We start from the raw sequence: 57,671 nt of genomic DNA, 5'->3' as shown, positions 1-57,671 counted from the left end.
TCCGCTACATCGGAGTATCCAACTTCAGCGCGTGGGACACGGCCAAAGCGCACTTTCTTGCCAAGGAGTTTGGCACAAAACTAGCTACCGTCAGCGCAGAATACTCCCTGCTGCAACGCGGAGTAGAACGAGAACTCCTGCCCGGCCTGCGCAGGGAAAACATCGGGTTCGTTGCTTGGTCAGCGCTGGCGCGCGGCGTCCTCACCGGAAAATACCGCCACACTACTCCACCAGATTCCCGTGCGGCCTCGCCAACTCTCTCCGGATTCGTGCAGCCCTACCTCAGCAATGAATACAGCGCGATAACCGAAGCTGTCCTGGCCGCAGCCTCCGGACTCGACGTATCTGCAACCACCGTGGCGCTCGCATGGCTCACCAGCCAACCCGGTGTCACCACAGCTCTAGTAGGCCCGCGTAGCGAACTTCAAGCTAAACAAATAGCTGAGGGAATGCAGTTCGCACTCCCCCAGCCAATAATTGATGCACTTAACGAAGTATCCACGCTCAGGCGCGGCTACCCCGAAACGGAAGGGATCTAATCGTCCTCGTCATCTAGATCAACAAAATCTAGATCATCCTCATCAGACGCATCATCTTCGTCATCGTAATAGTCGTCGAAATCGTCATCGTCGTCATCAAAATCTGAATCGACAATGTCAAACGGCAAATCGACCCCGTAGTTGTTGAACAACACGTCGTCATACGTGAAGAAAGCATCGCGCAGGCGCGCCTCAGCGGCCTCAACAATGCTCGAGTCGGCCATGTCGGCCGCACGCGCAGCCTGAGCGTGCGCTTCGAACGCTGCGATAAGACGATTCAGTGCGTCTGTCGGATTCATACCCATGCTTATACTCTACAGGCCTCGACGAGAAAGAATAGCCTTAGCCGAAGCTTCGTGACCGATCAATTCCCAAAATGATTCGCGCGGATCACGCGAGGAGCCACGCGACAAGATCGCGTCCGTAATCTGGCGACCTGCTTGACGGTTCAAACCTCCGTCGCCGTCAATAGCTACCACGGTGCGGAACCAGTTCTCACACTCAGCAACTAAGGCCTCCGCCCACATGTACGAGTAGTAGCCAGCGTCGTATCCCACCGTGAAAGCGTGCGGGAAATAGGTAGAACGATAGCGTGGTGGAATCAAATCAGAAGCAACACCGGCTTTTTCAAGTGCTTCGGCCTCAAACTGAGCAACGCCCTCATCTTCGCTAATTTCACAGGAGTACCAGGCCTGATCCAGTAACGCTGAGGCGCAGAACTCTACAGTTGCGTGAGCCTGCCCGAAAGTCTTTGAATCACGAAGCTGGGCGCGCATCTGCTCTGGCATGACCTTGCCGGTCTCGAAGTGACGCGCGAAGTTCTCGATCACCGTCGGGTTGTAAGCCCACATCTCATTCAACTGGCTAGGGAGCTCCACAAAGTCACGTGGCACAGCCGTGCCCGCAGTCGAAGCGTATCGAGTCTTCGACAAGAAACCATGCAGGGCATGGCCGAACTCGTGGAACAGGGTCTCAACCTCATCCCACACCAGGAACTTCGGACCATCCTCAACCGGTTCAAAATTCGCGCAGTTGATAATAATCGACTCGTAATCGGTTGCTAAGTAGCCCTGCACCAGCGAATCCATCCAGGCTCCGCCGCTCTTACCTGCACGCGTAAACGGATCGATCAGGAAGATACCAAGCGACTTGCCAGCTTCATCCTCAATCTCATAGACACGCATCGACGGATCCCAACCGGATAAGTCAGTGCGGCGCTTTGCACTCACACCGTAAATCTTATTGGCCGCGAAGAACACGCCATTTTCTAGCACGTTCCACATCTCCAGATAAGGCTTCAACGCCTGCGCCGACAGGCCGAGAACGTCGGCCTTCTGCTTCTCCTGGTAGTAGAGCCAATCCGAAGCCGTAAAGCGCTCCAAGCCGTCAGCCTGCGCGCGACGGGTAAGCTCCGCTTCATCGCCCTTCGAGGCCTCCACAGCCGCCTTTGATACGTCGGAGAGCAGCTGGTAAACCGCGTTGGTGGAGGGTGCCATTTCCGTCTCCAGCACAACCTCGGCATGATTGTTAAAACCTAGAAGCTTCGCGCGCGCATTACGCTGCCTCGCTATCTCGGTCACAATACCCCGAGTGTCAAACTCACCACCAAAGCCGCGCTCCATCGACTTTGCCAACAGCTGGGCGCGGGCAGTCGGATCATCCAACTGGGCAAGCGCAAGCTGGTTCGTGAAGTTGTTCAGCGTGTATTCTCTGCCGTCAACACTCACGGGTGTTGCCAGCATCTTCGAGACAATCTGGCCGTACCTTGTTGCAAGCTGTGAGATCTTCAGATCAGCTTCTTCAAGCGCCTTGCGCCCATTCGCGTCAAGGTCAATACCGCCAAGCCTGAACTCCTTAATCTGCTCACTGACCATGTAAGCCGACTCTGCGTCCAGGTCCTGCTTCGAAAGCTCTACGAACTTCGCGTACAGCGCCTCATTCGTCATCATCCACGTCTGGAGCTTGGTCAGCGGCTCATCAAGCTTTTCTTCCAAAGCGTCAAAGTCGGGACCTCCAACCGCGCTGATAAGCGTGTACACGGGGCCAATCGCGCAGTCGAACTCAAATTCCGCCTCGTCAAACGGGATTAGAAAGTCTTCGATCGAAGCGGGCGCTTCCTCCAACGCGGTTATCGCACCGCGATACGTGTTGATAGCTTCAAACGCTACACGCTCACACTCAGCAGCGTTGTACTTACTGAAATCAGGAAGCACCTTTTCGATTTTGCTCATTTACCATCTTCGCTTTCTAGCCCGAGAACGCGGGCAATATTCGGATTGAAGAAGCCGGGGCCCTTCAAGACCTTTCCATCTTCACGGTAAATCGGTTTACCATCAGCGCCTAATTTGGACATATTCGAGGCCTGAACTTCACGCAACACCTCATCAAGGTCAATGCCGCACTCCAACGCCATACCGTAGGCAACATACACGAGGTCAGCCAAGGCATCCGCAACCTCGATCGTGTCGCGAGTGCCGTCATCCGCCTCACGCGCGGCGGTTACGGCTCGTCCAATGATCTGGCCTGCCTCGCCTCCGTAGAGGGCGGTCGTTAGCTCCGTGAACTCTTCGGACACGAGGCTCATGCGCATATGTACGCGCTCCGTGTCAGCAGTCGGCTTCTCGCCAAGCTTGACGGGTAAGCCGTAGACCTCATGGAACTGACGCACCAGAGCCTGCGGCCGGCGCGGGTCATACGGGCGCTTGGCGACAGGCAGATCGCAATGATCAGAAAGATCAAAGTAGTGCGGCAGGTTGGGATCACAAGCCGGCTCCATGGATTCGCCGCGCAGAAGGCTCGCCGCCCACATATCGACCACACGACCATTTCGTTCCCTTACGCGTCGCTCAACACCCTCAAAGATGAAACCGAGCTTCCACGCTAGTCTCCATGAAGCGTCATTACCCACGTGTGCATGCCACACGATCTTATCGACGCGGGATCCTTCAAATACGTGTTGGATTGCTAACCGCGCTGCCTCGGAAATATAACTCTTCCCACGAGCGGCCTCACTAGCCCAATACCCAAGCTTCAGTGAGCGTTGCGCCTCATTGTAATCTTCGAGTCCAACACAACCCACCAGGTCAGAATCGGCCCACACCAGCCACGTCGCATTAGGTTCCTCAAGTTGCCTGGAAGTATTAATCCACCACTTTGCATCCTCTAGCGAATATGGTTGCGGAACCGTGGTGTACTTTGCGATAAGAGGGTCATTTAAAACCTCTGCCAGCTGCTGCGCGTCAGTAACTTGGGGCCTGCGCAGCACAACCTTTTTACCTTCTAAAACGTTCATCTCTACTCTCCCACCGGACTATTTGGGTTCGCGTGATTCCATGCGGTGTTCAAAGCGTTTTCAAACGCGATACGCGGCTGGGCTCCCTCCATCATCAACGCCTTATCGAAAATGAATACCGGCACCGCGCCGATGCCCATCTGCACACCAATCTGGAAATCAGAAAATATCTCTCCCGCGCTATCTTGCGATTCGAGCGTGGCGAGCACGCGGTCTCCAGGAATATCGAAATCACGAGCGATTGCGATCAAAGACTCCGGATTAGACACGTCCATGCCGAGCTGGAAGCGGGCCCGCTGCAGCGCCTCATGCACCTTCAGCTCCAATGTGTCACCACCCATCGTCGTGTCGCGCTCCATGTCAATCTCACGGGCCAGACCAACCAAACGATGCGCTGACGTTGTGGGAGCGACCTTCACGCCCTCCCAATCAATATCAATGCCATCCTTGCGGGCAAGTTCCGTAAGTGAAGACAGCACCTGATCCACTTCCGCCCGGGACATTCCTTTTGTGCGCGCTAAATAATCGGGTTCTGACTCATTCAGCGTCTGATCCAGCTCCGGCTGCAATAGGTAGGCATGCAGGCGTACAGAGACTTCCTCCTTGCGCTCGAAAGTAGAAAGAGCCTGCCGCAAATGCCGCACCCCTAGGTAACACCAGGGGCATGCAATATCAGTCCAAACGTCGATGTGCATACACAAAACCCTTTCTATAGATTCAGGGCTACCCTCCTGCCTTATTGCACCGGTTACTGCCGCAAAAGCACCGCGTGAGACAGCAGAAAGAAAACGCCTGTCAAGCACCACCAATAATACCCGGGCAGACCATGCCCGCGAGATACAAGTGGGCTCCCCGAAAGCCGGGCGCTGCACGAACCTAACTTTCGGGGAGCGTTAGCATTTGAGGCTAGTCTTCTACCAGCACAATCCGAAGATTGCGAGGGCCGTGCACGCCATCTACACGCACGAGCTCAATATCTGAAGTCGCCGAGGGGCCAGCAATCCACGTGGTTGGGCGCGTTGGATTCTTGGCCAGCACAGCCACAGCCTCGGGTAGCGTGGCCTTAATCGCATCACTGCGAAGCACGATCACGTGCGTATCCGGCACGAGGGTGATAGCGCGGCGCCCCTGATCTGCGGTGCCATCCAAAATAATGGTTCCCGAGTTAGCCACCGCCACTCGGGAGGCAGTTACAACCGCATCGGTCTTATCCAGTTCCTCATTTGTGAGGGCCGGATCATCCACCTTCACTTCACGACCATCTCGGCCAGCTGCTTCCACCCATTCCTCAGGCAGACCGACAGGAACCACAACGCTGTGCGTATCAGCCAAGAACTGCTCAATCGCGTCCTCAATGCCATCTTCGTTTACACGCTTAACCTGCGCCGTGTAATCGACGAGGGCATCAACCATCTCATCAACCACCTCAGAACGCGGGGCGTCACTACCGAAACGGTAATCGCGCGGGATTTGCGGAGCATCAATGCTACCTGCGGCGCGGATACGCCTAAAGATTTCACTTTTTGCGCTCACTTGCCTTCTCCTTCATTCTTGCCTTCGGCTTCCCACCAGTCTCTAAATGACTGTGCTGGTGGTGCGGGCACGTCACGGGTACGAGTCCAATCCTTCACCACCGGGAACGGCAGGAAGCCAATCTTGCGATCAGGTCCGGCTACAACGCGACCAGCGTTAGCGGCCTTTCCGCCCATCTCCATGCCCTTACCAGAAGACATGACCTTCGAGCTCACCTTCATAGCCACATCCCACTTGTCAGGTATGCCGCCCCGATTAGCTTCGGTGTACTTGTGGCGCAAATGCACCAAAATGTCTGGAATGTTGATCTTCACGGGGCACACATCGAAGCATGCGCCGCACAATGATGATGCAAATGGCAAAGATGCAGCCGGATCCCTGCGGTCCTTCGCATTGAGCAGCTGCGGCGTCAAGATCGCACCAATCGGACCTGGATATACCGAGTTGTAAGCATGTCCACCAGCGACGCGGTACACGGGGCAAATATTCATGCACGCCGCGCAACGAATGCATTTGAGGGCTTCACGACCAACCTCGTCTTGAAGCACATTAGTGCGGCCGTTATCCATCAAGATAATGTGGAATTCCTGCGGGCCATCGCCTTCGGTTACACCGGTCCAGAATGAGGTGTACGGATTCATTCGCTCACCGGTAGCCGAACGCGGAAGCAACTGGGAGATCACCTCAATGTCTTGGTAGGTGGGAACCAGCTTCTCAATACCCATAACTGTCACCAGTGTCTCCGGCAGGGTGAGGCACATGCGGCCGTTGCCTTCGGATTCGTAGATTGCAACCGTGCCGGTCTCCGCAACACCAAGATTCGCACCGGAGATAGCGACCTTAGCCGAAAGGAACTTCTTACGCAGATGCGCACGAGCAGCCATTGCGAGCACACGCGGCTCATGTGTCAGACTGTCTGGCACGTCCTCCATCCGCTTTTCGAAGATAGCCTTCACTTCAGCACGGTTGCGGTGAATAGCAGGCACGACAACGTGAGACGGCATGTCTTCAGACAGCTGCACGATCATTTCTGCCAGGTCCGTCTCCCACGCCTGAATACCTCTTTCGCCCAGGTACTCATTCAGGTTGATCTCCTGAGTTGCCATGGACTTCACCTTGACAACCTCATCAACCTGCTTCGACTTAACGATCTCGTACACAATCCGATTCGCTTCAGCAGCGTCACGGGCCCAGTGCACGATACCTCCGCGGGCCGTTACGTTCTTTTCAAACTCTTCGAGCAGATCCGTCCAGTTTGCCGCCACGTTGCGTTTGATATTCGAGGCCGACTCACGCAAGTCCTCCCAATCAGGCATCTCCGAAACGCGCACATTTCGCTTGGCGCGGATCTTTCCAGTTGCGTAACCAAGATTGCGACGCATTTGCGTATTGCGTAGCGTCTCTTTTGAGCCGTCAGTAAAGCTCTTCCCCCAACGCAACGGATCCTGCGGTAGCGGGTGTCCCGGTACCCAACCCAGCTCCTGCTCTTCAACATCATTCTTAGACCATTCAGCCGGGTTCAGACCCAACTTCGACCCAAGCTGTTCAATCTTGTCAAACATTTAGGCACCTACCTTCGTGTTCGTCGCGGGAGCAATCCACGGATCCTCCTGGCTCCCGGCCAGGACCTCCGCAAGATGCATAGCGCGAATACCTGAACGGGTTCGAGAAAGCCCGCCGGCGATATTCATCAAGCAGGAGTAGTCTCCGGCAACAAGAATCTCTGCGCCGGTGGATTTTATGTTGCTCATCTTGTCAGCGAGCATCGCGGACGAAACCTCCGGGCTCTTGACCGAGAAAGTTCCACCGAAGCCACAGCAGACATCGGCTTCCGGTAGCGGAATGTACTCAATACCTTCAACCGCTTTGAGCAGCTGGAGCGGGCGATCCCCCACCCTTGTAATCCGCAGCGAGTGGCACGTTGAATGATAGGTGACGCGGTGCGGGAAATACGCGCCGACATCAGTGGTGCCAAGCACGTCTACGAGGAACTCAGTCAAGTCATACGTGCGCTCAGCAATCTGTTCAGCCTTGCGCGCCAAACCTTCATGGCCCAGCTCGCGCGCCACCATTGCCTGCTGGTGACGAATGGAACCAGTGCAAGACGAAGATGGAACAACTATCGCATCCCACGTCCCGTCAAGAACGGGCGTAAACGTGCGAACGTGGTTTTCAATAAGAGGCAACGCCTCCGGGTAGTAGCCCGTATTGATATGCATTTGTCCACAGCACGCCTGGTTCTTTGGGAAGACCACCTGATGCCCAAGACGCCTGAGCAAATGAACTGTTGCCTGCGCGGCCTGCGGGAACATCGCGTCATTGATGCAGGTTGCGAAGATCGCGACTTTCATTAAGGATTCCTTTCTTTAACTTGCGATAAGGAATCCGAGGATTCCATTGGAAGCGAGAACGTTAGTGAGTCGTAGGTAGCGAAAAGCTCCTAGCGCAACAAAGAAAAAGATAAGTGGGAGGAGGCTGACCAGGGCAGTCATCGTTAGTGACCCACCGATCGCAGTTATAGATGGGATGAAAGCTTGCGTCAGCGGCATGAGCATGTAGCAAAACCTCGTTGTTGATCAAAGTTGCATCTCAACTTATCTGACTTCGGCGTTTTCTCAGAAACCGCCTCGTAGAACCGGCCACAATGCGCTATATGTCAATGAAAGCAGCATTAGTTACCAGCGCAGCCGTGGGGCGATTTTCAAACCGGTGGCGTTCCCAAATGCCGGTTTGCACTAACGCCGCCCTATCTGACCTGCTCATACGCTTACTTTTACCGGTGTTGCCGAGGAGCGCGAACACGCTACTTGAGTCGGATAGCACGACTCTAGCTCTTGCTAGTTAATACCCCTCGGGGTATGTTCTTCTTGAACATAACTCTTGACCATTTCTACAAAACCAGAGGAGATAACATGTGCCGTCCAGTTGAATGCAAGGTCTGCCACAAGACCACGTGGGCTGGTTGTGGCCAGCACGTTGCGCAGGTCAAAGCTTCGGTGCCCGCTGGCCAGTGGTGCAATGGCAAGCACAGCGCTGAAGAAATTGCCGCGGCAAAATCCAACCGCCGCGGCTTCTTCTCCCGCCTTTTCAGGTAAAGACTTCACGCAAGGCTCCCTGAGCAACGCTTCAATTTTGAAGCGTGCCCGCACACTGTGCCACAAACACCATTGGTTTGAACTGACATAGGGAGCAGAAAAGGTCGGGCAATCATTCGCAGTGAATGATTACCCGACCTTAATCTAGGTTGAAGAGGATCAGCCCTTCGTGCGGCGTACTCTCACCATCGCGGTGCCCGCTGCTGCAAGAGCTAGGACGGTTAACGCGAGTGAAATGGTAGCCGTTCCAGTGCTAGCTAGCGACTTGCCACCATTTGCCTTGTTAGCCGAATCCTTCTCATTCTTCGGCTTTAGCACCGAACCGGATTCACCCGGCTCGCTTGGAGCAGTTGCAGCGTCCAATGCGGCCTGAGCTTTGCGGATAGCTTCCTTCGCTTCCTTCACCTTGGCTAGAGCGTCCTCGTAGGCCTGCGCTGGAGCAACCAGCTCGTCACGAGCCGCCTCTGCCGCTTCCAAAGCCTCGGTTGCGGCCTGCAGAGCTTCTTCAGCGTCTTTAACCGCCTGAGCTGCAGCCTCTGCGGCTCCTTCAGCTTCCGCCAACGCCGTCTTCGCGTCAGCTGCAGCCTCTGCAGCCTCATCCGCCTTCTTCTGCGCAGCCTCAGCCTTCTCCCTCAAATCATTGAGTTCGGTGGTTGCGGCAGCCAGTGCGGCTTGAGCGTCTTCAAGAGCGGACTGAGCAGCCTCGATAACGTTATTGGCCTTCTCAGCTTCTTCCTCCGCAGCAGTCACGGCGGCGTCCTTTTCGGCCTTATCAGCCTGGGCAGCCTCCAGGGCCTTCTGCGCGTCATCGCTCTTTTGCGAAGCCACTTCAGCGGCCTGCTTTGCCGCTTCTGCCTGCGCCGCCAGCTCGTTGAGCGTCTTGTTTGCAGCGTCCAGGTTCTCCTGGGCTTGGTCACGCTGCGCTTTAGCGGTCGCACAAGCTTCATTAGCCGCAGCCTTGGCCTCCTCAAGAGCCTTCTGCGCCTTCTCGACATTTGCAGTAGCCGCATTCAGCGCGTTCTGCGCATCCTGAAGTTCCTTCTTGCCGTTCTCGAGATACTTCTCATACTCACTGATCAGCGCACTGTACTCCGCAGTGGTGTAAGAAGGGGCGTTTGGGTCGACGGGCCCAAACCCGTTAGTTTTGGCGTCAAATACCTGACCAAAAGTGGGACCGTACCTGTTTCCACTCTTATTCACGACTGCGAAACCGGTGAGGTCATTAGACCCCTTTAGCAGGTTTTCGTAATGTCCGGTACCTGCCTTAGTACCCTTAGGTTCACGATCAAAAAGTTCTTTTTCATTGTTATACCAGAGCTTGTAGGGATCAACGTACCCCCATGCCAGATTTTCGGTCCAAACAACATGTGTCCTGTGCTCGTTAATCACGCTCGACGCATTTGTCTGAAGCTGTGATCCCGCCATTAATACCGAATTGATCTTCAAGGCTGCAAGGTCCGGAAAATTGTTATCGCTTTGACGCAATTTGTTACCCCGGTCGATATATCCAAGCGCATGCTTCAGATTCTTCAGAGTTGTTGCATCACCATCCTTGTTCAGCTCAGTTGGAGCAAAGAAGGGACCGTACTTATCAACTTTCGCGCTGAGGTCGTTCGAACGCCCCCTTGCGTCCGTGTACTTGCCGGTGGTTAGGAGTTCAAAGGCGCGCGTCGCATCCGGGTCATTCTTTTCGACTCCAAGCCAGCGGAAGAATCCCGCAGTTCCCTGCTGCTCATCCTTGAGTACCTGCTCAGCATTCTTCTTTGCAGTGTCAACGGCTTTCTGCTTCTCATCTTGCTGGCTACGCGCCTCGTCGAGTTTTTGCTGCGCTGCCTTAACTGCAGGATCGTTTTCAACAGGAGAGCACACCTCATCCAGCTTGCGCTTAGCTGTCTCGAGGGCGTCCTTGGCTTGATCTGCAGCCTGCTGCGCATCATCGCGCTGCTTCTCTGCCTCCTGTTGCTTAGCGGCAGCTTCATCAGCAACCGTCTTAGCGCCATCGGCCTTGGTCTGAGCATCATCAACAGTCACCTGAGCCGCTGCGGCGTCCTTCTTAGCATTATCAGCCTTAGCCTTAGCATCCTCCGCGTTCTTCTTTGCGGAATCCAAAGCCTCCTGCTTGGCATCAACATCTGACTTCAACGCCGCAATTTCTTCATCGTTCGCCCGCTCGGCGAGGGCATCGTCGTACGCCTTTTTCGCGGCGTCACTCTCAGAAGCAGCTTTTTCTGCCGCGGCAGTTTTGCTATCGAGATCTTTTTGAGCCGCTTCTTGCTTCTCAGTAGCCTCGTCAAGCTTGCTCTTGGCATCTTCCAAAGCTTCCTCAGCGGCCTGAACGGCAGCCTGCGCGGCGTCAACATCCTGCTGCGCCGCCGCGAGTTTAGCCGGAGCCTCCGCATCTTGCGCCGCAAGCTCTTCTTCTGCTTGCTTAAGCGCCTCCTGCGCCTGGGCTAACTCATTTTCCAGCTGAACCACTTCAGTGGTCTTCGCATCCGTATTAGGCGCAGACTCTGCTGGAGCAGCCACAGCAATACCGCCAAATGTCAAACCGCCGATCAACATGCCGGAAGTAACGGCAACTGCAAGGCGCTTGGTCATCTTCACTGTTCTTCCCCTTCGGAAATATCTGCAACAACACCGTGCTGCAGGGCAACTTAATGCACACAACCTTGTGTTATGGGACATCGTCCTTGCAGGAACCCTGCACGCAAGGCATCTCAAGAACTTTCCATCATGCTAGCAGAGGTAGATACAGCAATATGTGTCCCGGCACAAATTGAGACACGCCGCATTAGAACCGTCTCAAACGCTCCCGAAATTCCAGGTTGCACGCGATAACGACCGCGCCGGCGTATACAAAAGTGAGGCAACCTTTCGGCTACCTCACTATCTGTGCGCGAAGCGGGACTTGAACCCGCACTCCCGAATAAGTGGGAACTAGCACCTCAAGCTAGCGCGTCTACCAATTCCGCCACCCGCGCATCGGGGCTCTTTAGAGCAACGAGGAAAACTCTAGCATGACATCCACATGCGGTGTCAAATCACCTCCTTGCACGTCAAATAAGCCCTTTCACACCCCGCGCTAGCCTACTAAACAAACCCCTGCGCTTAGATAGGGTTAAGGCATGAACACCAACATCGTACTTTTTGACTTTGACGGAACGATCGTGGACTCCGCCCCGATCATCATGCAAGCAGTAGTAGACACACTGGACGAGCTCGGCCTGCCGCCACAGTCAAATGAGCAGCTACGAGCCTGGGTTGGACCTCCCCTATTTCACTCCTTCCGCGACTTCGCCAAAGTAGACCCCGCCCATATTGACGACGCCATCGCCACCTACCGCCGTTACTATCGCCAAACCATGTACGATGCCCCATTCTTTCCCGGCGTTCTAGAAGCCATTCAAGAGCTTCACAAACTTGGCTTCCCCCTGGCCATTGCAACTTCAAAAACCGAAACCATGGCAAAACCCATAGCTACCCATGCCGGACTCGACCCCTACTTCAAATACGTTGTCGGTTCCACCAACGACTCCGCCCACCAATCCAAAGCGGCAGTCATCGCAGATGCGCTAAGCCTCCTAGAAGCCGACGGCTACAGCCGCGAAGGCGCCATCATGATTGGCGATCGAATCCACGATGTTGAAGGCGCACACGCCAACAACCTCGACGTAATCGGCGTCCTATGGGGAGGCACCGACCAGCGCGAATTCGAAACAGCGACCGCAGCGGTTGTCACACCGGCAGAGCTAGTTGAAACAATCATCGAGCGAGCAAAGAAATAATCACCAAAACGAACTAGGCTGAAACCGTGAGTAAAGACGAAGACAGCGGCAAAATCAGGCGACTAGCATCCAGAGCAGGGGCAACCGCTCGCTCAATCATGTCACGTAGCACTGCCGCAAATCACACTGGAATACCGTCAGAAACACCGCGGCCCCTCTCCCAAGAGGTCCTGCCGCGACAGCACCGCAGAAACCAAATGCGCGGATCGTCGAGGGGCGTTCCCCCACGATTCTCCAAAGCCCACGCTCGTGGAAACTCAGACGACATTCCCACCTGGCTACGCAAGGCCGGCACCTCCGCGTGGATGATCCTCGGAATCCTCGTCATCGTAGCGCTCATCGTGTGGAGCCTAGCCGAAGTGGCCGCCGTCGTAGTTGCAATCTTCGTTGCACTCGTAGTCACCTCGATCCTGAACCCCATCGTCACTTGGCTCGAGCGCTTCATGCCAAGATGGCTAGGCGAAATACTGGCCCTACTGGGTAGCACAGCAGTTTTTGGTGGCCTCATCTTCTACGTCATCACATCCGTCGCCGGACAGTGGAACTCACTGAGCAAACAGTTTGGCAACGGTATCGACCAGATCATCGAGTTTGTAAGAACCGGGCCGTGGGCCGTAGACCTCACCTCCGACGAGATCTACAACTGGATCAATCAGACCATCGAACAAGCACGCAACTACATCGAAACCAACGCGGGCCAAATACTCCAAGGAGCACTTTCAAACCTTGGGTCCATAGCAATCGGATTCACGATCATGGCGCTCGCGCTGTTCGCCACAATCTTCTTCCTCTACTCCGGCAAAAGCATGTGGATCTGGTTCCTTAACCGGCTGCCCGCAAGGCACCGCGAATCCACACACAAAGCCGTAGCCGCCGGGTGGTACACGTTCTCTGGATACGCTCGCGGCATCATGATGGTTGCACTAACCAACGGCATATTCGCGTTCGTATACCTAACGATTCTAGGAATTCCACTTTCCGCACCGCTCGGAGTACTGGTATTCATCGGGTCATTCATTCCCCTCATCGGCGCACCCACCGCCATGGGCATAGCCATGATCGTGGCTCTTGCGTCTAAGGGTGTTTGGATGATGATCGCCGTAGGTATTGGCATCGCCCTCATCGGACAGTTTGAAGGCCACGTCCTCCAACCACTCATCATGGGCGCACAAGTTTCGCTCCATCCAGTGGTTGTGGGCATCGGTGTCACCGCAGGAACCCTACTCGCCGGCATCTTCGGCGCTGTACTCTCCATTCCACTAATCGCTTCGGCCTGGGCTATCTACCAACAGCTCCATGAAGAAGACCCACCCCTTGAAGGGGATCTTCCAAGCCCAAAAGAAATCGTTGAAGGACCCTCTGCAAGCTAACCGGATTTAACACCCGAGGCGCTACCTGAAATCGCGGGACCTGCCCGCCACCGGAACAGGTAGCGCCTCAAGCTTGTCCGCCACCAAAGCGGACGCGCCACCCGGCGCGCGCTCAACAACCCCACGCACCACCAGCGCGGCCGCAGTCAAACCAACTTTGCGGAACCTCTTCCAAAGCCCCGGCGCGCAAACCACATTCACATAACCTGTTTCGTCCTCCAACGACAAGAAAATCGTCCCCCTAGCCGTGTGGGGACGCTGCCGATGCGTCACCAATCCCCCAATGCGAATGCGCCGTCCTGCCTCCACGCCCGCGATTTCTCCGCACGACAACACGCCAGCTGAGTCCAGATTCTGGCGGACTAACTCCATCGGATGACAATCCACACTCACGCCACTAGCCTGATAGTCCGCAACCACTGCCTCCGCCGATGTCAGTGGTTTCAAATCTGGCATGCTTCCCCACTCCAGCGGCAACGTAGGCTGGTGAGCTTGCTGCCCCACAAACGGCGCCACCCACATGGCCTGCCTGCGCGAATCCGCAATTCTCCCAAGCGCGCCAGCCTTTGCCAGCCTCTCCACTTCCTTCGAACTGAGCGTAGCCCGCCTTGCCAATTCCTCCACCGACGCGAAGTCTCCCTGCTCGCGGGCGCTAACAATCCGATCAATGCTTGCATCAGACATGCCACTAATAGTTGCAAGACCCAGACGAATCCGTTTGCCCTCCTGGGGAGTAACCGGAAGGATCCTCCGGGCCGAATTTGCGCCCTCGAATCTCTCCACAGCGGTATCCCGCAGCGAATAGTTGACATCTGCGCGCTCCACCAACACGCCGTGCCTGCGCGCGTCTTCCACCAGCGAAGAAGTCGAATAAAAGCCCATTGGTTGCGACGAGATTATCGCAGCGTAAAACTCCTCTGGGAAATGCACCTTCATCCACGCCGACGCGTACACGATATAAGCAAACGAGAACGAGTGAGATTCGGGAAAACCAAACTCTGCGAAACCTTGGAACGAGTCAAAAATCTGATCTGCAACTTCCCCCTTAATCCCATTCTTCGCAAACCCCTCGTACAGGGCAGGGCGCAGGCGCGCCATCTTCTCAGCGCTACGCTTAGAGCCCATCGCTTTGCGCAATTGATCGGCCTCGTAAGGTTTGAACCCAGCCGCGTCTATCGCTATTTGCATGAGTTGCTCTTGAAAAATTGGAACCCCCAGCGTCTTCTCCAGCACCGGCCTAAGAAGTGGGTGCCAATAAGTAACCGGTTCGAGGCCCCGCCTGCGCCGTAGATACGGATTCACTGCCTGACCCTGGATTGGCCCCGGGCGAACCAGGGACACCTCAATCACAATGTCGTAAAAACAGCGCGGTTGCATTCGCGGGAGCGTACCCATTTGGGCGCGAGACTCAACCTGGAACACTCCAACCGTATCCGCGTTGCACAGCAGGTCATACACCAACGGGTCCTCGCTCGGCAGGTTGTACAGGTTGAAAGGTTTCCCATCAGTTCCCACGCGTCCTGCATCGCGAAGTGAATCAAACATTTTCCTCAGCGCCGTGAGCATCCCCAGACCGAGTAGATCAAACTTCACGAGCCCAGCTTCCCCGCAGTCATCCTTATCCCACTGGAGCACGGTTCGCCCCTCTTTATTGGCCCAGGCCACGGGACAGATTCTTGAAACCGGCTCACGAGTAAGCACCATCCCTCCGGGATGAATACCCATATGACGGGGTAGCTTTGACATCTGCGTCGCAATACCTACCACCTTTGGGTTCGGCTTAACCCCCTCTAAGTTCTTCGCCCAAACAGTTGCCACCTCACCCGGATACCCAAACGCTTTTGCCGCATCTCGAAGCGCTGAACGAGGCTTATAAGAGATCACATTCGCCACTTGAGCTGCATACCGACGCCCGTAGCGCTCATAAATATGTTGGATCACCACCTCGCGCCTACCCGCCTCAATATCGATATCAATATCGGGAGGCCCACTACGTCCCTCTGATAAGAATCGCTCGAACAACATCTTGTGCTTAACCGCATCCACCGCCGTAATGCCGAGTGCAAAACAGACAGCCGAATTAGCTGCCGAACCGCGACCTTGGCACAAAATATTTTCAGCTTCACAAAAATCTACGATCTCTTTAACTATCAAGAAATAGCCTGAAAACCCCAGTTTTGTGATCAACAACAGTTCGGAATCAATCTTCTGCCACGCCTGCGGGTTGCGTGCCCTACTGCCGTATCTTTGTTTCGCGCCTTCATACGTTAGGTGACGCAACCAGCTGTCATCATCAAACCCGTCGCGAACGTTTGCGCGGGGCAGGTGCGGAGCAACTAGCCGCAGATCAAACGCAAGCTCTTGCGCTAGCTCGGCCGCATTCTCTACCGCCTGCGGATAGTACCTGTGAATTCGTAGCATGTCGCTAGCTGAACGAAGAACCGGGGGGAAAGCCTCCAGGTAAGGTTGCGCCTGCTCTAACGTGGCTCCAAGGCGTATCGAGCGCAACACGTGAGCGAGTTTCAAAGAACTAACGTCCGCGACTCGCGCTCCTGTTGTTGCCACCAACCGCAGTCCCATGCGCTCAGCAATACGCGCCAGATAATGAGCTTCGCGTTCTTCTTCATCCGGAGTTGAAAGAGCTGACTCTATGACCACGTTCCCAAATAAATCACGAAGTTTACCTGCCAGCTTGACCGCTTCATCTATGCCGCGACTGTTCAAAGCTTGGCGGATTGGGCCTCGCGCAGTTCCTGTAAGGATTGTCCAGTTTCCCGAAGAAAACTTTGCGAGCTCATCAAGAGTTAAAACCGTGTCCGTTCGTCCTGTTTTGGACAGTTGGAACGCCGATAGAGCGTCACAAAGCTCGTGATAGCCCTGCACATTTTTAACGAGGATTGGCAGATGATAGCCGCCCGCAATCCTTATTTCTGTGCCCTGTACGCTCGCGATCCTGTTTTCTCTGGCGGCAACACTAGTTTGCACTGCTGAGAACATGCCGTCATAGTCAAGGATTCCAATGGCATCCAAACCCAGTTGCGCTGCACGCTCAACCATCACTTCAGGCAGATTTGCCCCGTGAAGGAAAGAAAATGCGCTATGCGCGTGAAGTTCTGCGTAGGATGCCACCCACCAATTATATCGAACAAACGTTCGGTACTTGCACCTTGCCCTCGCCTAATGATCAGAAGAGAGGCGACCCCTAGACTCTTCCAAATAGCAGTTTCCACACAACGACTCATAGGTGACCGCCACCCCATCAATCGCTACCTGGTCTCCGTCAAAAACGAATCGATCATCCACTTTACGGCCGTTAAATACCGCTTTTTTACCACAGCGACAAATAGTTTTAAGCTCTTCAACCGAGTGCGCGATCTCCAACAAACGCCGAGCCCCTGGGAATGCAATGGTTTGAAAATCAGTTCGAATGCCGTACGCAAGCACCGGGACGTTATCTAACACCGCGATACGGAACATATCGTCAACCTGTTTTGGCGTGAAAAACTGAGCTTCATCAACAAGTAGCGCCGACACGGGCTTGGCTGCCAGATTCTGCACCAAAGCGTTAGGGTCAACCCCTGAAGCTACATTCAAGAAAACGTCGCGCAGATTCTCATCTTTCCCAACCAGCATGTCCACTTCGCGGGTAACCCCTAGCCGAGAAACGATCTGCGCATCCCCCTTGGTGTCTACTGACGGCTTAGCAAGCACTACTCTTTGCCCACGCTCTTCATAGTTATAGGCGGCCTGTAGCAACGCGGTTGACTTACCGGAGTTCATCGCCCCGTACCTGAAATAAAGCTTAGCCACAGCACGCACCTTCCTCTTTCCTCTACTGAACTAATACCACAATGCAGCGAGCATCCACTCACCCGAGACCCATTTAATAAGCACCCGCGGCGCCCCCAGGGGCACCGCCACGAGCCACGCCCTAGGCGCAAACGCCTCGTCCTGCCCGTCCCACCACCTGCCAAGGATGGGCCACGGGCCGCGCACGCTAGAGAGAACAACCTCCTTAGCCGCGCACAACCCAACATCTAATTCCGCCACTTCCTCAGCATTAACAACCATGCTTCGAGGCGTAGCGTTCAGCGTTCCATCCGACCGCAGCTTGACCTCTCTTCCACCTTCATCAAACAGGCGCGCAGGCAGAGGTTTTTCAAGCACTGTCGCGGGAGATTCTTCTTTTAAGCCTCCAACCCACGCATCTTGGAACGAAGCGTGATTTTGCCATTTTTGAGGCACACTCCACTGCTCCCACGCAGCTGTTTCCGGGGCGGCACCCCACTCGGTTTGCACCACCCTGCTCAGAGGGTCAAATCCTGGTCGCACTCGCGGTTGTAGCACCCCGTCCAAGCCAACTAACGCTTGAAGCCTGAACGCAACCGTACCGGCGCAAACATCTCCCTCACTACGGTCTGACCATAACTGCTTCGCAAGGCTATCTATTGAAACCAAATCACGGGCGGTCAAAACAATTTTTTCAACCCCAAATCGTTCTTGCGAATACTCGCCCTCCATTGACGCCCCCGATCTAGCCAGCTCATCAATCCAAGATTGAATTTGCCAACGAGTTCGATCAACCAAATCACGGGGCGCCGGAAAATCTATTATCGCCCAACGCCTAGACCTCTCGACTCTTCCCATAGCCCCAAGAATGGTTGCAGTTATATCCACCTCGTTTGTAGCCATCTGCTTCGCTACCAGCTTTTCAACAAGACTTCCGGATTGTTCCAACAAATACCCCAAAGCCACCCCTAAATCTGCCACCGGGGTCGGAAACACAACGGTTTGTTCGACAAAATCTTCGGGTGCACGCTCAGCTTTATGAAGCGCGTCAACCTGCCACAGCAACCTGTACAGACTCTGTCCGACCTCGCCAAAACGAGCCAGAACATGCCCAGCGCCAAGGGCTTGTAAATCGCCAACCGTCCTAGCCCCCAGAGCAGCAAGAGAATCCAACACTTGATCCAGATCGCTTTCCTTTTGGGACATAAGTGGCTTTAAGTGCCTTAGCGACAAATCGCTCACGCGAGATTCATCAGGATCTACAACGCCATGCAGAGCCCCCACCCAGGCCTGCAACAGCCCTTCACCAATCCCCACATAGCATTCACTTCCTGTCTGCTCCGCGATCACGTCAACCACTCGTTCACACAGCGCCTCCTCACCACCAAAAGTGCGCGACGCAGAAGCGGGAATCCAAGCTATTCCGGGCTTCACCATGCAAACGGTTGCCGACACCTCTCCCAAAGCATCAAGCACGACGTTGAATGCCCGTAGCGAACGTCCCGGATCACTTGGCATAACTAAAAGCCCGTCACACAGGTGCTCTGCAAGGGCTCTTCGCATCCCCGCCGCTACGCCCATCGCACGAGCTTCGCGAGTCACGTGAGTTATCCTCCCCGCGGCAGACACCAAAGCAGCCGGCGCCCCCGGAGGGCAATCAATTGCCAGCGCACCCGTTTCCCAATCTGGGAAAAACACCACAGCTAAACGAGTCATACTGCCCTCCTGATCAAACCGAGAGAACCATCGACCTCACTATTTCGCGGCTGCACGTACCAGGGTTTAGAAACCGAAAGCCAGGGCACGGTAGTCAAAACAGACGACCTTCTTGACCTAGCGCGCCCAGCAAGTGCTCTTTGATTTTGGGCTGACAACGGAAGCGGCCCTGCAACCACCAGGTCAACCCCGTCGATCAGAGCCGCCAAAACTTTAAGAGGCTTCTCTTTTGCCCGAGGAACAAAAATAACCTTTTCGAGCGGAACCCCCTTCTCTAAGGCCGCGCACCAACCAACGTTTTTTACACCAACAATGCCTATCCACTGATCGCCCTTACGAAGGCTTAGCACCGCTTCAAACAACGCCTCATTTCCACCACGCACATGCCACACGTTGCCCGCGCGCAAAGACGCAGGCGAAACACCGACCGCCGTTTCCGCCTTAACAAGACTCAATCGCGCTTTTTCTAAACGCTGCTTCCGCTCAAGTGTTTGAGCCACCACCGTCTGCTCGCTTCCTCCCCCAAGAGTTTTCGAACATCTGTTCGATAGTGTGTTGCAGGGGTGGGACAAGAAAAGTGGAGATATTCCATTTCAATTTCAACAAACTTCAAAATCGCCGTTAAGCGCCCACATTTATCGCACAAAAGCGGCCGTGAAGATAAATTAAAAGTGACCTTGGCAACAACAATAGGAGTTCCAAATGGACCTTGATTCACGCCCATTAGCACCCCACCCCGACGAGGCTCTGCCAAAACTTCCGACTTTCATGCTCAAGTCCAACGCCGCGAGCGACATGCAGGCTATGCCCGCGGCTCAAACCGCCCCGGGAGGGTCCGTATCACCCCATCTTTCCTGGAGCGGATTTCCTTCCCAAACCCAATCTTTCTTCGTCTATTGTTTTGATCCTGACGCGCCCACTCCCGCGGGATATTGGCATTGGGGAATTGTTGATATTCCCGCTGAAATTACCGAGCTGGATGAGGGTGCGGGCGAATCCGATCTACATCTGGAGGGGCCGGCTTTCCATCTGCTAAACGACGCGGGGCAAGCTAGCTATTACGGAGCCAACCCTCCCAAAGATGACCGCGAACACCGATACGTATTCACCGTATATGCGCTCGATACTCCCTCTCTAGGACTGGACGACGACGCCACTATTACCACGGCGTCGTTTAACGCCCTATTCCACGCGCTTGCAAAAGCATCATTGACTTTGACTTTCAAGCAGTAAGTTTCCCCGGCTTTCCTATCGTGGAGCACGCACCTAAAATGATGGGCGTGCTCCACGTAATATTTTTTGAACCCAGAATCCCGGGAAACTCTGGCGCCGCAATCCGTCTGTCTGCGTGTACCGGATCCATGCTTCACCTAGTTGATCCGCTGTTCGACATGGACGACACGAAGCTTAAGCGCGCTGGACTTGACTATCACGATCTGGCTCACGTTCGCGTGTACGAAACTATTGATGAAGCCTTGGAGCAAGTGCCCGGCTCGATCTACGCTTTCACGGGGCATGCCACCATCCACTACAACGATGTTCAATACCGAGATGGAGACGGACTACTGTTTGGCCCCGAACCAACGGGCCTGCCAGAAGAGATCATGGATCACCCACGCGTGACCCAACGCGTGCGTATTCAAATGACGCCGGGAACCAGATCGTTAAACCTTGCAAACTCGGCTGCTATCGGACTCTATGAAGCTTGGCGCCAGCTCGACTTCCCAGGGGGAATATAACCTCCACACCTCTGCACGTGGATAAATTTTCAGTCCCTATCGGACAAAAGGCCCTCTACTTGCGGTCAAAACTCTCCGCGATCTCCACGATTCTGCGCGGATTCGTGAACCAGATCCACACAAGTCCAATCACGGGCAGAATCAACGGCGCGTAATAATAGCCGGCACCAAAGTTCGCCCACATGTTTCGAATGGCGCCAATGTCAGCAACACCCAGGCCAATGATGCCGATGGATAAAACTCCGGCAAGCTCAACTAGCAAAGCAGACCAACCTATGATGCGCATTCGCCTGCCGTTGTGGGTTATCGCAATAGCTACCAGCACATAGCCGAGCGCAGCAATAAGAGACAGCACGCGCGGGCCGATTGGCTGATTTGAAAAGGTAACGAAATCAACGAAAGACGTGTAGGTAAAGTAGGCCGCGAACACCCAAAATACGGCCATGACAACTCGCCCGCCCCCGTAGGAAGCGCCGCGGTTATCCGTTGCAGGCCGCGGCCCAGTTTCTGCCGCCCGCGCACTATTACGCATCCAAAACACCTCGTCTTTCGGTGCTATTTTAGCGAAAATCAAGTTCTTGCGTCGATTTACCTTGTAGATACGATAGAGGCATGACAAATATCGAATTCATTTTTGACAACGCAGCAGACGTTGAAACTGACCTCCTGGTTGCCTACTACCTTGAAGATGGAGCCAACATTAAGGTTCCCGGCCTTAACGAGGCGGCCAAAGCCGTAGATGCAAAGTCTTCTACCGGAGCAAAGACCGTACTTCCAGGAATTGAAACCAAGGCACGCAAGATCGCCCTTGTAGGCGCTAAAGCCGACGAGCTTCACTCGCGACGCCGCTCCGACTTTTCCAATGGCATAGAGCTTGAAGGTACTGGCATTCACCGCCACCTCGCCGCTATTGGCACCCGTGGCGAAAACGTAAAAAACGTGGTTCTAGCCGGAAAATATGAAAATGAGGATGACGTCATCCAGGCGGGCATCGGCGCGTTGCTAGGCAGCTACACCATTCAAAAGTATGGAGCTGAAAAGGTAAGCGAGCTCGAGCAACTCACAATCCTCGCGCCCAAAGGTCTTGACACCCACGCCGTGGCAAAGCGCATCAAAGTTCTTGCCTCCTCCATGATGATGATCATGAACCTAGTCAACCGCGCCCCTAATGACCTCTACCCCGCAAAGTTCGCTACTTACGCACAAGACGCCGTTGCAGACCTGCCCATCGCGGTTGAGATTTGGGACGAAAATAAGCTTGCCGAAGAAGGCTGCGGCGGCATCCTCGCGGTTGGCCTGGGCTCTGATCGCGGTTCCCGACTGGTCAAACTCAGCTACGCGCCCAAGAACGCAAGCAAGAAGATCTCCTTGATCGGCAAAGGCATCACGTTCGATTCCGGCGGTATTTCCATCAAACCTGCCAAGGGCATGGAAGCCATGAAATCCGACATGACTGGCGCGGCTACAGTACTCGCAACCACCGTTGCTGCCGCGGTTTTGGGTCTGAACATTAAGATCGACACCTACCTCGCCCTCGCAGAAAATATGCCCGGTGGTCGCGCCCAGCGTCCTTCCGATGTCATCACTATGCGCGGCGGAAAGACCGTTGAAGTGATCAACACTGACGCCGAAGGCCGTCTGGTGATGGGCGATGCCCTCGCGCTTGCGGCAGAGACGGACACCGACGCAATCGTTGACGTCGCTACCCTAACCGGAGCGCAGATCGTAGGCCTAGGCGAACGCACCGCCGGCGTCATGGGTAGCGCCCACGTGCGCGAGGCGATCGTATCCAGCGCCGCCAAGGTGGGTGAAGCCATGTGGAGCGCCCCACTTCCGTCTTATCTGCTCGACTCATTGAAGTCGGACGTAGCTGACATTGCGAACTCGGGGACAAGAGCAGGCGGAATGATGGTTGCGGGCATATTCCTGCAGGAGTTCGTAGCCGACAAGCCATGGGCTCACATCGACATTGCTGGCCCGTCCTACAACGACGGCAGCCCGTGGGGCGCCAACAACAAGGGCGCAACTGGAATGAGCATGCTCACTCTCGTCAACTGGGCTGAGTCACTCGCCTAAGGTAACGACCCTAAAATTCCACCTCGCCCAATCTAGATTAACTTCTTTTTAATCGCGATTGGGCGAGGTTTTTACGTGTCTATACCCCGCTCCGTTCTTGTTGCATAAGGCACAAAACAAGGGCCGAAAATTTGATCACAAAAGAGGTAATCGTAGACGATCAGTGCGAGAATGAGCGGTAAGTAATGACTCTAGGTCAAAACTCGCATAAGGGGAGAATCACGTGAGTGAAGAAATGTACGATTTGGTCATCCTCGGCGCCGGCTCCGGCGGCTACGCAGCCGCCTTGCGCGCTAGCCAGCTTGGGCTAAAAGTAGCTCTAATCGAAGGCGACAAGCTTGGCGGCACCTGCCTGCACCGCGGTTGCATTCCGACAAAGGCATACCTGCACGCAGCAGAAGTTGCCGACACAGTTAAGGAATCCGCCTACTTTGGCGTGAATTCTAACTTCGACGGAATCGACATGAACCGCGTCGCAGAATACCGTGACCAGACCATTAACCAGCTCCACAAGGGTCTGCAGGGCCTCATTAAGATGCGCAAGGTCGACTACGTGCAGGGCTGGGGCAGGCTCACGGGAAAGAACACCGTTACCGTAGATGGCAAGGAATACCGCGGCAAGAACATTGTCCTGGCCTCCGGCTCCTACTCCAAGACCATTCCCGGCCTCGAAATCGAAGGTAACGTGATTACTTCCGAGCAGGCCCTGCAGATGACCTGGGTTCCGTCTAAGGCAATCGTGCTTGGCGGCGGCGTCATTGGCGTTGAGTTCGCGTCCGTATGGGCATCCTTCGGCGCTGAAGTAACCATCATTGAGGGCTTGGACCGACTCGTTCCTGCTGAAGATGAGGCCATCTCGAAGAACCTTGAGCGCCAGTTCCGCAAGCGTGGCATTGACTTCAAGACCAAGACCATGTTCGAATCCGTCACTCAAGATGAGTCCGGTGTTCACGTAAAGACGAATGACGGTAACACCTACGACGGCGACATTCTGCTGGTAGCCATCGGGCGCGGCCCGGCCACTGCAAACCTCGGTTACGAGGAGCAGGGTGTCAACATGGAGCGCGGCTTCGTGATCACAGATGAGCGTCTGCGCACCAACGTTGAAGGGATCTACGCGGTTGGTGACATCGTCCCCGGCCTGCAACTGGCACACCGCGGCTTCCTACAGGGCATCTTCGTTGCCGAAGAGATCGCTGGTTTGAACCCCGAACCAATCGTCGAATCAGGTATTCCTCGAGTAACTTTCTGCGAGCCTGAAATTGCCTCCGTTGGCCTAACCGAAAAACAGGCTAAGGAGCAGTACGGCGGCGACAAGATTGCCACGCAAGAGTTCAACCTTGCCGGCAATGGTAAGTCCCAGATCCTGAATACCGCTGGCCTGGTAAAGCTCGTTGCACTCAAAGACGGTCCTATCGTTGGCTTCCACGCCATTGGCGCCCGCATGGGCGAGCAGATTGGCGAAGGCCAGTTGATTGTAAACTGGGAAGCGTACGCTGAGGACGTGGCCAGCATTATCCATGCGCACCCAACTCAGAACGAGTCCATTGGAGAGGCGGCTCTGGCCCTCGCTGGCAAGCCGTTGCACTCAGCCTAAGACCCACTACTTAAGGAGATACGTAAAGTGGCACAAGAGATTAAGATGCCAGCTCTCGGTGAGTCCGTCACCGAAGGCACTGTAACCGAATGGCTTAAGCAGGTGGGTGACACCGTCGAGGTAGACGAGCCCATCGTCGAAGTTTCTACCGACAAGGTTGACTCTGAAGTTCCCTCCCCCTACGCGGGCAAGATCGTCAAGATTTTGGTTGAAGAGGACGAAACTGTTGAAGTTGGCTCCGTCATCGCCCTAATCGGTGACGAGGGTGAAGCAGAGGATCCCGCACAAGAGCCGGCTCCGGCCGAAGAAGCACCGGCTGAAGAGGCCCCGGTAGCTGAGCCGGCACCGGCCGCACCAGCTGCGCAGGAGTCCCCGGCCCCGTCGCCAGATGGCGAACTTATCGAAGTTAAGATGCCGGCCCTTGGCGAATCGGTAACCGAAGGCACCGTTTCTGCGTGGCTAAAGGCAGTTGGCGACAAGGTTGAGGCCGACGAGGCCCTACTGGAAGTTTCTACCGACAAAGTCGATTCTGAGGTTCCCTCCCCCGTCTCTGGTTTCCTCGCTGAAATCAAGGTGGACGAGGACGAGACGGTGGACGTTGATACCGTTGTTGCGGTCATCTCCACCGGCTCGCCTGTCGCGGCAGATGCGGAAAGTAAACCCGAGCCGAAGGCTGAGCCTGCTCCGGCACCGGCCCCAGAACCCAAGCCAGAACCTGCGCCTGCTCCTCCGGCTCCAGCTCCGGCCCCTGCTCCTGCAGCACAGCCTGCACCTGCCGAGGAGAAGAAGCCCGAACCAGCCCAGCCTGCTCGCGCTGACATTTCCGCCTCCGGCAAATACGTCACCCCTATTGTGCGTAAGCTTGCAAAGGACCTCGGTGTTGATCTAGCTGATGTAACCGGTCAAGGCATTGGCGGCCGTATCCGCAAGGAAGATGTCTATGCTGCCAAGGAAGAGGCAGACAAGCGCGCTGGCGCCGCCGCTACGCCAGCACCTGCTACTTCGAAGAGCAAGGTGGTTGAAGACACCACGCTACGCGGCACCACGCAGAAGATGACTCGCATGCGTCAGGTTATTGCCGATCGCATGATGAGCTCGCTACAGGGCTCGGCTCAGCTAACCACCGTCGTAGAGGTTGACGTGACCCGCATCGCGGCACTACGCAAGCGTGCGAAGGCTTCGTTTGAGGCTCGCGAAGGCACCTCGCTGTCGTTCCTCCCGTTCTTTATCAAGGCGACCACGGAAGCACTCAAGATGTACCCGAAGGTCAACGCCGAGATTAAGGGCAAGGAAGTTGAGTACTTCAACTACGAGCATATCGGAATGGCAGTTGACACCGAGCGCGGCCTAATGGTTCCAGTTATCAAGGATGCTGGCGACTTGACGCTCTCGGGCATTGCGCGAGCGATCAACGATCTCGCTGCTCGCTCGCGTGACGGCCAGATCAAGCCGGAAGAGCTTTCTGGCGCAACCTTCACCGTTACGAACACCGGTGCGATCGGCGCGCTGTTTGACACGCCGGTGCTTAACGCGCCGCAGGTTGGCATTCTTGGCGTTGGCCGCATCGTCAAGCGTCCGATGGTCATCAAGGATGCGGACGGCAACGAAACCATTGGAATTCGCTCCATGGTTTACCTTGCCCTCACCTACGATCACCGCCTCATTGATGGCGCTGACGCAGGCCGCTTCCTCACCGCGATCAAGAACCGCCTCGAAGAAGCAGAGTTTGAGGCCGAGCTTGGTCTCTAACCTCAACTAACTATGGGGCAGTCCGATTATCATCGGGCTGCCCCATTTTTATGCCAGGACTAGTTTGTGTTGATTGCGCCAAAGCGCATTTGAGAAGCCTCCCCCTCACCACTTAGAGCTGTTCAGGATCCATTGAGGTAACATCACTTACACGCCAAGGCGGGCCGGTGAACGTGAGCTTCAACCGACTAGCTGGCTGGGCCTCAACCACCTCGCAGATATCTCCCTGACACCGCTCGTGTTCATTTTGGGTAAAGGTTGCCATCACTCCTAACGGCGAGCATTCCACGACCTCCACATCTTTTACCGCAGTTGCTAGATTTCGAATCTCTATTCCCGACTGCTCGATGCTCTCAATCAGCTCAGCATCTTTTTCAAAAACCTTGCTGCCTGTATCGACCACGGTCTCCAGCAATTCTCTATCAGATGTCGCTATCGCCCTATTTCGTTTTGTAGTCAGATCCGAGACAACCGACTGCGCCTCACCAGACGAAGGGCAGCGGACCGCGGAGATCTCCGCTTCCTCAACCGATGTAGCCACGGGCACTGGCGCCACCGGCCGGAGCCACCAAAAACCAAGTGTGGCCATACCAACGATCACAAGCGTTGAGGCAACCGCAATTCTCGCGCGGCCCTTTCTTCGCTCCCGCACATGCCGCCCTCCCGGACGCTCATTTAGAACCGTTTGGGCCATAGAGGTCTCTTGGCGTAGCAGATTTCCCGCATCCAGCATGGACGCATCGGACTCCACGGCAAGCACAGCGCCTCCGTCGTATCCCTTAAGGTCCGGCGATTCCAAAACCTCTTCTATCGAGAGCCGAGTGGCGGGATTTGCATCCAACGCCTTCTCCACAACCGCTCCAGAAAATCCCAGTTCGCGAGCCAGAGCTCCCCACGCCCACACATCGGCTGCCAACGGGTCTGTGCCCTGCTGACCCTCCAGATTCTCCGGCGCAACAAACCCGGGCGTGAAACCGGTACCCAGCAGGTGGTCAACCAGCACAGCCCCTGCACTTCCCACAACCACGTTCGCACTTGAAACATCACCGTGAGCCAATCCCACCTCGTGCAAATCCTTCAGCCCTAAAGCGATGCTGCGCAGCAGTGCGCGCACCCGATTCTGCGTGTTAGCACCAGGCAGTTGCATCCATTGGTTGAGTGGCACGCCCTCGACCAGCGAGGTGACAAGCCCAACTCGCGCCCCGTCGGGGACAACATCAATCAATCGCGCAACAAATGGACTTTCCAAGCGCGAGAGAGTCTCCAGACGGTCAGCAAGAGAGTCCGCCTCATCCCGTGCAACAAAACGGATCAGGCAGGCTTCACCGGTTTTTGTAGTTGCCTGCCATATCGTGCCCGAGGACGACACGGTGAACGGCTGAATAATTTCATAGCCCTTGATGCTCATGAGATAACTCAACCACATTACGCCAATCCCCTCACGCACAGGGGCGCGCCTGTGGATTACTTGCGGTAAGCTTGGAAAGCTCACGCGAAAGCGTGACGCCCATCTGCTTTTTACTCAATGGGGACCCCACTGTTTTAGTGAGTGCCAATTTGGCCGGTTGGATGAGTAAAAACCCGGGTGGGTAAGCAACTTCGAAATCTAGAAAAATGCATTCATCCCCTTTTAGAGCGCTCGGACACTACCGGGTACTCCCCCAGCTAACGGGCTGGAAAACACTCGTAATCGCCTTTGCAGCCAGAGCCCCCTACGCCATGCTTCCCCTGGGTGTCATGACCGCAGTCTCGGCCAGCACCGGATCCGTTGCACAAGGCGGCGCCGCCACGGCATCCACCGCAATCTCCACCGCAATCGCGGGACCTTTGATCGGTAAATGGGCTGACCGTAAAGGTCAGTTTTTGCCGCTACGGATACTCACTCCTATTAATGCGCTGGCGCTTCTACTTCTATTTCTCGCGGTACAAACCGCTACCGCTGGGCTTCCCCTGTTCCTTGCCTGCATGGCAGTAGGATTCACGTCTCTTCCCATCGGATCTTTCACCCGATCCCGCTGGATCCATCAGACCAACACGCCACGAGAACTCGGTGCGGCCTTATCGTATGAATCCATGGCGGATGAGCTCGTATTCGTACTTGGCCCCGCCCTCGTTGGTATTGCAGCCACAGCCGCATTCGAGTCCGCACCGCTATTCCTCGCATTCCTGCTGGTTGCAACCGCAGGAATCGCCTTCGCGCTCCTTGCTCCAAAAACAAAGCCGGCCGTGCAGGCCGCGGACAAACAGGGCCCTGGAGTTGGCAGAGTGATACTTGCCGTCACTCCCGCCATCATTGCCATGACCGGTATTGGAATGCTGTTTGGCACCACCCAAGCTGCAACCACGGTTCGGGCCGAACTGCTGGGACACCAAGGGATCGCTGGCCTCGTATACGCAGCAATGGGAGTCGGCTCTGCCATCATGGCCATCTTGACCGTTGCCATCCCTGAACGTATAAACCTGCCCACTCGCCTGCTTATAGGTGGCCTGGGCATTGCGGCAGCGATGAGTCTGGTGGCACTGGCGGGCGACCTTTTATCGACTGCATTTCTACTAACCCTTGCAGGCCTCTTTATTGGCCCGGCGATGGTTACCGCATTCACCTTGGCGGAATCACTTGCTCCCCGAGGGGGCATAGCGATAGCGATGACGTCGATGCAATCATCAGTAGTAATTGGCGTCTCCATCGGGTCCAGCTTGGGTGGCATTATCGCCCAAAACTTCCATGACAAACCGACATTCTTGGCCTCGGCTGGAGCGGGAATCTTGGTTGCGTTGGTAGGCTTTATCCTGAACATTCGTCAGCTATCCAAAAGAGGGTAAACTGGGGCCATCATGGCTAAAAAAGAAAACGAATCACGCACACCTGTTGCGGAGAGTAAACCGAAAAAGCGCCGGTGGTATCACAACCTCTACGACGCTTACAAGATCACCAAACGCACGTTCCCGTGGGTAAGCTGGCTGATACTCGGAGCAACCATTGGCGTGATTGCCCTATTCGTGGCTTTGGGCATCTGGACGAAGATGAATATTTATATTCTCATCTTCTTGGCCGCCACGCTCGTCGCATTCGTGCCAATGGCCATCCTTGCGGCACTCGTGAAGAAGGCGATGTACCGGCAGGTCTCCGGTACTGTTGGCTCCGTTTATGCGGTGCTCTCACAGATTCGCAGAGGTTGGATAGTTACGCAAGAGCCAATCGCCGCCAACCGAAACCAAGATATCGTTTGGCGTCTGGTTGGACGGCCCGGCGTTGTCCTCATTACCGAGGGGCCAAACGGGCGTGTTCGCGATCTTGTTGAGCGCGAGCGCAAGCTGGCTCAAAGGGTTGTAACCAACGTTCCGGTGCACGTGATTCACGTAGGCGAGGGCGAGAATCAGGTGAAGCTCGAGAAGCTTGAGGCTGAACTGCGTAAGCTCCCCAAATCGCTACACCGTAAGGAAGTTCCAGAGGTTGCTAACCGCATCCAAGCCGTCTCCTCTGTTGCCAAGCAAGGCGGCATGCCTCACGGTGTTGATCCAACGAAGGTAAAAATGTCTCGGCGCGCACTGCGGGGAAAGTAGTCATTTTTCCTATAACTGAATATTTCTTATCTGCCGTCGAGGTTCTCGGCGGCAGTTTTCATTCCCGGTACGTATTACAAGTCACATATCAATAAACATTCACCAGCTTGCATATTCATTCACTAATGGCAATACTTATACATGTTGAAAGTTCCACCTTTAGGAGTTTTGCCGTGAAGACACAAAAGATGCTCAGTATGGTTGCGGTAGCCACACTTGCTACTCTTTCCCTTGCAGCCTGCTCTGACCCAGACCAGCCCAGCGAAGAAGCGACCGCGCCTTCCGATTCGGTTGCCAAGTTCTACGACATCGACTCGATCGAAACGCAGGCTGACATTGCCGCTCTCGTGCCCGAAGAAATCAAGGCTCGTGGCGAGCTCCGCAACGGCGCTTCAACCGACTATGCGCCCGCCGAATTCCGCGACACCGACGGTCAAACTCCTATCGGTTACGATATTGAACTCGTTAAGGCACTAGCCAAAGTAATGGGCCTGAAAGAAGCAACCACTACCCACGCTGAGTTCGCAACCATCATCCCCGCGCTGGGCACCAAGTTTGATATTGGAGCCTCGTCCTTCACCATCACGCCCGAGCGCATGGAGCAGGTCAATATGGTCTCTTTCGTTGAAGTGGGATCCTCCTACGCCGTGAAGACCGGCAATCCGTCCAAATTTGATCCGAACACCCCTTGTGGTAAAACCATCGGTGTTCAAACCGGCACCTACCAGCAAACCTACGTAACCGACCTGTCCGCCGAGTGCGAGGCGAAGGGCGAAGCCGCTATCAAGATCATGCCTCACGACCTCAACACCGATAACGTGACGAAGCTTGTGGGCGGTCAATACGATGCGGTGCTGTCAGACTCAACGGTCACCGGTTGGGCAATCAAATCAACGAACGGCCAGCTTGAGCAGATAGGCGAAGTAATCGAGTCTGAGCCGCAAGGCATTGTCATCAACAAGGACGACGCCGCTCTTACCGAAGCTGTGCAGAAAGCACTGCAATACCTCATGGACAATGGCATTCTTGAGGACATCTTGAACCTCTATGGAGCCGGCGACGCGGCACTTTCTAAGGCCGAGGTAAACCCGGGTAAGTAATCCATGGAGAACGTAAACCTAATCCACCCCCGGCCGGTACCCCGGCCGGGGCGCTGGCTATCCGCAGCAGTAGTAGCCATCCTCGCCGCAATGGCGATCAACTCCCTGGTTACAAACCCTAATTTCCAGTGGCCCGTTGTTGGACAATGGCTCTTTTCTAACACGATCATGACGGGCGTGTTCTACACGCTGATCCTCACCATTATCTCCATGACGGTTGGCACCATTCTGGCGATCACCATGGCAATCATGCGCCAATCACCAAACCCCATCCTGCGTTACGTCGCGTGGTTCTACATCTGGTTCTTCCGTGGCACCCCGATCTACACGCAGCTGATCTTCTGGTCGCTACTTCCCACGCTCTACCCGCGCCTATCACTTGGTATTCCTTTTGGCCCGGAGTTTGTTTCTTTCGAAACCGCAACCGTGTTTACCGCGTTCTGGATGGCGATTGTAGGCCTGTCCCTAAACGAGGGCGCTTACCTGGCAGAAATCATCCGCTCCGGTCTTAATGCTGTGGACAAAGGACAGTGGGAGGCAGCTACCGCGCTCGGCATGAAACGCGGCCAAATTCTGCGCCGCATCATTTTGCCCCAAACCATGCGGGTAATCATTCCGCCGATTGGCAATGAGACGATCTCCATGCTGAAAACCACCTCTTTGGTGGCGGCTATCCCGTTCACGCTCGAACTTACCTGGGCAGCGCGTGACAAGGGCATCCAGCTGTTCGCCCCCGTTCCACTGCTCGTAGCAGCCGCCATCTGGTACCTGTTCATCACCTCCGTCCTCATGATCGGACAGATGTATCTGGAGCGCTACTTCGGTAGGGGCTTCGACGAGCAAGCGGGAAAGAATGCAAAAAGGAAGCCAACCAAGCAAGATCTCATTGGCAGTGCACAAACCACGCAGAACAACCCATTTATGGACGTGACACCATGACAGCAATGATTGAGATCAAAGACGTACACAAGTTTTTTGGCGACCTCCACGTGCTCAAAGGTGTCGACATGACCGTGGACAAAGGCGAAGTGTGTGTGCTTCTCGGCCCCTCCGGGTCCGGTAAATCGACTCTTCTTCGCTGTATCAATGGGCTGGAGAAGATCTCCGCTGGCCGCGTCTACCTCGAAGGCGAACTCATGGGCATGCGCGAGGTTGAGCGCCGCGGCAAAATCGAGCTCCACGAGCTACGCGACAAGCAGGTGACCGCGCAACGCTCACGCATTGGCATGGTTTTCCAACGCTTCAACCTGTTCCCGCACATGACTGCCCTCGAAAACGTCATGGAAGGCCCCGTGCAGGTTCAGCGCGTACCAAAAGATCAGGCAAAAGCTGAAGCTTTGGAGCTCCTTACGCGCGTTGGGCTGGCCGACCGGACGGACCACTACCCTGCCGAGCTCTCCGGAGGACAACAACAACGCGTAGCCATTGCTCGCGCTCTGGCAATGAAACCTGAGCTCATGCTGTTCGATGAGCCCACTTCCGCCCTCGACCCCGAACTTGTGGGCGAAGTTTTGGAAGTTATGAAAGACCTCGCAAAAGATGGCATGACGATGGTGGTTGTCACCCACGAAATTGGCTTCGCCAAAGAGGTGGCGGACCACCTCGTGTTCATGGATGACGGCAAGATCGTTGAAGAAGGCGATGCTCGCACCATCATCGAAAACCCGCAGCACCCCAGGGCGCAAGAGTTCTTTGGCAAAGTCCTCTAAGATCCTCGATCTGATACAACAAAACCCGGTGGCTTTTCTACGCGCCACCGGGTTTTGTTGTTTAGTTAGATCGCAACCCTGATTCCTTTGGAACCACCGGGCCACCGGTCAGCTCATAGGAATCCAACGGTCTATCCGACCAGGTCACTGCCTGCCACGAGGACCTATCTTGCATCCAGTTTTGGTCCGCGCCCTTCCATTCCAACACTGTGGTTGCAGCGTTTTCCATAGGATAGCGGGCCACCAGCTCGCGGTTATAGTCCCCCGACAGCGTTGCAGAGATCACGCGAATAATAGCCCCGTGAGCTACTAAAACCACTGTTGCCTCGGACCCGAACTCCTCACGAGCCGAGCTCAGTGCCTCGGTGATTACCGAACCGAAGCGCGCCCGCGTCTGCCAGCCGTCCTCACCACCGGGCATTTGCCAGTCGAGGTCTCCATCGATCCACGCGAGCACCGCACTCAAATAGGTGCGAATATCTTCGCCCTTTGTAGACATCTCGATGTCGCCAGCAATCACCTCTCTGATACCTTCACGCACCAGCGGGGTCAGACCGTACTTTTTTGCAAGCGGAGCTGCTGTTTGCAAAGTCCGGTTCAGCGGCGAAACGTAAATCACCGACGGTTTTGACCCCACGAGTTGCTCAAAATTATCCGCCAGCTCCTCAGCTTGCGCCGCGCCCACCTCATCGAGATCAGCACCGGGCATCGCGGTATCTAGAGCATGCGAAATATTGGAAGGAGTCTGGCCATGACGGACCAAAACGAGACGCAATTATCCTCCTAGAGATAACCTTCTTCTGAAAACTAGCTTTCTTTACCAGTGAAACCAGTAGAGATTGCGCTTAGCGCTGCAGTCAGCTCGGTGGGCACAACCCACACCTTCGAGCCCTCGCCCTTCGAAAGCTCCGGAAGCATCTCCAAATACTTGTATGCGAGCAACTTCGGATCAGCATCACCACGGTGAATAGCTTCAAACACCTGCTGGATGGCGCGGGCCTCACCCTCAGCTTCAAGCACTCGAGCCTGCGCGAAACCCTCCGCACGAAGGATCTCAGACTGCTTTTCGCCCTCGGCTTTCAAAATCTGCGACTGGCGTACACCCTCCGCAGTCAAAATAGCGGCACGCTTATCACGCTCCGCGCGAAGCTGCTGCTCCATTGCCTGCTGAATCGAGGGTGGCGGATCAATCGCTTTCAGTTCAACGCGATTAACTCGAATACCCCACTTACCGGTGGCCTCATCCAACACACCGCGCAAGCGCGAGTTAATGTCATCGCGGGAAGTTAGCGTCTGTTCGAGGTCCAGAGATCCAATCACGTTACGAAGCGTTGTAACCGTGAGTTGTTCAATGGCGGAAATATAATTCGCAATCTCATACGTTGCGCTACGTGGATCGGTCACCTGGTAGTAGATGACAGAGTCAATCGAAACAACCACGTTATCCGCTGTGATTACCGGCTGCGGCGGAAACGAGGTTACCTGCTCGCGCAAATCAACCTGCGAGGCAACACGATCGATGAACGGAACAATGAGATGCAAACCTGCGTACATTTCCGTGTGGAAACGACCGAGACGCTCAACTACAAGTGCGCGCGACTGCGGGACAACGCGGATTGCCCGCACGACAATCACGACCACCAGCAGTAGCAAAACTATAGCCGCATAAGGCATGGGTGCCTCCTAAAAGATCAGGATTTCAAATCTACAACGGCAGTAGCCCCATCTATCTCAGTGACGATGACGCTCGTACCAACGGGAATCTCCCCAACATTCGTGCGCGCCGACCAGATTTCACCGTCCAGGCGGATCCTGCCATCGTGATGATCAACAGACTCCAGCACTGTAGCGGTTTGTCCCACCAGAGCGCGAACGTTGGTTTGAATATTTGGAGTGTGACGCTCCATGAACGACTTGGCCCACGGCCGCACCAACAGTAGGAGTAGGACGGCCACCACGCTAAACGCGACCAGCTGCCCCACCAAACCAAAACCGGCGTAGGAAATCAAGCCCGCAGCAACAGCTGCAAACGCAAGATTTATAAAAATAAAATCGACGGTTAGAACTTCGACCACGCCAAGACCAAGCGCGATAACAAGCCACCAAGCAAGGGTCATATGCAATCCTTAGCTATCTAGTAATCTGCCCTAGCACTCCACCGACCAGCAGTAGAAGAGACTTTTAGCGGCAATCCGAACGCCGAGGACACAACGTCATCAACAAGGACCTCTTCAATCGGACCAGCCGCAACAATCGAACCTGCGTTCATTAGTGCTGCGTGGGTGAAGCACCGCGGAATCTCTTCAACGTGATGGGTTACCAAGATCATGGCGGGAGCATTCTTATCTTTGCCGATCTCCTCCAACGCCATCATCAGCAATTCACGAGCGCCAAGATCTAAGCCCGCCGTTGGCTCGTCAAGAATAAGAACCTCCGGATCTGCCATCAACGCACGGCAAATCAATACGCGCTGGCGCTCCCCCTCGGAAAGAGTGCTAAAGCGCCTCTCTGCCAGATAGCCCACTCCCATGATGTGAAGCAGATCCGAAGCGCGGCTCAGATCCTGTTCCTCGTACTCTTCTCGACCACGGAAAATCTTGCCGTAAAGCGCGGAAAGCAACAGGTCTATAACTGCGAGCTTGCTACCCACAAGGTTTTCTTCCCCCGAGCTCGCCATCCCCACGATCGTACGAAGATCCTTCAGATCCACGCGGCCAAGCCGGTAGTCAAGCACCTTCGCAGTGTGCTCGGAATCTGGCGAAATGGAAGGGAATACCCGACCAGTAAGTAGATTCACAAGCGTCGTTTTGCCAGCGCCGTTAGGGCCTAAAATAACCCAGTTCTCACCGGCATTAACCGTCCACGTGACATCCTTCAAAATCGGATTGTTATCGCGACGCACTTCGACATTATGCAAATCTACAACGTGTTCCATGTAATAAATCTTACCTTGCAACGGTTCTGCGCGCGGCACGAGATTGCCCGGACCGATACAGCGTTCGGTCCGGGCAAAAGGGCTTAGAAGCTAGCCTTGCAAAATCTTCTTGTACAACTCAACGGTGCGCTCACCGATGGTTGTCCAGGCGAACTGTTCCTCTGCCCGGCGCCTACCGGCCTGCCCCATTTTTGCGGCCAGCTCCGGGTCTTCCAGTAGCTTCGTTAGCCGCTCAGCCAGATCAGCGTGGAATTGCTTCGGATTGAGCGGGGTTCCCGTACCGTCCTGCTTTTGCTCTATTGGCACGAGGTATCCCGTCTCACCATCAACAATCACGTCTGGAATGCCTCCGGTAGCGGTACCCACCACGGGGAGGTTCACAGCCATGGCCTCCAGGTTCACAATGCCAAGCGGCTCATAAATCGAGGGAGTCACAAAAACTGTTGCTGCGTCGAGAATCGCTACGAGTTCAGCACGCGGGAGCATATCCGTAATGAAGAAAACTCGATCGCGCTCCGCCCGTAGTTTATCTACCAGACCGGTGACCTCATTCATGATTTCCGGAGTGTCAGGCGCTCCAGCGCAGAGCACAATCTGTGCATCCTTAGGAATGTCGCGCAGTGCACGAAGCAGGTGCGGAAGACCCTTCTGCCTCGTAATACGGCCCACGAATACCACGGTAGGAATTGACGGATCAATGCCCAGGCGCTCAAGCGTCTGGCGAGCCGCCTCCTTTTCTTCATCCGTCTTCGGTTTTGCCCACTCGTCCAAATCAATACCGTTGTGAATTACGTGCACGCGATCGGGATCAATGTTCGGGTAAGACCTCAAGATATCTGCTCGCATACCGTTCGAAACCGCAATGATGCCATCGGCAGCCTCATACGCGGTCTTTTCTGCCCAGGACGACAGGTTGTATCCACCGCCAAGTTGCTCTGCTTTCCACGGACGGAGCGGCTCAAGCGAGTGCGCTGAGATCACGTGCGGGACTTCGTGCAAGAGTTTGCCGAGGTGACCGCCAAGATTGGCATACCACGTATGCGAATGCACCAGATCAGTACCCTCCACACCGCTGGCCATTTGCAGGTCTACGCCAAACGTTCGAAGCGCGCTGTTCGCGCCCTCTAACTCAGGAAGGTAGCTGTAACCGGTAACGCCATCCTCACCACCAGGCTCGCCGGGAGTGCGCGGGCCGTCAAACGTGTGGACACGCAAATCCACCATCGGCCTTAGCACTCGAGCTAGCTCATTCACGTGCACACCAGCACCACCGTAAATATTTGGCGGATACTCGCGGGTAAGCAAATCAACGCGCATATTAACCATCCCTTAGATTTAACGAAACGAGTGAACAACATTCGCTATCCCCACAATATCGAAGCGAATGTGCTGACGAGAGCGGTTCGTCACGGATACCCTTAAGACATGGCTAAACACGTACTTGCAATTGTTCTTGCTGGCGGCGCAGGCAGCAGACTTCGCCCCCTCACCGACGACCGCGCAAAGCCGGCCGTACCTTTTGGCGGACATTTCCGCCTCATTGACTTCGCACTGTCGAATATTGTGAACTCCGGTTACTTGCGGATCGTGGTTCTAACTCAGTACAAGTCTCACTCCTTGGACCGTCACATAACCAAAACGTGGCGCATGTCCACTCTTCTTGGCAACTACGTGGCACCCGTCCCCGCCCAACAGCGACGTGGCGAGCACTGGTACCAGGGATCGGCTGACGCCATCTACCAGTCCCTCAACACCATCGAAGACGAACGCCCCGACTATGTGGTGATCGTTGGTGCGGACAACATTTACCGCATGGACTTCTCCCAGATGGTGGATCACCATATTGCGTCTGGCCTTCCGTGCACCGTTGCAGGTATTCGCCAGCCGCTCGAACTCTCTCCCTCTTTCGGCGTAATCAAATCCGAAAATGGTCGCGTAACCGAGTTCTTGGAAAAGCCTGAGACCACCGAGGGCCTACCGGATGACCCGAACAGCTTCCTGGCCTCCATGGGCAACTACGTGTTCACCACCGAAGCGCTGGTGAAAGCCTTGCGCGAGGATGCGCAGAACCCCGACTCCAACCATGATATGGGCGGTGACCTCGTCCCCTGGTTCGTGAACAACGGCGGTTGCGGCGTTTATGACTTCATCGACAATGTGGTTCCCGGATCCACTGAACGTGACTGTGACTACTGGCGAGACGTTGGTACTCTCGACGCGTTCTATGACGCGAACATGGATCTGATTTCGGTTCACCCGATATTCAACCTCTACAACCTCGAGTGGCCAACCCTGACGCAAATCCAGGGCCACCTTCCCCCGGCCAAGTTTGTGTACTCCGAGACCAGCCGCCTCGGCCATGCCCTCGACTCGTTCATTTCGCCGGGCGTAATCATCTCCGGTGGCGAGATTATTCACTCAATTCTCTCCCCCGGCGTATACGTACACTCCTGGGCCAGAATCCTGGACTCCGTGGTGATGGATGGATGTCGCATCGGCCGCAACGCTATCGTTTCGAAAGCCATCTTGGATAAGAACGTGATCGTCGAAGATGGAGCCGAAGTGGGCGTCGATCTGGACTATGACCGCGAGCGCGGCCTAACAGTTACAGAGTCTGGTATCACCGTGGTGCCTAAGGGCTATGTGATCAAGAAGAAGGCGTGAGCGTAAAAGTGGTGGAGAGCGAAATGCTCTCCACCACTTTTATGTCTTGATATGCGGGCCGCCTATGAGGGTCCAGCCGCTGCTATGTGGATCGTCCTATCAGATAGGACCGGCTACTTTTTGCGCTGATCCCACTTTTCTTGCTGGCGATCCATAAAATTGGATTTTGACTTCACTGCTTCGCCCGGTGATGCGCCACCTGCTTCAGTAGGAATGGCGATCATGAGTACGCCGAAAAGCATCAGGGCAAAGCCAACTACGCCAAGCAAAACGGCTAGCCACGTGGGACCAACCGAGATGCCTACCAACGGAAGGATCAATCCAACCATGGCTAAAACTATGCCCGTAGCAACTCGGCGAGGAGAATACGTTTTACGTACTCGAATAGCCTTAGGCGCTGACTGCGAAGACATGGTCGATGCGAGATCTGGATCTTGGATGCGAAGCTCGCGTTCCATTTGCTCGAGGATCTGACGTTCCTGGTCTGAAAGTGCCATTTTTCACCTCCGTGTCATCGCTAAAACGATCAGCTCTGATTGTCTAGTCCAATACTAAAGTGTGACCGCGGCATTTACTAACTGAAGTTGCGGGCAACGATTATTCACGGTTCGGTTTTAGGGCCGCCAGTATCATCTCCGCGAGGTCGTTTTTCAATCAAAGTGGCGGGGCGCAACGCATCGATTCCAAACTTCTCCTTAACCGCATCCATGGTTCGCTCCGCTGTTCTGGCCTTGCCATCATCGTCTAGTGTGACCGCGACTCCCTGCGCCCTCTCCTGCAGGTTTTCGGTACGCACTCCGATCAGGCGCACACCTCCATTTGGTACTCCATATGCGCGAAACAGGTTGCGCGCCGCCCTCGCTATGTCCATGCCTACATCTGTTGGACTCGATAAAGTTTGTGACCTCGTGGCCGTGTGGAAGTCAGCTGCGCGCACCTTGATAGCCACAGTCCACGCAACCATTTTGGCTGCGCGCAAACGCCTCGCATTGTCGTGAGATTGTTCGAGGAGAATCTGCTCTAAGATCTCAGGATCTGAAATATCTTCCCCAAAGGTGGTTTCTGTACCTATCGACTTTTCTGGGCGGTGCACGTGCACCTTGCGCGGGTCGATCCCCCACGCGAGGTCATGTAGCCGCCTCGATGAAGCTACACCGAGAAGCTTATCCAAACGCGTGAGGGAATAATTCGCAAGGTCAGCCACCGTGTCTATGCCGTTTAGGGAAAGCACCTGCTGAGTTCGCCCTCCCACACCCCACAGGGCGCCAACTGGTAGCTCGTGCAAGAAGTCAACCGTTCGATCTTGCGGAATGAGCAAAACACCATCGGGCTTAGCATGACTCGACGCAATTTTTGCAACCGACTTGATATTGGAAATACCTACGGAAGCTACCAGACCGATCTCGCCTCGAACGCGCTCGCGAATCAGCTCCGCGATCATTGTTGGTCTTCCTAACCGGCGAACCGACCCGGAGACATCAAGAAACGCCTCGTCAATACTAATCTGCTCCACAGCCGGAGTGACGGAACGCAAAATCTTCATAACCCGAGCCGAATACTGCGAATACACTTCCCTGCGGCCGGGCACCACAACCGCCCCGGGCGCCCGGCGACGCGCCTGCGCCATCGGCATTCCCGCATGCACCCCAAGAGCTCGCACATCATACGTTGCGGAGGTAACGACGCCTCGATTACCCCGACCTCCGACAATGAGTGGCTTGCCCCGCAAGGCGGGATCTTCCAATACCTCCACCAGTGCGAAAAAGGAATCCATGTCAACGTGCAAAATATTGCAACCAGTATCATCACTACCCCAGTCCCGCTTCGCAGCGGCGGAACGTGGCGCCTTCGACATGGCCCTCCCTCAAAATGTTGTAACGTCTACAGCATGGCGAAAAAACGCGGCGTCCAAAACCATGAGGCCGAAAAGCTCACTCTCAAGAATGGACTAACTTTCGAGGCTGGCGGAACCGAAGTTGAAATCGTTGTCGACCAACAACTCGCAACCGTCTACCTGGACACCTACGAATCTTCTTCTATCAACCTACTCGATCCAACACTGCTTGAGTTCGAATACATGCAGCAAATGACCGCGGCCATCGACGCATTTTTGCCCGGCCGCCCTCTCGAAGCCCTCCATCTGGGAGGCGCCGCATGCGCCCTTCCACTCGCATGGCATCACCTGCGACCCGGATCAAAACAAACCGTGGTGGAACTAAACGAGCAGCTCTCTACCGCTATGCGTGAACTTTTTGACCTTCCGCGCGCCCCGCACCTCAAAATTCGCGAGGGTGAAGCCTTCCAAGAACTTCAAACCATGCGCCCCGAACGCTTCGACGTCCTCGTGCGCGACGTTTTCACCGGCGCGCATACCCCCACGCCTTTACGCACACTAGAGTTCTATCAAAAAGCCCACGAGGTACTTCGGCCCGGCGGTCTCCTTCTTGTCAACTGCGTGCACGGGGGCGGTGGAGATGATGCGCGCAACGACCTTTCCGCAGCGCTCGCAGTTTTCAGCCACGTCTCTACCATCACCGAAGGGCGCATCTTCACCGGAGGCAGGCGTGGAAACGTAGTCATCGTTGCCTACAAACCCGCGGATCCGGACGAGGACGTCGCCTTGAAATGGAGCGAACTACAGCGCCTCATCCGCCGACTCCCCCTCACCCCGCGCTACTTCAGCAAGAAAGACAGCGCGCACTGGGCCCGCAACGCGCCAATACTAAAGTTGCGGTAGGGCCCAGCCCTACCGCAACTATCAAAATAAACATCGCGTTTCGCACGCAGGCTACAGGCCGCGAAAACTACGCTTCTTTCTCCCACGGTTTCGGGGCGCGATGCCGCGGCTTTGGAGCCGACGTATCTTCCTCTACCTGCACGGGCGCATCAATGTTCTCGGTGCGCGCCAAAAACTGTTCGATAGTGGCCGCTAATGCGTCTGCATCTACAACCTGGTCAGAATCCGTGACCGACTCGCCAGAGCCAAACACAAAGTCAGACGGCGTAGGGAGACTGCCGATCTTCTTCACCGAGTCGTCAATCTCCTCGTCATATTGCTGCTCTAACTGACCTACCAAGCCAACTACTTCCTCGCTTTCTACTACGAGATTAGCGAGCTGGTCATTCACGACCTGGGTACTAGCTTCAATATTGCCGGTAGGCAGCGTGAGACCAAACACTGACGACATGCGTTCAAGCAAAGCCAGGGAAGCCTGCGGGTACTCCATGTTCGCCATGTAGTAAGGCACAGCTGCGAGGAACGACACGCCCTCGATCCCCTCTTGAGACAAAGAATGCTGCAAGAACGTGTTTATCGACGACCGGAACTGCATCGGTCCGCCCGCAAGCTTTGGCTGCCCTCCAACCAAATCAGCATCCGTAGACTGCAGGTGCACCATAGTTGGGCGGGTGTGTGGCACCGCCGCCGGCATGCCCGTTAGCGAAACCAAAATCTCCACCCCGGCCTCGCGCGCAAACTCTGCGACCTCACCCGCAAACGCCTGCCACTTCGTGTCAGGCTCCGGCCCGTGCAGCAGCAAAATGGGCGTTCCCTTGTCATCTTGCACAAGGTCAATGGCGATCTGGGGCACGTCGACAGCGCTAACATGCCAATTGTCTATAGTCACCGTCGGACGGGTAGAGCGGTAATCCAGCAAGCTGTCCGCATCAAACGTAGCAACGCGCGTAACCGGCAAAGACGCAAGCATCTGAGAAACCACCAGACCGCCGGCATCCCCAGCATCCGTTGAGCCAACAAGGTGGCTGAGCAAAATCGGAGCATGGAAATTCACATCCGGCTCAAAATTCAGCAACTCAAAATCCCTATTACCCAACATTGCCCTCCTTCCTTCTTGACGACCCTAGACCTAAGCCTAGCAACTGCCACCAAAAATCGTTTCCACAAACTACTAACGCGTTTCGCCCGCGAATATTCCCCGATAACTGACACACAAGTTTAGCTAAACGCGTAAATGACGAAGCCCACGCCTCAACAGAGGGAATTAAGTCGAAAATAGCTCCAAATTGAGTGATAATTATCTAACGCCCAAATCAGCACCAGGTAAGGACATCGCGTTGCAATCTGATGCCTTGAACGAGGAACTTCGCAAAGAACAAGACTTCGTAGACACCGCCTACGAAGTTCTCGACGAACTGCGCAAACGCTACCGCGAACACCAGCGCACTGCAGAAGCCTCAAAATGGCGTAACACGCCACAAGCCCTTACCGAACGCGACGCATTTGCCGCGCACTGGGGAGACGAAGCCAGCCGCCTCGAATCCATCGTAGACGGACTCGTTTTTGGACGCATCGACAACACCGATGATTCCACTCACTACATTGGACGCATCGGGCTACGTGACCAGGGCGGGGACCAAATTCTTATCGACTGGCGTGCCCCAGCCTCGCGTCCCTTCTATCAAGCCACCGGCGCTAACCCGCAGGACGTGGTACGGCGCCGTCACATCCGCACCCGTGGCCGCGCCGTGATAGGCGTTGAAGATGAACTGTTAAACACAGATTCCAAACCCGATGGCAAGCTAGTTTTTCAAGGCGAAGGCGCCCTCATGCAAGCGCTATCTGAAGCGCGAGATGGACAAATGTCCGACATTGTATCCACCATTCAGGCCGAGCAAGACGCCATCATTAGGCGAGGATCAGACGGCCTGCTCGTGATCCAAGGCGGCCCGGGCACGGGCAAAACCGCCGTCGCGCTACACCGCGCAGCGTACCTGCTCTACGCTGAGCGCGCCCGTCTAGAAAGCTCCGGCGTGCTCATCGTAGGCCCCTCCAACATTTTCTTGCGCTACATAGACCAGGTACTGCCCTCTCTTGGCGAAAATGGCGTTGTGTCCACCACTATCGGACGTCTCCTGCCCGGTTATTCCCCGCGAGCTCACGAATCCGCTCAAGCGCGCGAGATCAAGGGACGCATGGCGTGGGTGGACATCGCAAAACGCGCGGTGCGTAGCTTTGAGCGCGTCCCTAACGACACTCCGCTTAGCATTGCTTCCTACCGCGTGACCCTGCGATCCGAAACTGTTAAAGCCGCCCGCGCATCTGCCCGCCGATCAGGTAAACCCCACAACGAGGCGTGGGAGGGCTTTGCACTCGAACTGATGGATGATCTTGCCCGCCAGATGAACGAGCAGGTGGGTGCGAGCGAGCACCTCTCGTGGTATCACGACTACATTCGCGGATCCAAGGAAGCGCGCCGCGCAATCAACCTTGCCTGGCTCCCCGTCTCCGCCCTTCAAGTGTTAGAAAAGCTGTACGCGAACGAAACATTCCTTGAACAAATGGCACCGGAGCTGACCGAAAGTGAGCGAGCCACGATTCGTCGCCTTCGAGGATCAGCGCTAACCGAAAGCGACATTCCCATCCTCGACGAGCTAGAAGAATTGCTTGGAGCACTGCCGTCAGCCTCCGCGAGTGCGAACGCCCGCGAACAGGCACGCAAGCGAGAAATCGATGCGGCCGGTGAAGCCATCGCCGCCATGGGACTTGGCCACGGGATGGTGTCTGCCTCCATGCTTGCCGAACGTGCAGCCGGCGAAGGCTCCGACCTTACGCTCAGCCAACGCGCCCTACGTGACCGCACGTGGGCCTATGGCCACGTGATCGTAGACGAAGCCCAAGAGTTAAGCCCGCTAGCGTGGAACTCACTCCTGCGTCGCTGTCCTTCACGTTCTTTTACCGTGACCGGAGACCTCGACCAGCGATCCTCCGCAGGCCGCGCAAAGTCTTGGAGCGACGTCCTTGGCCCCGCCATGCGTGCATACCAGGGCGAAGAGATCCTCACGGTGTCTTACCGCACTCCGGCCGCAATCCTCGACCGCGCCAATGCGTTAATGGATGAGCTTGGCACGCCTGCGCACTATCCCCTCGTGGCTGCAAGAGACGTGGTTGACGCGTACGCGAAAACAACGACCGGAGGTAGCGTCCAAGAACTCCAAGCCGTTGTCAAGGCCGAGGACGCGATGCTTAGCAAACGGGTAGGCGCAGGAAACGGTCGGATTGCAGTCATTGCCTCCCCTACCAGTATTCGCCATCTGCGCGAAGCCTGTGGATGGGGCTCGAGCCTGGATGAGCGCATCTGCCTAATCACCCCGGTTGAGTCCAAAGGCCTGGAGTTCGACACCGTGATCCTGTGGGAACCAAACGAGATCATCGCTGATTCCCCCGGAGACATCTATGTGGCCCTCACGCGCCCAACCTACCGGTTGCACGCAGTCTCATCCTCGCCACTTCCAAATGCACTTGTATAACGTCCATCTTTCGGCACTTTCTGTCAACCGGTTTCTTAAAGTGTCAAGATAGGAACATGAGACGCGCACTTCTACTTGAAAACCCCCATGCGGTGGCCAAAGAAATTCTTGCGGCCCACGACATTGAAGCTGTTTTCCACACCGGAGCCATGGATGAGGACGAACTCGCATCCGCACTCAAAGACTTCGAAATCCTGGGCATCCGTTCCAAAACCAACGTCACTGAAAAGGTGCTGAAAGCAAACCCGCAGCTGTGCACAATCGGCGCATTTTGCATCGGCACTAACCAAATAGATGTCAAGCAAGCGTCTGCACAGGGCGTCACCATTTTCAACGCGCCCTATTCAAACACGCGGTCGGTAGTTGAACTAGCCATCGCGGAAATCATTGCCCTCACGCGCCGACTAACCGTTCGCAACTCTCTGCTTCACAAGGGAGTTTGGGATAAGTCAGCCACGGGATCCCACGAGATTCGCGGCCGCACGCTCGGCATTATTGGCTACGGAAACATCGGCACGCAGCTTTCGGTACTTGCTGAGGCTCTGGGCATGAAAGTCATTTTCTACGACATCGCAGAAAGGCTTGCCCTTGGCAACGCCCAACCTATGGCCACTATGGAAGCGGTGCTTCGCGAAGCCGATATCGTCTCGCTGCACGTGGATGGTTCGCCGCAAAACACCGCTATGTTTGGCAAACGCGAATTCGACATGATGAAGCCAGGATCCCTGTTCATCAACCTGTCGCGCGGTTTCGTATCCGATATTGACGACCTTGTAGAGGCCCTGGAAAGCGGCCATCTTGCCGGAGCCGCAGTGGACGTATTCCCGGCTGAGCCCAAAAAGAACGGTGACCCGTTCTCAAGCCCGCTTGTAGGCATGGATAACGTTATCCTCACGCCGCACGTGGGCGGATCTACAGAAGAGGCACAGCTAGACATTGGCCGCTTTGTTGCCAACAAGATCGTGGACTACGTGAGGTCTGCATCCACCGACATGTCGGTAAACATGCCGAACCTCGTCCTGTCTCCATCGCAGTCCTCCCGCTACCGTGTTGCACTCATTCACCGAAACACGCCGGGCGTGCTTGCCCTGGTGAACCAAACATTTGCCGAGCACGGAGCGAACATCAACGGTCAGATTCTCGGCACCAACGCTGGCATCGGCTACGCGATTACCGACATTTCCTCCGAACTTCCAATCGAAGCTGTTCGATCTATCGACGAAATGGACGACACAATCCGCATGCGGGTGTTGCGGAGGCCAACGCAAGATGTAGCACCTGCGGCAAACGCATAGAAGACAAACCAGCGGGGCGGGATTATTCTCCCGCCCCGCTGTTCTTTTGCTCGTTTCATCTCAAGCTCAACCCAAAGTTACGGTAACGTAAGTAGAGACAGTGCTGGCAAGGAAGTTGAGCAATAATGAATCTGACTGAACAGCTACGTAAACGGTACCCGGCAGGCGTCGCCTACACCGTACCCGAAGCGACCCAAACTTTGCCCGAGGTATTGTTTGCCACGGCCGAGCGATACCCGAACCGGATTGCCCTCGACTTCCTCGGTGCCACAATGACCTATGCTCAATTGGCTCGTAAAGTGCGCCAGGCCGCACGGGTATTCACCCGTAGCGGCGTGAGGCGCAACGACCGTGTAGGCATCACCCTTCCAAACTGCCCGCAGCATGTCATAGCAGTATTTGGCGCCCTCACCATTGGCGCGATCGTTGTGGAGACCAACCCACTTGCCCCCAAAGCGGAGCTATCTCGCCAACTTCGCGACGCCGGATGCGACGTGTTGGTGATTTGGGAGAACTCTCTCAAGTCCATCGACATAGAAAGTGTTGCTCCCCACCACGTATTCACCGTCAACCTAACCAAAGCACTACCTTTTGGGCCGCGCATGCTAATCAACATGCCGATCGCCGCCGCCAAGCGTAAGAGAGCGCAAATGAGCGCTAAGACCCCAAGCTGGACCAAAGATTTCGACGCTACTGTTAACAATGTCGTTCCGCTCCGTTCAGCTCCTGCAGCTCAGATCGACGACGTCGCTGTCCTCATGCACACCGGAGGCACAACGGGCGTACCGAAAGCCTCAATGCTCACGGAGCGCTCGATCGTTTCCAACATGATGCAATCACGAGCATGGGTCACCCCTCTACACGACGGCTCCGAAGTTTTCTACGTTATTCTCCCCCTATTCCACGCCTACGGATTCACCATTGCGATGTGCTCGGGAATACTACTCGGCGCGACCCTTGCACTCTTTCCCAAATTTGACGTGGACATGGTTTTAGACGCCCAAAAGCGCCTTCCTTGTACGTTCTTCGTTGGCGTTGCACCCATGTTTTCAAGGCTTCTTGCCAAAGCAGAACAAACTAATGCTGACCTAACTTCCATCCAATTCACGCTCTCTGGAGCCATGCCCTTATCGAAGGAACTTGCAGCGCAGTGGGAGCAGGCCACCGGTGGCTACATGATTGAAGGCTACGGTATGACCGAATCATCACCCGTAGCCGTAGGCTCCCCACTCTCTTCAGCGCGCCGTCCCGGCACGCTCGGCCTGCCTTTCCCCTCGACGCAGGTGCGAATCGCGGACCAAGACAATCTCGACGTCGACGTTGCTGAAGGCGAAATTGGCGAGCTCCTCATCCGCGGACCGCAAGTGTTCAAAGGCTATTGGAACAACCCAGAAGAAACCGAAACTGCTTTCCATAACGGTTGGCTACGCACCGGGGACCTGGTCCGCGTTGAAGACGGCTTCATTGTCATGTCCGATCGCAAAAAAGAACTCATTATTTCCGGCGGCTTCAACGTATTCCCATCCCAAGTAGAAGATGCGGTGCGGGGAATGCCAGGCGTTGATGACGTTGCCGTTGTGGGATTGCCAGAAGCTCAACGCGGCGAGGAAGTAGTTGCCGCGCTCATTCTTGAAGCCGGCGCCACCGTCACGCTCGACGACGTGCGCAAATGGGCAGAAAAATCACTAGCGCACTACGCGCTCCCCCGTCGCATCGTAGTAATGAGCGAGCTACCCCGCTCGCAAATCGGCAAGGTCATGCGTCGCAAAGTTCGCGAATACCTTGAAGAAGCAGGCGAAAAACTCGACTTTCCCAGCCAGGATCTAGTTGGACAACTACGGGAGGGCGCCGCCGTTGCCTCAACGGAGCTGAAGGCCCTCTCAGAACGTTTGGAGTCCCAAACTAAAGAAGCCGCGGATCGCCTGCGTGAACGCGTTGAGAACCTGACTTCTCCATCCACCGATGAGCCTAAAGCAAAAACAGAGGGCGAAACCAAGGAAACTAAGCGAGACTAATACAGTTGTTGCTGGCGGCCTAGGACTCCAGCAACATGAAGAAGCAGCAAGTATCAGATCCGTTTACCTAAGATGACGGCGTAATCCCTACTTACCCTCAGCGCGAAGAGAATCAATAGCTTCCTGGAAGTCATCTAGGGACTGATACCCCGAGTAAACCGACGCGAAACGCAGGTAGGCAACAACATCGAGCTCCCGTAAGAACGGCAGGATTGCTTTGCCAACCTCCGATGCTTTAACCGTGGCTCGACCCGATTCGCGAAGCTGCTCCTCAACCCTTTGCGCAAGAAGAGCAAGTGCGTCACTATCTACCGGGCGCCCCTGGCAAGCCTTACGAACCCCAACGATAACCTTCTCTCTAGAAAAAGGCTCAACTACGCCAGACCGCTTTTCCACCAGAAAGCTGGATGTTTCAAGAGTTGAGAATCTGTGTTTACACTGCTGGCATTCCCGGCGCCTACGGATCGAAGCACCGTCCTCTGAGACGCGAGTATCAACCACTCGAGTGTCGTCATGGTGACACAGCGGGCAGTGCATAGGCGTGTTCCTATCAGCTAGACCAGTAGAACTACTTGCCCCTGATCATATAACACGCAAGTGTAAACGCTCAGCCGCTCATCTTTGGAGACGCACCACCCCGCGCGCCATCACTTGGTTGGTACCGTAAGCATCTGCCCTGGAACTACCGCGTTTGTCTCAAGACCGTTCAACATGCGAATGTCGGTGACCACATCTTCAACTGAGCGATCGGAAATGCCCAGCCCGCCCGCAATAGACCAAAGCGAATCACCCTGCTGAACCGCAGCGACCCGAGTGTCTGCAGGATCAACCGACGGTTGAAACAGGACGCCAACACCCGCACCTATTCCTGCGAGCAACGTAGCTACAGCAAAATACGCTGCTGCCTTAATGACCCCCACCGAACGAGTATCCGCTAGACCCGTGGCGCTTGCCTTGGGGGATCGCATTGCCCCGGGCCTAGCGGAAGATTCAACACCACTATCAAAAGACTGGACAGATTCTTGAGGAAGATCTGGCACAACGTATAAGCGAGGCCGCTTTGGGGCCTCAGTACCGAGAATCGGCTCGGGCTGGATCTGCAATGCGCTCATGTCACTAACCTCCCATTCGAACATCTGTTCGTCGAACACTTGTACGATACCGCAAAGCAAGAGCGATGTCGAGACGCGCTCGAACATATGTTTCAAACATCGTTATTTTTTGTTTAAACTGTCTACAAGTATTCGAACAGGCGGCACGGACATTTATTTTGAACAGGAGAACCATGACTAGCGAGAACACCCGCAAATCAAGGGCTATTACGGATCGTCAGCGTCAGGTTCTTGAGGTGCTAAAAGAGTCCATAGCTACGCAAGGCTACCCGCCTTCGGTACGCGAAATTGCTGAACTGGTTGGCCTATCGGCCCCCTCATCTGCAAAGCACCAGCTAGACGCACTTGAAAAGCTCGGATTCATTCGCCGCACCCCCGGACTGCCTCGTGCGATCGAAATCATCACCGACGAAGACGACGATGCTACGCCAACGAAGGCGGACACCTTGTTCATCCCGATTTCCGAATCAACCGATGGCGACACTACAACCGCTCCCCTGGTTGGACGCATCGCAGCTGGCGCCCCAATCACCGCCGAACAGAGCGTGGACGACATCTTCACTCTGCCGGAACGACTAACCGGACGCGGTGAACTTTTTGCCCTTGAGGTATCCGGCGACTCGATGGTAGAGGCCGCTATTTGTGACGGCGACTTCGTGGTGGTGCGCAGGCAGCCTTCGGCGGAAGATGGCGAAATCGTTGCGGCGATGATCGACGGTGAGGCCACCGTTAAAGTGCTGTCTCACGACAAATCTAATGTTTGGCTGCTACCTCGAAATAAAGACTTTGATCCGATCCCGGGCAACAGTGCCACAATCCTGGGCAAGGTAGTAACAGTCATTCGCGCCATCTAGCGAACAAGTACGGACTACGAAAAGTGGGCGGATCATTTAGATCCGCCCACTTTCATTCGTTATCGCCGCACATGCAACGCAACATCAAGCTAGAGTCCCAAGCTCTTTGCTACCGAACGAAGCTGCTCTGCAGACGCCGTCAGCCCGTCACGCTCCCGAAGTGTTAGCGGCGGCTCGAGGACACGACCAGCACCATTGCGATCAACCAGCGTTGGGGCGGCCATCACAACATCAGAGATACCGTGCCAATCCTCAAGTAGTGAACAGATCGTCAAAACCCGATTCTCATCACGCAAGAACGCAGTAGCAATATTCGAAGCAGCAAGACCAATCGCGTAGTTCGTTGCGCCCTTACCCTCGATAATGCGGTACGCGGAGTTAACGACCTCATGTGCAATCTCGTCGCGCAGATCAGCATCAAACAGGCTACCGTCCACGGTTGGCCCCCAATGACGAAGAGGTACGTTGCCGATCTCTGCAGAGGACCACAGAGCGACCTCAGAATCGCCATGCTCACCAGCAACATAAGCGTGGATATTCTTAATGGCCACGCCCGTGCGCCTAGACACCAAGTAGCGAAGCCTGGAAGTATCAAGCACTGTACCCGAGCCGAACACACGATTGCGCGGCAGACCAGAAATCTTCAAAGCCGCGTAAGTCACGATATCCACCGGGTTGGTGATGTACATGTGGTACGCATCCGGGGCGGCCTCAAGGATTTGCGGAACGATTGTGTGCATGAGGTTAACCGTGGACTCAGCCAAATCAATCCTGGTCTGGCCCGGCTTCTGTTTTGCCCCGGCAGTTACGATGACGAGGTCAGAGCCGTGAATGATCTCAATATCATTCGAGCCCTCAACCGATCCGGCAGGCGTGAACTGAATACCATGCGCAATGTCCAGCGCCTCGGCTTCCGCCCTCGCCTTATCAATGTCATACAGGACGATATCGCGCGCATCGCCACGCATCGCACAAGCGTACGCAACCGCGGTGCCCACCGCGCCGGCACCAATAATCGCGATCTTCGAAGGACGCCCGCCACCTGAAGTGGGGTAAAGGGATTCAACCGCTGCGTTCAAGGTAGTACCTTCCTTTAAAGCTCTTCTTAGCCAATATTCAAACACAGTTAATTCAAACCTGATAGAAGAACCAATAAGAGTGAGCCTAACGGCACACAAGTTCTCACCCTTTATTGGGCGTAAAACCTATTGGCATGTTCGAAGATTCTCTAAACTCTTTCGCGCATCTCCCCATCGCGGGTAGGCCACATCTGCGGCAAGGATCGCATCAGATAGCTGCCATACGAGCGCGTTGCAATACGCGAATCGAGGATTGCCACCATTCCCCTATCATCAGCAGAACGCAACAGCCGGCCGGCGCCCTGGCTAAGCAACAGTGCCGCATGGTTCAACGAAACCTCGCGAAACGCATTTCGACCCGCCTTCGCCACATGTGCAGTTCTTGCCTGAACAACCGGATCTGAAGGAACCGGGAAGGGAATCCGATCAATCGTGACGAGCCTGCAAGCACGTCCCCGAACATCAATGCCCTGCCACAGCGATAGCGTGCCTACCAAACAAGAATCAACATCGTGCGAGAACTTCTGCAAGAGAGTGCCCAGCTGGTCCTCACCCTGCAAAAACACCTCCTGGTCGATTTGTTCGCGTAGCACGCGCGCACCCTCAATCGCGGCCCCGCGCGACGAGAACAGGGCGAGCGCCCCTCCCCCGGACGCCTTTACCAGATCCACCAGCTCGTCCAAAACCTCACTATTCACTCCACCTCGCGAAGGCGGTGGCAAGTGCGCGGCAACATACAAGATTCCCTGGTTCGCTGGATCGAAAGGACTTCCAACGTTTTCGCTACGCAGATCCCCGCCCGCAAATGCCGCGCCCGTCTCATACGCAATGCCGTCGAAAGATCCTCCCAGCTCCAACGTAGCCGAAGTGAGAATCGCGGGTTTCTCACTAAGCAACCGACTTGCGATTGGACCGGCTACGTCCAAGGGCGCACAGTTCAAGAACGTGCGCGCGTCATCATTTCTCGAAATCCATGTAATAACCGCCTGCGGATCCATGTCCCAACGGTCCATAAACTGCGACAAGTCATTCAGTGCGGCCAGCGCCAGCTTGCGTTCAGCTCCCGTAACCGTTGACTGTTCTAAATCCGACAGTGCGCCGCGAATCCCCGAGTCCAACACCCGCATAGTCTCAAGCAACTGCTCTGGACGAGCACGAATCAGCCCCTCGTCAAGGCCATCCAGTACTGCCTCGAGACTGTGCGCGGCCTCTTCCAACCGTCCCGTATCAATCTGGGCGTACCGCGCTGCTCTACGAGCTCGATAATTCACCATAGCGCCCGACAATGAAAGAGTTGCCTGCCCCCTAATAATGCGCGCGAGGTCGTGGGCCTCATCAATGATTAGCGCATCAAACTCGCCGCACACCAGGTTCTCCGTGGCCGCGTGAATGCCCAGCATCGAGTGGTTTGTTACCACGACGTGCGCTTCTTCAGCCTGCGCGCGAGCACGCGCCGCGAAGCACTCCTCGCGCATCGGACAGGTTTGTCCCAAGCATTCGAGGGTATCCACAGAAACCTGCTGCCACGCCCTATCAGACACGCCCGGAACAAGGTCGTCACGGTCACCCGTTTCGGTCTCTTCCGCCCACGCGCGCAACCGCACCACCTCGGCCCCGGTATCAGAAGCCACGTCAGCCTCGTCAAACAACCCTTCATCGGGGTAACCGCCCTGCGCCTTTTGTAAGCACAGGTAGTTGCGCCACCCCTTCAGCACCGCAACGCGAACCTCACCGTCCAACTGACCATTTACCTGCGGAGCATCTTTTGTAAGAATCTGGCGTTGAAGCGCAAGAGTTGCCGTGGATACCAGGATGTGCTCATCATTCTCCCGCCCACGCCGCATTGCGGGAACCAGGTAGCCCAACGATTTACCCGTTCCCGTGCCCGCCTGGATTAGCAAAGTTGCATCATCTTGCAGGGCATCTGCGACGGCTTCGACCATGGTTCTTTGCCCCTCGCGAACGTCGCCGCCAAACGATTCGATGACGCGAGACAGGAGCTCAATATCTTGTTTCACGACACATCAACAAGAGAAAGCTCATACGCAAGATCCGCATCTACGCGTCCAACCAGATGAGTGCCGCCAGGTAGATACTCCTCTTTTTCGATCTCGCCCATCTCATGGAAACGATTCACGAGGTCACCATCGGCATATGGCACAACCACGTCCACGTATTTGCTTGGGCGCGGCAAGGTGGCAGAAATGAGTTGTTCAAGCTCCGTAATGCCAGCGCCAGTTTTGGCGGAGACTGCAACGGAGTTTGCAAACTTTGAACGCAAAACTGCAACCTGTTCCGGGCTTGCAAGATCCGCCTTATTCAAGGCTAAAACCTGCGGGATGTCACTAGCTCCCTCGATCTGGCTAAGGACTTCCATAACGGTATGAACCTGACCAATCGGATCGGGGTGCGCCGCATCCACCACGTGCAATATCACGTCCGCCTCAGCGACCTCCTCAAGCGTTGACCGAAACGCCTCAACCAACTGGGTGGGAAGATTACGCACAAAACCAACCGTGTCCACTAGCGTATAAACGCGATTATCCGGGGTGATCGCTTGCCGCACGGTTGGATCCAAAGTGGCAAACAGGGCATCTTGGACCATCACGTCAGCGCCCGTAATGCGATTTAGCAGCGTCGACTTGCCGGCATTCGTGTAGCCCACGATCGCAACCGAAGGAACCCCGCCTGCGCGGCGCGAATGGCGCTGAGTCTCACGAGATGGCTTCATCTCTTTGATCTCGCGACGCAGCTTTGCCATGCGCGTGCGAATACGACGCCTATCGAGCTCTATCTTGGTCTCACCCGGACCGCGCGAGCCAATTCCCTCACCGCCGGCAACGCGTCCACCAGCCTGGCGAGACATCGACTCGCCCCAACCGCGCAAACGCGGAAGCAAATACTCCAGCTGAGCGAGCTCAACCTGGGCCTTACCCTCCCGGGACTTGGCGTGCTGGGCAAAGATATCGAGAATCAACGCCGTGCGGTCAACCACCTTGACCTTCACCACATCTTCCAGAGCGCGGCGTTGAGACGGGGCAAGTTCGCCGTCAACAATCACCGTATCTGCACCCACCGACTCCACTATCCGAGCCAACTCTTTAGCCTTACCAGAGCCCAAATAGGTTGCCGGATCCGGAGTTGCCCTGCGCTGAAGCACGCCATCAAGCACCGTCGATCCCGCTGTTTGCGCAAGTGCAGCAAGCTCATGCAAAGAGTTTTCCGCCTCACCCGCATCAAAATCAAAAATACCTATTAGTACCACACGCTCCAGACGCAACTGGCGGTACTCAACCTCAGAAACGTCCTCAAGTTCCGTGGACAAAGACGCCACCCTACGCGTGCCTGCCCTCGCCTCACGCTCTAAGGAGCCAGCACTGCTTTCTGCCTGGCCCCGCGTGGATTGCAGCGATGTTGCCCGCTCCGCGAGACTCGTGCCCTCAACCCGTTGTATCTCCGGACGCCGCTTACTGCGCGCCAGCACCCTCGCCACAACGTCTTCGGCGCGCTGCACATCCAGATCTTGATCGCGTTCTTTCACATGTTCTCCCGTTAGCCTCACCGCCATTTTCCCATTACGCTCGCCAATATGCTACGCAGTTTCCACAAGGCACCCCCGTCCCTTACGCTATAAGCGTGACTAAGCATTATTTTTCGAACAGCCCCGAAGCAACCGTCGATGAGTTGCGCCCCTTGACCCTGGACGTGCGCGGCATACACCTTGACATGGTCCTCTCAGATGCGGTGTTCTCTTCACACAAGCTGGACCTGGGCACCAAAGCGCTACTGCTCGAAGCTCCAGAGCCGCCCGAAACCGGCACTTTCCTTGACCTTGGATGCGGGTGGGGACCCATTGGCGTAACGCTTGGAAAGCTTAGTCCAAAGGCCACCATCTGGGCCGTAGACATTAACCAACGGGCCCTTGACCTCACCCGTAAGAACGCGGGGCGCAACCACGTCAAGATACATACCGAGCTCGCTGATAAAGCGTTTGAGAAAGCAACCAGTGACGGCATTAAGTTTGACCTCATCTGGTCAAACCCGCCCATCAGGATTGGCAAGCCCGCGCTTCAAGAAATGCTCACCAAATGGCTTGGCCTGCTGTCCGATGAGGGCGAGGCCTGGCTGGTAGTGGCACGCAACTTGGGCGCCGACTCACTTATCAAGTGGCTTAGCGAGCAGGGTTGGCAAGCCGAGAAGGCTCACTCGAAAAAGGGCTACCGCATCATTCGCGTATGCCGCTAACCCTCCTGCGCTACATCCAGCACCTGCTCAAGGAGCTCACCAGAACTACCCTCGATCCATTGAATCCGCTCATCCCTGCGGAACCATTTCATTTGTTTTCGCACCAACTGGCGGGTTGAGAGCTCAATTGCCTCGCGCGCCTCATCCAGCGTTATCTCGCCGGCCAGGTGGCGCATAATCGGCTGGTACCCGGTTGCCTTCACCGCGGTTGGCGTATTCGCAAGGCCTTGACGCATTAGTTCTTCGACCTCGCTCACGAAACCAGCCTCGAGCATCTCTTCTGTTCTTGTGGCGATACGCGCGTCGAGTTCCTCCAGACTTCTGCGAACTCCCAACAAGATCGAGGGCCGCAAGAACTCACGCTTGGGCATGGTTGCGGAGAACGGCCGGCCGGTCAACTCAATTACCTCTAACGCACGCACTGTCCGCCGCTGATCGTTCGGATGAATAGATTCTGTTGCCTTCGGGTCAAGTTCGCGCAACTTGCGGTATAGCGCCGCCTGCCCATGCTCCTCCAGGCTCTCCTCCACTCGCGCGCGCACCACCGGGTCCGTTCCTGGAAATTTCATCTTGTCAAAAAGGGCGTGGATGTAGAGCGCGGAACCGCCCACTGCGATTGCACGGTTGCCTCGCTGTTCGATCGCGTGCACGTCCTCACGCGCGCAGACCTGATATTGCGCCACCGAGGCTTCCTGGTGAATGTCTAGCACATCGATCTGGTGATGCGGGATCTCGGCCCGCTCCACAGTTGAAGGCTTCGCGGTGCCAATATCCATGCCTTTGTAGAGCGAAAATGCATCCATTGACACGATCTCCGCTCTTCCCAGCTCGCGAGCAAGGTCCAGCGCCAAACCAGATTTGCCCGACGCCGTAGCGCCCACAATTCCTATCAGCACAGCCTCGCCCTATCGCAACATAGGAATGCCCAGGCTTACCCGATTAGCCATGTCAGGGTTCTCTTGCCGCTCATGCCACACTTGACCCGCACGAGTTGGAATGATCTCAAACATGCCACCTTGTACGCCCGAATCTGCAACCAAATGGTGTGGAGCCGCGTGCGTCACCACTGCGCGCACCATATCTCCCGGACGTAGCTCCCTGCCGTACTTAATGCCATCTGGAAGCGATAGGTGGACAAGACGGTTATCGCGGGCGCGACCCGACACGCGATTACGCACCCCATCCTTACGGCCGCCATCCTCTACGATCAATACCTCAACTTCGCGGCCCTCAAACTTCTTCGAGTCCTCGGTTGTGATTCGCTCCTGTAGCGCCACCAGGCGCTCGTAACGGTCCTGCATCACGTCGTGAGGCACCTGATCCTCCATATCGGCTGCCGGAGTGCCGGGGCGCGGCGAGTAAAGGAAGGTGAAGGCCGAGCTGAACCGCGCCTTTTCAACCACCTCTAGAGTCTGCTGGAAGTCATCTTCCGTCTCGCCGGGGAAACCCACGATGATGTCCGTAGTGATCGCCGCGTCAGGAATGGCCTCACGCACGCGCTCCAAAATTCCCTCAAACTTTGCGCGTCGATACGAGCGACGCATCATTCGCAGCACACGGTCTGATCCGGACTGCAACGGCATATGCAAGCTCGGCATAACCGTCGGAGTTTCCGCCATAGCCGCAATCACATCGTCAGAGAATGCCGCAGGGTGTGGGCTTGTGAAGCGCACGCGCTCCAATCCCTCAACGCGCCCAACTGCACGCAACAGATCAGCAAACGCACCGCGCTCACCAAAGCTAACGCCGTAAGAGTTCACATTCTGTCCCAAAAGCGTTACCTCAACCGCGCCCTGGGCTACTACCGCCTCGACCTCCGCCAAAATCTCCCCCGGCCTGCGGTCACGCTCCTTGCCGCGCAAATGCGGCACGATGCAGAAAGTACAGGTGTTGTTACAACCCACCGAGATCGAAACCCATGCTGAATAAACCGATTCGCGTTTAGTGGGCAGTGTGGATGGAAACACCTTGAGCGATTCTTCAATCTCCACCGCAGCCTTGCGGTTATGTTCAGCGCGGCGCAGCAACGCAGGAAGCACGTCAATATTGTGCGTGCCAAACACCACGTCCACCCACGGAGCGCGCTCAACTACCTTTTCGCGCATTTGCTGCGCCAAACATCCACCCACAGCAATCTGCATGTCGGGGCGCTCGCGCTTAACCTGCGCAAGCTGACCGAGATTACCAAACAGCCGGTTAGACGCATTTTCACGAACTGAGCAGGTGTTAATCACAACAACATCGGCTCCCCCATCACCCGCTTCAGTGGCGCGCGCCGCCGCCTGCGGAACGGTCTCAACTGGAACGTACCCTTCGGTTTCAAGCAGGCCGGCCATACGCTCTGAGTCATGGACATTCATCTGGCATCCGAGTGTACGAATCAAATAAGTGCGTGGCGTAGTATTCATCGTTCAAGATTGTAGTTAATCAGCATGAAAGTAACGAACCGAGGCCTGCGTGATTGGCCTCAAAGTCGCCCAGAGATACACGAGAATACCGATAGGATTGGTTCGAATCATAAAGGAGAGACATGCACTCGGTTCAAACTGTAT

Annotated in this window: 51 protein-coding genes and 1 tRNA gene (2 of these 52 cut by a window edge); 21 read left to right on the top strand and 31 right to left on the bottom strand. The window is 55.5% G+C overall.

What is annotated here, in order from left to right:
• Positions 1-539, top strand: partial view of an aldo/keto reductase gene (locus HMPREF2891_RS05365; protein WP_070664180.1) — the 3' portion only. 433 nt of this gene lie to the left of the window's left edge; 539 of the gene's 972 nt are visible here — the last part of the coding sequence; the start codon falls outside the window, past its left edge; the stop codon is at positions 537-539.
• On the opposite strand, the gene HMPREF2891_RS05360 is transcribed toward HMPREF2891_RS05365, so the two are convergent.
• The 10 genes from HMPREF2891_RS05360 to HMPREF2891_RS05310 all read right to left on the bottom strand — a co-directional run bounded on the left by HMPREF2891_RS05360 (position 536) and on the right by HMPREF2891_RS05310 (position 11,440).
• Positions 536-844, bottom strand: coding sequence for a hypothetical protein (locus HMPREF2891_RS05360; protein WP_070617422.1), 309 nt, complete (start codon positions 842-844; stop codon positions 536-538). The genes HMPREF2891_RS05365 and HMPREF2891_RS05360 overlap by 4 nt on opposite strands.
• 9 nt (positions 845-853) lie before the next feature.
• Positions 854-2,770, bottom strand: coding sequence for a M3 family metallopeptidase (locus HMPREF2891_RS05355; protein WP_070664178.1), 1,917 nt, complete (start codon positions 2,768-2,770; stop codon positions 854-856).
• Positions 2,767-3,831 (bottom strand): GNAT family N-acetyltransferase, encoded by a 1,065-nt coding sequence (locus HMPREF2891_RS05350; protein WP_070664176.1) that lies wholly within the window; start codon positions 3,829-3,831, stop codon positions 2,767-2,769. The genes HMPREF2891_RS05355 and HMPREF2891_RS05350 overlap by 4 nt, the downstream gene beginning before the upstream one ends.
• A gap of 2 nt (positions 3,832-3,833) precedes the next feature.
• On the bottom strand, positions 3,834-4,526 hold the full coding sequence (locus HMPREF2891_RS05345; protein WP_070664174.1) for a DsbA family oxidoreductase: 693 nt from the start codon (positions 4,524-4,526) through the stop codon (positions 3,834-3,836).
• 211 nt (positions 4,527-4,737) lie between these two features.
• Positions 4,738-5,364 (bottom strand): LutC/YkgG family protein, encoded by a 627-nt coding sequence (locus HMPREF2891_RS05340; protein ID WP_070664172.1) that lies wholly within the window; start codon positions 5,362-5,364, stop codon positions 4,738-4,740.
• A complete protein-coding gene (locus HMPREF2891_RS05335) occupies positions 5,361-6,926 on the bottom strand; it encodes a LutB/LldF family L-lactate oxidation iron-sulfur protein (RefSeq protein ID WP_070664170.1) in 1,566 nt (521 codons plus the stop codon). The genes HMPREF2891_RS05340 and HMPREF2891_RS05335 overlap by 4 nt, the downstream gene beginning before the upstream one ends.
• On the bottom strand, positions 6,927-7,715 hold the full coding sequence (locus HMPREF2891_RS05330; protein WP_070664168.1) for a (Fe-S)-binding protein: 789 nt from the start codon (positions 7,713-7,715) through the stop codon (positions 6,927-6,929).
• Positions 7,716-8,201: 486 nt separating this feature from the next.
• The gene (locus HMPREF2891_RS09915) at positions 8,202-8,468 is read right to left on the bottom strand and encodes a hypothetical protein (protein ID WP_070664161.1); all 267 of its coding nucleotides are present in this window, start codon (positions 8,466-8,468) and stop codon (positions 8,202-8,204) included.
• 150 nt (positions 8,469-8,618) lie between these two features.
• A complete protein-coding gene (locus tag HMPREF2891_RS05315; protein WP_070664159.1) occupies positions 8,619-11,063 on the bottom strand; it encodes a hypothetical protein in 2,445 nt (814 codons plus the stop codon).
• Positions 11,064-11,352: 289 nt separating this feature from the next.
• Positions 11,353-11,440 (bottom strand) — tRNA-Leu (locus tag HMPREF2891_RS05310).
• A 144-nt stretch (positions 11,441-11,584) separates the two neighbouring features.
• On the opposite strand from HMPREF2891_RS05310, the gene HMPREF2891_RS05305 reads away from it, so the two are divergent.
• Together HMPREF2891_RS05305 and HMPREF2891_RS05300 are read left to right on the top strand one after the other, a co-directional pair.
• Positions 11,585-12,244, top strand: coding sequence for an HAD hydrolase-like protein (locus HMPREF2891_RS05305; protein WP_070664157.1), 660 nt, complete (start codon positions 11,585-11,587; stop codon positions 12,242-12,244).
• A 197-nt stretch (positions 12,245-12,441) separates the two neighbouring features.
• Positions 12,442-13,614 carry an AI-2E family transporter gene (locus tag HMPREF2891_RS05300; protein ID WP_261666842.1) on the top strand — a complete coding sequence of 391 codons (1,173 nt, stop codon included), beginning with the start codon at positions 12,442-12,444 and terminating at the stop codon, positions 13,612-13,614.
• 21 nt (positions 13,615-13,635) lie between these two features.
• On the opposite strand, the gene HMPREF2891_RS05295 is transcribed toward HMPREF2891_RS05300, so the two are convergent.
• Genes HMPREF2891_RS05295 through HMPREF2891_RS05280 form a run of 4 tightly spaced genes read right to left on the bottom strand, consistent with a single transcriptional unit; the run spans position 13,636 to position 19,574 of the window.
• Positions 13,636-16,743 carry an error-prone DNA polymerase gene (locus HMPREF2891_RS05295; protein WP_070664152.1) on the bottom strand — a complete coding sequence of 1,036 codons (3,108 nt, stop codon included), beginning with the start codon at positions 16,741-16,743 and terminating at the stop codon, positions 13,636-13,638.
• Between the two features lie 48 nt (positions 16,744-16,791).
• Positions 16,792-17,424, bottom strand: coding sequence for a thymidine kinase (locus HMPREF2891_RS05290; RefSeq protein ID WP_070664286.1), 633 nt, complete (start codon positions 17,422-17,424; stop codon positions 16,792-16,794).
• Between the two features lie 30 nt (positions 17,425-17,454).
• Positions 17,455-19,119, bottom strand: coding sequence for a Y-family DNA polymerase (locus HMPREF2891_RS05285; RefSeq protein WP_070664151.1), 1,665 nt, complete (start codon positions 19,117-19,119; stop codon positions 17,455-17,457).
• A complete protein-coding gene (locus HMPREF2891_RS05280) occupies positions 19,116-19,574 on the bottom strand; it encodes a hypothetical protein (RefSeq protein ID WP_148131712.1) in 459 nt (152 codons plus the stop codon). The genes HMPREF2891_RS05285 and HMPREF2891_RS05280 overlap by 4 nt, the downstream gene beginning before the upstream one ends.
• A 247-nt stretch (positions 19,575-19,821) precedes the next feature.
• Between HMPREF2891_RS05280 and HMPREF2891_RS05275 the strand changes: the two genes are divergently transcribed.
• Positions 19,822-20,352: a YbhB/YbcL family Raf kinase inhibitor-like protein gene (locus HMPREF2891_RS05275; RefSeq protein ID WP_070664147.1), complete on the top strand. Its 531-nt coding sequence runs from the start codon at positions 19,822-19,824 to the stop codon at positions 20,350-20,352.
• A 47-nt stretch (positions 20,353-20,399) separates the two neighbouring features.
• A complete protein-coding gene (locus tag HMPREF2891_RS05270) occupies positions 20,400-20,858 on the top strand; it encodes a tRNA (cytidine(34)-2'-O)-methyltransferase (RefSeq protein ID WP_070664284.1) in 459 nt (152 codons plus the stop codon).
• 55 nt (positions 20,859-20,913) lie between these two features.
• On the opposite strand, the gene HMPREF2891_RS05265 is transcribed toward HMPREF2891_RS05270, so the two are convergent.
• A complete protein-coding gene (locus HMPREF2891_RS05265; RefSeq protein ID WP_070664283.1) occupies positions 20,914-21,390 on the bottom strand; it encodes a hypothetical protein in 477 nt (158 codons plus the stop codon).
• 80 nt (positions 21,391-21,470) lie between these two features.
• On the opposite strand from HMPREF2891_RS05265, the gene HMPREF2891_RS05260 reads away from it, so the two are divergent.
• The 3 genes from HMPREF2891_RS05260 (at position 21,471) to sucB (ending at position 26,280) form a co-directional block, all read left to right on the top strand.
• Positions 21,471-22,934, top strand: coding sequence for a leucyl aminopeptidase (locus HMPREF2891_RS05260; protein WP_070664145.1), 1,464 nt, complete (start codon positions 21,471-21,473; stop codon positions 22,932-22,934).
• 223 nt (positions 22,935-23,157) lie between these two features.
• Entirely contained in the window at positions 23,158-24,531 is a 1,374-nt protein-coding gene (gene lpdA / locus HMPREF2891_RS05255) for a dihydrolipoyl dehydrogenase (RefSeq protein WP_186822294.1), read from the top strand.
• A 27-nt stretch (positions 24,532-24,558) separates the two neighbouring features.
• Complete coding sequence (sucB, locus tag HMPREF2891_RS05250) at positions 24,559-26,280, top strand: 2-oxoglutarate dehydrogenase, E2 component, dihydrolipoamide succinyltransferase (RefSeq protein ID WP_070664143.1); 1,722 nt, start codon at positions 24,559-24,561, stop codon at positions 26,278-26,280.
• A 112-nt stretch (positions 26,281-26,392) separates the two neighbouring features.
• Here sucB and HMPREF2891_RS05245 read toward each other — a convergent pair whose 3' ends face one another.
• Complete coding sequence (locus tag HMPREF2891_RS05245; RefSeq protein ID WP_083311259.1) at positions 26,393-27,706, bottom strand: protein kinase family protein; 1,314 nt, start codon at positions 27,704-27,706, stop codon at positions 26,393-26,395.
• A gap of 188 nt (positions 27,707-27,894) precedes the next feature.
• On the opposite strand from HMPREF2891_RS05245, the gene HMPREF2891_RS05240 reads away from it, so the two are divergent.
• The 5 genes from HMPREF2891_RS05240 (at position 27,895) to HMPREF2891_RS05220 (ending at position 32,653) form a co-directional block, all read left to right on the top strand.
• Positions 27,895-29,103, top strand: a complete 1,209-nt coding sequence (locus HMPREF2891_RS05240) for an MFS transporter (RefSeq protein WP_070664139.1) — start codon at positions 27,895-27,897, stop codon at positions 29,101-29,103.
• A 12-nt stretch (positions 29,104-29,115) separates the two neighbouring features.
• The gene (locus HMPREF2891_RS05235) at positions 29,116-29,844 is read left to right on the top strand and encodes a DUF4191 domain-containing protein (RefSeq protein WP_070664137.1); all 729 of its coding nucleotides are present in this window, start codon (positions 29,116-29,118) and stop codon (positions 29,842-29,844) included.
• Positions 29,845-30,017: 173 nt separating this feature from the next.
• The gene (locus HMPREF2891_RS05230) at positions 30,018-30,944 is read left to right on the top strand and encodes an ABC transporter substrate-binding protein (RefSeq protein ID WP_396335708.1); all 927 of its coding nucleotides are present in this window, start codon (positions 30,018-30,020) and stop codon (positions 30,942-30,944) included.
• 3 nt (positions 30,945-30,947) lie between these two features.
• Entirely contained in the window at positions 30,948-31,883 is a 936-nt protein-coding gene (locus HMPREF2891_RS05225; RefSeq protein ID WP_070664133.1) for an amino acid ABC transporter permease, read from the top strand.
• Complete coding sequence (locus tag HMPREF2891_RS05220; RefSeq protein ID WP_070664131.1) at positions 31,880-32,653, top strand: amino acid ABC transporter ATP-binding protein; 774 nt, start codon at positions 31,880-31,882, stop codon at positions 32,651-32,653. Before HMPREF2891_RS05225 ends, HMPREF2891_RS05220 begins: the two co-directional genes overlap by 4 nt.
• A 61-nt stretch (positions 32,654-32,714) precedes the next feature.
• Here the strand turns inward: HMPREF2891_RS05220 and HMPREF2891_RS05215 are convergent, their stop codons facing one another.
• From HMPREF2891_RS05215 to glgA, 5 genes are all read right to left on the bottom strand, one after another.
• Positions 32,715-33,428: a histidine phosphatase family protein gene (locus tag HMPREF2891_RS05215; RefSeq protein WP_070664129.1), complete on the bottom strand. Its 714-nt coding sequence runs from the start codon at positions 33,426-33,428 to the stop codon at positions 32,715-32,717.
• A gap of 32 nt (positions 33,429-33,460) precedes the next feature.
• Complete coding sequence (locus tag HMPREF2891_RS05210) at positions 33,461-34,327, bottom strand: SPFH domain-containing protein (RefSeq protein ID WP_034507961.1); 867 nt, start codon at positions 34,325-34,327, stop codon at positions 33,461-33,463.
• Positions 34,328-34,344: 17 nt separating this feature from the next.
• Positions 34,345-34,770, bottom strand: a complete 426-nt coding sequence (locus tag HMPREF2891_RS05205) for an NfeD family protein (protein WP_070664127.1) — start codon at positions 34,768-34,770, stop codon at positions 34,345-34,347.
• Between the two features lie 17 nt (positions 34,771-34,787).
• Positions 34,788-35,588, bottom strand: coding sequence for an ABC transporter ATP-binding protein (locus HMPREF2891_RS05200; RefSeq protein ID WP_070664279.1), 801 nt, complete (start codon positions 35,586-35,588; stop codon positions 34,788-34,790).
• Positions 35,589-35,678: 90 nt separating this feature from the next.
• Positions 35,679-36,905, bottom strand: coding sequence for a glycogen synthase (gene glgA / locus HMPREF2891_RS05195; protein WP_070664277.1), 1,227 nt, complete (start codon positions 36,903-36,905; stop codon positions 35,679-35,681).
• Between the two features lie 108 nt (positions 36,906-37,013).
• On the opposite strand from glgA, the gene glgC reads away from it, so the two are divergent.
• Positions 37,014-38,252, top strand: coding sequence for a glucose-1-phosphate adenylyltransferase (gene glgC / locus HMPREF2891_RS05190; protein ID WP_070664125.1), 1,239 nt, complete (start codon positions 37,014-37,016; stop codon positions 38,250-38,252).
• 113 nt (positions 38,253-38,365) lie between these two features.
• On the opposite strand, the gene HMPREF2891_RS05185 is transcribed toward glgC, so the two are convergent.
• Positions 38,366-38,749 (bottom strand): DUF3040 domain-containing protein, encoded by a 384-nt coding sequence (locus tag HMPREF2891_RS05185; protein ID WP_070617500.1) that lies wholly within the window; start codon positions 38,747-38,749, stop codon positions 38,366-38,368.
• A gap of 104 nt (positions 38,750-38,853) precedes the next feature.
• Positions 38,854-40,107 carry a DNA polymerase IV gene (gene dinB, locus HMPREF2891_RS05180; RefSeq protein ID WP_070664123.1) on the bottom strand — a complete coding sequence of 418 codons (1,254 nt, stop codon included), beginning with the start codon at positions 40,105-40,107 and terminating at the stop codon, positions 38,854-38,856.
• A gap of 33 nt (positions 40,108-40,140) precedes the next feature.
• Here dinB and HMPREF2891_RS05175 point away from each other — a divergent pair, with 33 nt between their 5' ends.
• Positions 40,141-40,989 carry a spermidine synthase gene (locus tag HMPREF2891_RS05175; protein ID WP_083309289.1) on the top strand — a complete coding sequence of 283 codons (849 nt, stop codon included), beginning with the start codon at positions 40,141-40,143 and terminating at the stop codon, positions 40,987-40,989.
• 67 nt (positions 40,990-41,056) lie between these two features.
• Here HMPREF2891_RS05175 and HMPREF2891_RS05170 read toward each other — a convergent pair whose 3' ends face one another.
• On the bottom strand, positions 41,057-42,088 hold the full coding sequence (locus HMPREF2891_RS05170; protein ID WP_070617506.1) for a PAC2 family protein: 1,032 nt from the start codon (positions 42,086-42,088) through the stop codon (positions 41,057-41,059).
• Positions 42,089-42,326: 238 nt separating this feature from the next.
• Between HMPREF2891_RS05170 and HMPREF2891_RS05165 the strand changes: the two genes are divergently transcribed.
• The 3 genes from HMPREF2891_RS05165 to HMPREF2891_RS05155 all read left to right on the top strand — a co-directional run bounded on the left by HMPREF2891_RS05165 (position 42,327) and on the right by HMPREF2891_RS05155 (position 47,829).
• The gene (locus HMPREF2891_RS05165; RefSeq protein ID WP_083309290.1) at positions 42,327-44,519 is read left to right on the top strand and encodes a HelD family protein; all 2,193 of its coding nucleotides are present in this window, start codon (positions 42,327-42,329) and stop codon (positions 44,517-44,519) included.
• A gap of 56 nt (positions 44,520-44,575) precedes the next feature.
• Positions 44,576-45,814 (top strand): phosphoglycerate dehydrogenase, encoded by a 1,239-nt coding sequence (gene serA / locus HMPREF2891_RS05160; RefSeq protein ID WP_070617510.1) that lies wholly within the window; start codon positions 44,576-44,578, stop codon positions 45,812-45,814.
• 125 nt (positions 45,815-45,939) lie between these two features.
• Positions 45,940-47,829 carry an AMP-binding protein gene (locus tag HMPREF2891_RS05155; RefSeq protein ID WP_070617513.1) on the top strand — a complete coding sequence of 630 codons (1,890 nt, stop codon included), beginning with the start codon at positions 45,940-45,942 and terminating at the stop codon, positions 47,827-47,829.
• Between the two features lie 87 nt (positions 47,830-47,916).
• Here the strand turns inward: HMPREF2891_RS05155 and nrdR are convergent, their stop codons facing one another.
• Together nrdR and HMPREF2891_RS09760 are read right to left on the bottom strand one after the other, a co-directional pair.
• A complete protein-coding gene (gene nrdR / locus HMPREF2891_RS05150) occupies positions 47,917-48,366 on the bottom strand; it encodes a transcriptional regulator NrdR (RefSeq protein ID WP_070617516.1) in 450 nt (149 codons plus the stop codon).
• A gap of 110 nt (positions 48,367-48,476) precedes the next feature.
• Positions 48,477-48,980: a lytic transglycosylase gene (locus HMPREF2891_RS09760; protein WP_222566266.1), complete on the bottom strand. Its 504-nt coding sequence runs from the start codon at positions 48,978-48,980 to the stop codon at positions 48,477-48,479.
• 134 nt (positions 48,981-49,114) lie between these two features.
• Between HMPREF2891_RS09760 and lexA the strand changes: the two genes are divergently transcribed.
• Positions 49,115-49,795, top strand: coding sequence for a transcriptional repressor LexA (gene lexA / locus HMPREF2891_RS05140; protein WP_070664119.1), 681 nt, complete (start codon positions 49,115-49,117; stop codon positions 49,793-49,795).
• 89 nt (positions 49,796-49,884) lie between these two features.
• Here lexA and HMPREF2891_RS05135 read toward each other — a convergent pair whose 3' ends face one another.
• The 3 genes from HMPREF2891_RS05135 to hflX all read right to left on the bottom strand — a co-directional run bounded on the left by HMPREF2891_RS05135 (position 49,885) and on the right by hflX (position 54,442).
• Complete coding sequence (locus tag HMPREF2891_RS05135; protein ID WP_070617523.1) at positions 49,885-50,874, bottom strand: L-lactate dehydrogenase; 990 nt, start codon at positions 50,872-50,874, stop codon at positions 49,885-49,887.
• A gap of 149 nt (positions 50,875-51,023) precedes the next feature.
• Positions 51,024-52,892: an ATP-dependent DNA helicase gene (locus HMPREF2891_RS05130; RefSeq protein WP_070664117.1), complete on the bottom strand. Its 1,869-nt coding sequence runs from the start codon at positions 52,890-52,892 to the stop codon at positions 51,024-51,026.
• Positions 52,889-54,442, bottom strand: coding sequence for a GTPase HflX (gene hflX, locus HMPREF2891_RS05125; RefSeq protein ID WP_070664115.1), 1,554 nt, complete (start codon positions 54,440-54,442; stop codon positions 52,889-52,891). The genes HMPREF2891_RS05130 and hflX overlap by 4 nt, the downstream gene beginning before the upstream one ends.
• Positions 54,443-54,510: 68 nt before the next feature.
• Between hflX and HMPREF2891_RS05120 the strand changes: the two genes are divergently transcribed.
• Positions 54,511-55,119, top strand: coding sequence for a class I SAM-dependent methyltransferase (locus HMPREF2891_RS05120; RefSeq protein ID WP_070617532.1), 609 nt, complete (start codon positions 54,511-54,513; stop codon positions 55,117-55,119).
• Here HMPREF2891_RS05120 and miaA read toward each other — a convergent pair.
• Both miaA and miaB read right to left on the bottom strand, forming a co-directional pair.
• On the bottom strand, positions 55,116-56,015 hold the full coding sequence (gene miaA / locus HMPREF2891_RS05115; RefSeq protein WP_070664113.1) for a tRNA (adenosine(37)-N6)-dimethylallyltransferase MiaA: 900 nt from the start codon (positions 56,013-56,015) through the stop codon (positions 55,116-55,118). The genes HMPREF2891_RS05120 and miaA overlap by 4 nt on opposite strands.
• A 9-nt stretch (positions 56,016-56,024) precedes the next feature.
• Entirely contained in the window at positions 56,025-57,527 is a 1,503-nt protein-coding gene (miaB, locus tag HMPREF2891_RS05110) for a tRNA (N6-isopentenyl adenosine(37)-C2)-methylthiotransferase MiaB (RefSeq protein ID WP_070664112.1), read from the bottom strand.
• A 122-nt stretch (positions 57,528-57,649) separates the two neighbouring features.
• On the opposite strand from miaB, the gene HMPREF2891_RS05105 reads away from it, so the two are divergent.
• A protein-coding gene (locus HMPREF2891_RS05105) for a carboxylesterase/lipase family protein (RefSeq protein ID WP_070664111.1) crosses the window boundary here: on the top strand, positions 57,650-57,671 show its 5' end (the start). Its footprint extends 1,385 nt past the window's final position; 22 of the gene's 1,407 nt are visible here — the first part of the coding sequence; it begins with the start codon at positions 57,650-57,652; its stop codon lies beyond the right edge, outside the window.

Source organism: Actinomyces sp. HMSC065F11 (assembly GCF_001813085.1).
GTDB classification, from domain to species: Bacteria; Actinomycetota; Actinomycetes; order Actinomycetales; family Actinomycetaceae; genus Gleimia; species Gleimia europaea.
This window is presented reverse-complemented; position numbering and strand designations above follow the sequence as displayed.

Bases quoted from the DNA above. Each gene is read 5' to 3' on its own strand.
- HMPREF2891_RS05155 (WP_070617513.1), top strand. From the start codon at position 45,940: ATGAATCTGACTGAACAGCTACGTAAACGGTACCCGGCAGGCGTCGCC.
- HMPREF2891_RS05265 (WP_070664283.1), bottom strand. From the start codon at position 21,390: ATGCGTAATAGTGCGCGGGCGGCAGAAACTGGGCCGCGGCCTGCAACG.
- HMPREF2891_RS05330 (WP_070664168.1), bottom strand. From the start codon at position 7,715: ATGAAAGTCGCGATCTTCGCAACCTGCATCAATGACGCGATGTTCCCG.
- glgC (WP_070664125.1), top strand. From the start codon at position 37,014: ATGGCTAAACACGTACTTGCAATTGTTCTTGCTGGCGGCGCAGGCAGC.
- HMPREF2891_RS05355 (WP_070664178.1), bottom strand. From the start codon at position 2,770: ATGAGCAAAATCGAAAAGGTGCTTCCTGATTTCAGTAAGTACAACGCT.
- HMPREF2891_RS05225 (WP_070664133.1), top strand. From the start codon at position 30,948: ATGGAGAACGTAAACCTAATCCACCCCCGGCCGGTACCCCGGCCGGGG.
- HMPREF2891_RS05170 (WP_070617506.1), bottom strand. From the start codon at position 42,088: ATGTTGGGTAATAGGGATTTTGAGTTGCTGAATTTTGAGCCGGATGTG.
- HMPREF2891_RS05200 (WP_070664279.1), bottom strand. From the start codon at position 35,588: ATGGAACACGTTGTAGATTTGCATAATGTCGAAGTGCGTCGCGATAAC.
- glgA (WP_070664277.1), bottom strand. From the start codon at position 36,905: ATGCGCGTTGATTTGCTTACCCGCGAGTATCCGCCAAATATTTACGGT.
- HMPREF2891_RS05300 (WP_261666842.1), top strand. From the start codon at position 12,442: ATGCGCGGATCGTCGAGGGGCGTTCCCCCACGATTCTCCAAAGCCCAC.
- HMPREF2891_RS05175 (WP_083309289.1), top strand. From the start codon at position 40,141: ATGGCGAAAAAACGCGGCGTCCAAAACCATGAGGCCGAAAAGCTCACT.
- dinB (WP_070664123.1), bottom strand. From the start codon at position 40,107: ATGTCGAAGGCGCCACGTTCCGCCGCTGCGAAGCGGGACTGGGGTAGT.
- HMPREF2891_RS05335 (WP_070664170.1), bottom strand. From the start codon at position 6,926: ATGTTTGACAAGATTGAACAGCTTGGGTCGAAGTTGGGTCTGAACCCG.
- HMPREF2891_RS05185 (WP_070617500.1), bottom strand. From the start codon at position 38,749: ATGGCACTTTCAGACCAGGAACGTCAGATCCTCGAGCAAATGGAACGC.
- HMPREF2891_RS05240 (WP_070664139.1), top strand. From the start codon at position 27,895: ATGCATTCATCCCCTTTTAGAGCGCTCGGACACTACCGGGTACTCCCC.
- lexA (WP_070664119.1), top strand. From the start codon at position 49,115: ATGACTAGCGAGAACACCCGCAAATCAAGGGCTATTACGGATCGTCAG.
- HMPREF2891_RS05210 (WP_034507961.1), bottom strand. From the start codon at position 34,327: ATGCCTTATGCGGCTATAGTTTTGCTACTGCTGGTGGTCGTGATTGTC.
- HMPREF2891_RS05360 (WP_070617422.1), bottom strand. From the start codon at position 844: ATGGGTATGAATCCGACAGACGCACTGAATCGTCTTATCGCAGCGTTC.
- HMPREF2891_RS05275 (WP_070664147.1), top strand. From the start codon at position 19,822: ATGGACCTTGATTCACGCCCATTAGCACCCCACCCCGACGAGGCTCTG.
- HMPREF2891_RS05245 (WP_083311259.1), bottom strand. From the start codon at position 27,706: ATGTGGTTGAGTTATCTCATGAGCATCAAGGGCTATGAAATTATTCAG.
- HMPREF2891_RS05220 (WP_070664131.1), top strand. From the start codon at position 31,880: ATGACAGCAATGATTGAGATCAAAGACGTACACAAGTTTTTTGGCGAC.
- HMPREF2891_RS05235 (WP_070664137.1), top strand. From the start codon at position 29,116: ATGGCTAAAAAAGAAAACGAATCACGCACACCTGTTGCGGAGAGTAAA.
- serA (WP_070617510.1), top strand. From the start codon at position 44,576: ATGAGACGCGCACTTCTACTTGAAAACCCCCATGCGGTGGCCAAAGAA.
- HMPREF2891_RS05205 (WP_070664127.1), bottom strand. From the start codon at position 34,770: ATGACCCTTGCTTGGTGGCTTGTTATCGCGCTTGGTCTTGGCGTGGTC.
- nrdR (WP_070617516.1), bottom strand. From the start codon at position 48,366: ATGCACTGCCCGCTGTGTCACCATGACGACACTCGAGTGGTTGATACT.
- HMPREF2891_RS05305 (WP_070664157.1), top strand. From the start codon at position 11,585: ATGAACACCAACATCGTACTTTTTGACTTTGACGGAACGATCGTGGAC.
- hflX (WP_070664115.1), bottom strand. From the start codon at position 54,442: ATGGCGGTGAGGCTAACGGGAGAACATGTGAAAGAACGCGATCAAGAT.
- HMPREF2891_RS05260 (WP_070664145.1), top strand. From the start codon at position 21,471: ATGACAAATATCGAATTCATTTTTGACAACGCAGCAGACGTTGAAACT.
- HMPREF2891_RS05350 (WP_070664176.1), bottom strand. From the start codon at position 3,831: ATGAACGTTTTAGAAGGTAAAAAGGTTGTGCTGCGCAGGCCCCAAGTT.
- miaB (WP_070664112.1), bottom strand. From the start codon at position 57,527: ATGAATACTACGCCACGCACTTATTTGATTCGTACACTCGGATGCCAG.
- HMPREF2891_RS05285 (WP_070664151.1), bottom strand. From the start codon at position 19,119: ATGACTCGTTTAGCTGTGGTGTTTTTCCCAGATTGGGAAACGGGTGCG.
- HMPREF2891_RS05345 (WP_070664174.1), bottom strand. From the start codon at position 4,526: ATGCACATCGACGTTTGGACTGATATTGCATGCCCCTGGTGTTACCTA.